The 57,671-nt window shown below is 61.1% G+C and carries 46 protein-coding genes, 1 other RNA gene and 2 riboswitches (1 of these 49 running past the window's edge); of the genes, 21 read left to right on the top strand and 26 right to left on the bottom strand.

The features are described from left to right. From JQM68_RS00235 to JQM68_RS00220, 4 genes are all read left to right on the top strand, one after another. A protein-coding gene (locus JQM68_RS00235; protein WP_235220903.1) for a heavy metal translocating P-type ATPase crosses the window boundary here: on the top strand, nucleotides 1–2,204 show its 3' portion. 49 nt of this gene lie to the left of the window's left edge; only the last 2,204 of its 2,253 coding nucleotides appear in the window; the start codon falls outside the window, past its left edge; its stop codon occupies nucleotides 2,202–2,204. A 13-nt stretch (nucleotides 2,205–2,217) separates the two neighbouring features. Next, nucleotides 2,218–2,553 carry a metal-sensing transcriptional repressor gene (locus tag JQM68_RS00230; RefSeq protein WP_235220902.1) on the top strand — a complete coding sequence of 112 codons (336 nt, stop codon included), beginning with the start codon at nucleotides 2,218–2,220 and terminating at the stop codon, nucleotides 2,551–2,553. Between the two features lie 16 nt (nucleotides 2,554–2,569). Continuing rightward, a complete protein-coding gene (locus tag JQM68_RS00225) occupies nucleotides 2,570–2,764 on the top strand; it encodes a heavy-metal-associated domain-containing protein (RefSeq protein WP_235220901.1) in 195 nt (64 codons plus the stop codon). Nucleotides 2,765–3,090: 326 nt separating this feature from the next. Then, nucleotides 3,091–4,134 carry a G5 and 3D domain-containing protein gene (locus JQM68_RS00220; RefSeq protein ID WP_235220900.1) on the top strand — a complete coding sequence of 348 codons (1,044 nt, stop codon included), beginning with the start codon at nucleotides 3,091–3,093 and terminating at the stop codon, nucleotides 4,132–4,134. Between the two features lie 40 nt (nucleotides 4,135–4,174). On the opposite strand, the gene JQM68_RS00215 is transcribed toward JQM68_RS00220, so the two are convergent. Further along, complete coding sequence (locus JQM68_RS00215) at nucleotides 4,175–4,861, bottom strand: YjjG family noncanonical pyrimidine nucleotidase (RefSeq protein ID WP_235220899.1); 687 nt, start codon at nucleotides 4,859–4,861, stop codon at nucleotides 4,175–4,177. Nucleotides 4,862–4,965: 104 nt separating this feature from the next. On the opposite strand from JQM68_RS00215, the gene rsmA reads away from it, so the two are divergent. The 3 genes from rsmA (at nucleotide 4,966) to pckA (ending at nucleotide 7,980) form a co-directional block, all read left to right on the top strand. After that, nucleotides 4,966–5,817 carry a 16S rRNA (adenine(1518)-N(6)/adenine(1519)-N(6))-dimethyltransferase RsmA gene (rsmA, locus tag JQM68_RS00210; protein ID WP_235220898.1) on the top strand — a complete coding sequence of 284 codons (852 nt, stop codon included), beginning with the start codon at nucleotides 4,966–4,968 and terminating at the stop codon, nucleotides 5,815–5,817. A 4-nt stretch (nucleotides 5,818–5,821) separates the two neighbouring features. Continuing rightward, the gene (locus tag JQM68_RS00205) at nucleotides 5,822–6,268 is read left to right on the top strand and encodes a GNAT family N-acetyltransferase (RefSeq protein WP_235220897.1); all 447 of its coding nucleotides are present in this window, start codon (nucleotides 5,822–5,824) and stop codon (nucleotides 6,266–6,268) included. Nucleotides 6,269–6,411: 143 nt separating this feature from the next. Beyond that, nucleotides 6,412–7,980 (top strand): phosphoenolpyruvate carboxykinase (ATP), encoded by a 1,569-nt coding sequence (gene pckA, locus JQM68_RS00200; RefSeq protein WP_235220896.1) that lies wholly within the window; start codon nucleotides 6,412–6,414, stop codon nucleotides 7,978–7,980. A 55-nt stretch (nucleotides 7,981–8,035) separates the two neighbouring features. Here the strand turns inward: pckA and JQM68_RS00195 are convergent, their stop codons facing one another. From JQM68_RS00195 to JQM68_RS00185, 3 genes are read right to left on the bottom strand one after another with little or no spacing between them, the layout of a single operon-like run. Next, nucleotides 8,036–8,407 (bottom strand): hypothetical protein, encoded by a 372-nt coding sequence (locus JQM68_RS00195; protein ID WP_235220895.1) that lies wholly within the window; start codon nucleotides 8,405–8,407, stop codon nucleotides 8,036–8,038. 10 nt (nucleotides 8,408–8,417) lie between these two features. After that, complete coding sequence (locus JQM68_RS00190; protein ID WP_235220894.1) at nucleotides 8,418–8,855, bottom strand: WapI family immunity protein; 438 nt, start codon at nucleotides 8,853–8,855, stop codon at nucleotides 8,418–8,420. A gap of 10 nt (nucleotides 8,856–8,865) precedes the next feature. Beyond that, nucleotides 8,866–9,894, bottom strand: a complete 1,029-nt coding sequence (locus JQM68_RS00185) for an aldo/keto reductase (protein WP_235220893.1) — start codon at nucleotides 9,892–9,894, stop codon at nucleotides 8,866–8,868. A gap of 102 nt (nucleotides 9,895–9,996) precedes the next feature. Here JQM68_RS00185 and JQM68_RS00180 point away from each other — a divergent pair, with 102 nt between their 5' ends. Continuing rightward, entirely contained in the window at nucleotides 9,997–10,368 is a 372-nt protein-coding gene (locus tag JQM68_RS00180; RefSeq protein WP_235220892.1) for a winged helix-turn-helix domain-containing protein, read from the top strand. A 30-nt stretch (nucleotides 10,369–10,398) separates the two neighbouring features. On the opposite strand, the gene JQM68_RS00175 is transcribed toward JQM68_RS00180, so the two are convergent. The 5 genes from JQM68_RS00175 to xdhA form a co-directional block, all read right to left on the bottom strand. Continuing rightward, nucleotides 10,399–11,529: a glycerate kinase family protein gene (locus JQM68_RS00175; protein WP_235220891.1), complete on the bottom strand. Its 1,131-nt coding sequence runs from the start codon at nucleotides 11,527–11,529 to the stop codon at nucleotides 10,399–10,401. Between the two features lie 89 nt (nucleotides 11,530–11,618). Further along, nucleotides 11,619–12,269 (bottom strand): cytidylate kinase-like family protein, encoded by a 651-nt coding sequence (locus JQM68_RS00170; RefSeq protein ID WP_235220890.1) that lies wholly within the window; start codon nucleotides 12,267–12,269, stop codon nucleotides 11,619–11,621. A gap of 148 nt (nucleotides 12,270–12,417) precedes the next feature. Further along, nucleotides 12,418–12,927 (bottom strand): xanthine dehydrogenase subunit XdhC, encoded by a 510-nt coding sequence (gene xdhC, locus JQM68_RS00165; protein ID WP_235220889.1) that lies wholly within the window; start codon nucleotides 12,925–12,927, stop codon nucleotides 12,418–12,420. Continuing rightward, complete coding sequence (gene xdhB, locus JQM68_RS00160) at nucleotides 12,927–13,808, bottom strand: xanthine dehydrogenase subunit XdhB (RefSeq protein WP_235220888.1); 882 nt, start codon at nucleotides 13,806–13,808, stop codon at nucleotides 12,927–12,929. The genes xdhC and xdhB overlap by 1 nt, the downstream gene beginning before the upstream one ends. 15 nt (nucleotides 13,809–13,823) lie before the next feature. After that, a complete protein-coding gene (gene xdhA, locus JQM68_RS00155) occupies nucleotides 13,824–16,118 on the bottom strand; it encodes a xanthine dehydrogenase subunit XdhA (protein WP_235220887.1) in 2,295 nt (764 codons plus the stop codon). Between the two features lie 94 nt (nucleotides 16,119–16,212). Here xdhA and JQM68_RS00150 point away from each other — a divergent pair, with 94 nt between their 5' ends. Further along, the gene (locus JQM68_RS00150) at nucleotides 16,213–16,785 is read left to right on the top strand and encodes a nucleotidyltransferase family protein (RefSeq protein WP_235220886.1); all 573 of its coding nucleotides are present in this window, start codon (nucleotides 16,213–16,215) and stop codon (nucleotides 16,783–16,785) included. Between the two features lie 31 nt (nucleotides 16,786–16,816). Here JQM68_RS00150 and xdh read toward each other — a convergent pair whose 3' ends face one another. The 4 genes from xdh to metK form a co-directional block, all read right to left on the bottom strand. Then, nucleotides 16,817–19,366: a selenium-dependent xanthine dehydrogenase gene (gene xdh, locus JQM68_RS00145; RefSeq protein WP_235220885.1), complete on the bottom strand. Its 2,550-nt coding sequence runs from the start codon at nucleotides 19,364–19,366 to the stop codon at nucleotides 16,817–16,819. Between the two features lie 143 nt (nucleotides 19,367–19,509). Beyond that, a complete protein-coding gene (locus tag JQM68_RS00140; protein WP_235220884.1) occupies nucleotides 19,510–20,142 on the bottom strand; it encodes a thiamine diphosphokinase in 633 nt (210 codons plus the stop codon). 95 nt (nucleotides 20,143–20,237) lie between these two features. Then, nucleotides 20,238–20,420 carry a hypothetical protein gene (locus JQM68_RS00135; protein ID WP_235220883.1) on the bottom strand — a complete coding sequence of 61 codons (183 nt, stop codon included), beginning with the start codon at nucleotides 20,418–20,420 and terminating at the stop codon, nucleotides 20,238–20,240. A 98-nt stretch (nucleotides 20,421–20,518) separates the two neighbouring features. After that, nucleotides 20,519–21,709, bottom strand: coding sequence for a methionine adenosyltransferase (metK, locus tag JQM68_RS00130; protein WP_235220882.1), 1,191 nt, complete (start codon nucleotides 21,707–21,709; stop codon nucleotides 20,519–20,521). An 88-nt stretch (nucleotides 21,710–21,797) separates the two neighbouring features. Continuing rightward, nucleotides 21,798–21,891: riboswitch (SAM riboswitch) on the bottom strand. Nucleotides 21,892–22,062: 171 nt separating this feature from the next. Between metK and JQM68_RS00125 the strand changes: the two genes are divergently transcribed. From JQM68_RS00125 to rbr, 6 genes are all read left to right on the top strand, one after another. After that, the gene (locus JQM68_RS00125; protein WP_235220881.1) at nucleotides 22,063–22,941 is read left to right on the top strand and encodes a rhomboid family intramembrane serine protease; all 879 of its coding nucleotides are present in this window, start codon (nucleotides 22,063–22,065) and stop codon (nucleotides 22,939–22,941) included. Between the two features lie 118 nt (nucleotides 22,942–23,059). Continuing rightward, entirely contained in the window at nucleotides 23,060–27,847 is a 4,788-nt protein-coding gene (locus tag JQM68_RS00120; RefSeq protein ID WP_235220880.1) for a cytidyltransferase-related domain protein, read from the top strand. 353 nt (nucleotides 27,848–28,200) lie between these two features. Next, a complete protein-coding gene (locus JQM68_RS00115) occupies nucleotides 28,201–29,697 on the top strand; it encodes an RRXRR domain-containing protein (RefSeq protein WP_235220879.1) in 1,497 nt (498 codons plus the stop codon). A 71-nt stretch (nucleotides 29,698–29,768) separates the two neighbouring features. Continuing rightward, nucleotides 29,769–31,676, top strand: coding sequence for an acyl-CoA dehydrogenase family protein (locus tag JQM68_RS00110; protein WP_235220878.1), 1,908 nt, complete (start codon nucleotides 29,769–29,771; stop codon nucleotides 31,674–31,676). Between the two features lie 36 nt (nucleotides 31,677–31,712). Then, nucleotides 31,713–32,930: an FprA family A-type flavoprotein gene (locus JQM68_RS00105; protein ID WP_235220877.1), complete on the top strand. Its 1,218-nt coding sequence runs from the start codon at nucleotides 31,713–31,715 to the stop codon at nucleotides 32,928–32,930. Nucleotides 32,931–33,082: 152 nt separating this feature from the next. Beyond that, the gene (rbr, locus tag JQM68_RS00100; RefSeq protein WP_235220876.1) at nucleotides 33,083–35,131 is read left to right on the top strand and encodes a rubrerythrin; all 2,049 of its coding nucleotides are present in this window, start codon (nucleotides 33,083–33,085) and stop codon (nucleotides 35,129–35,131) included. A gap of 84 nt (nucleotides 35,132–35,215) precedes the next feature. Here the strand turns inward: rbr and JQM68_RS00095 are convergent, their stop codons facing one another. The 9 genes from JQM68_RS00095 to JQM68_RS00055 all read right to left on the bottom strand — a co-directional run bounded on the left by JQM68_RS00095 (nucleotide 35,216) and on the right by JQM68_RS00055 (nucleotide 46,156). Further along, entirely contained in the window at nucleotides 35,216–35,902 is a 687-nt protein-coding gene (locus tag JQM68_RS00095) for a lysozyme (protein WP_235220875.1), read from the bottom strand. Continuing rightward, nucleotides 35,895–36,110, bottom strand: a complete 216-nt coding sequence (locus JQM68_RS00090; RefSeq protein WP_235220874.1) for a hypothetical protein — start codon at nucleotides 36,108–36,110, stop codon at nucleotides 35,895–35,897. Before JQM68_RS00090 ends, JQM68_RS00095 begins: the two co-directional genes overlap by 8 nt. Nucleotides 36,111–36,122: 12 nt before the next feature. Then, entirely contained in the window at nucleotides 36,123–36,416 is a 294-nt protein-coding gene (locus tag JQM68_RS00085) for a hypothetical protein (protein ID WP_235220873.1), read from the bottom strand. Beyond that, entirely contained in the window at nucleotides 36,413–36,718 is a 306-nt protein-coding gene (locus JQM68_RS00080) for a hypothetical protein (protein WP_235220872.1), read from the bottom strand. Before JQM68_RS00080 ends, JQM68_RS00085 begins: the two co-directional genes overlap by 4 nt. Before the next feature lie 243 nt (nucleotides 36,719–36,961). Continuing rightward, a complete protein-coding gene (locus JQM68_RS00075) occupies nucleotides 36,962–39,910 on the bottom strand; it encodes an HD domain-containing phosphohydrolase (RefSeq protein WP_235220871.1) in 2,949 nt (982 codons plus the stop codon). A 232-nt stretch (nucleotides 39,911–40,142) separates the two neighbouring features. Then, complete coding sequence (pepD, locus tag JQM68_RS00070) at nucleotides 40,143–41,600, bottom strand: beta-Ala-His dipeptidase (protein ID WP_235220870.1); 1,458 nt, start codon at nucleotides 41,598–41,600, stop codon at nucleotides 40,143–40,145. Nucleotides 41,601–41,707: 107 nt separating this feature from the next. After that, nucleotides 41,708–42,868 carry an S-methyl thiohydantoin desulfurase domain-containing protein gene (locus JQM68_RS00065; RefSeq protein WP_235220869.1) on the bottom strand — a complete coding sequence of 387 codons (1,161 nt, stop codon included), beginning with the start codon at nucleotides 42,866–42,868 and terminating at the stop codon, nucleotides 41,708–41,710. Between the two features lie 61 nt (nucleotides 42,869–42,929). Beyond that, nucleotides 42,930–44,249, bottom strand: coding sequence for a cytosine permease (locus JQM68_RS00060; RefSeq protein ID WP_235220868.1), 1,320 nt, complete (start codon nucleotides 44,247–44,249; stop codon nucleotides 42,930–42,932). A 293-nt stretch (nucleotides 44,250–44,542) separates the two neighbouring features. Next, nucleotides 44,543–46,156: a PucR family transcriptional regulator gene (locus JQM68_RS00055; protein WP_235220867.1), complete on the bottom strand. Its 1,614-nt coding sequence runs from the start codon at nucleotides 46,154–46,156 to the stop codon at nucleotides 44,543–44,545. 253 nt (nucleotides 46,157–46,409) lie between these two features. Next, nucleotides 46,410–46,494: riboswitch (glycine riboswitch) on the top strand. A 186-nt stretch (nucleotides 46,495–46,680) separates the two neighbouring features. Here JQM68_RS00055 and gcvT point away from each other — a divergent pair. From gcvT to lpdA, 5 genes are all read left to right on the top strand, one after another. Further along, nucleotides 46,681–49,329, top strand: coding sequence for a glycine cleavage system aminomethyltransferase GcvT (gene gcvT, locus JQM68_RS00050; protein ID WP_235220866.1), 2,649 nt, complete (start codon nucleotides 46,681–46,683; stop codon nucleotides 49,327–49,329). 82 nt (nucleotides 49,330–49,411) lie between these two features. Next, a complete protein-coding gene (gene gcvH, locus JQM68_RS00045; RefSeq protein ID WP_235220865.1) occupies nucleotides 49,412–49,789 on the top strand; it encodes a glycine cleavage system protein GcvH in 378 nt (125 codons plus the stop codon). 1 nt (nucleotide 49,790) lies between these two features. Further along, entirely contained in the window at nucleotides 49,791–51,107 is a 1,317-nt protein-coding gene (gene gcvPA / locus JQM68_RS00040; RefSeq protein ID WP_235220864.1) for an aminomethyl-transferring glycine dehydrogenase subunit GcvPA, read from the top strand. After that, nucleotides 51,104–52,507, top strand: coding sequence for an aminomethyl-transferring glycine dehydrogenase subunit GcvPB (gene gcvPB / locus JQM68_RS00035; RefSeq protein ID WP_235220863.1), 1,404 nt, complete (start codon nucleotides 51,104–51,106; stop codon nucleotides 52,505–52,507). Before gcvPA ends, gcvPB begins: the two co-directional genes overlap by 4 nt. A gap of 20 nt (nucleotides 52,508–52,527) precedes the next feature. Continuing rightward, nucleotides 52,528–53,913: a dihydrolipoyl dehydrogenase gene (gene lpdA / locus JQM68_RS00030; protein ID WP_235220862.1), complete on the top strand. Its 1,386-nt coding sequence runs from the start codon at nucleotides 52,528–52,530 to the stop codon at nucleotides 53,911–53,913. Nucleotides 53,914–54,366: 453 nt separating this feature from the next. On the opposite strand, the gene JQM68_RS00025 is transcribed toward lpdA, so the two are convergent. Next, on the bottom strand, nucleotides 54,367–55,095 hold the full coding sequence (locus tag JQM68_RS00025; protein WP_235220861.1) for a MerR family transcriptional regulator: 729 nt from the start codon (nucleotides 55,093–55,095) through the stop codon (nucleotides 54,367–54,369). Next, entirely contained in the window at nucleotides 55,092–55,523 is a 432-nt protein-coding gene (locus JQM68_RS00020; protein WP_235220860.1) for a DUF2268 domain-containing putative Zn-dependent protease, read from the bottom strand. The genes JQM68_RS00025 and JQM68_RS00020 overlap by 4 nt, the downstream gene beginning before the upstream one ends. On the opposite strand from JQM68_RS00020, the gene JQM68_RS00015 reads away from it, so the two are divergent. Continuing rightward, complete coding sequence (locus tag JQM68_RS00015) at nucleotides 55,497–56,144, top strand: IS3 family transposase (protein WP_235220859.1); 648 nt, start codon at nucleotides 55,497–55,499, stop codon at nucleotides 56,142–56,144. The genes JQM68_RS00020 and JQM68_RS00015 overlap by 27 nt on opposite strands. Before the next feature lie 65 nt (nucleotides 56,145–56,209). On the opposite strand, the gene ssrA is transcribed toward JQM68_RS00015, so the two are convergent. After that, nucleotides 56,210–56,557, bottom strand: a transfer-messenger RNA (tmRNA) gene (gene ssrA / locus JQM68_RS00010). A gap of 269 nt (nucleotides 56,558–56,826) precedes the next feature. Beyond that, nucleotides 56,827–57,585 (bottom strand): SDR family NAD(P)-dependent oxidoreductase, encoded by a 759-nt coding sequence (locus tag JQM68_RS00005; protein ID WP_235220858.1) that lies wholly within the window; start codon nucleotides 57,583–57,585, stop codon nucleotides 56,827–56,829. Between the last annotated feature and the right edge of the window lie 86 nt (nucleotides 57,586–57,671).

Below are 57,671 nucleotides of genomic sequence, written 5' to 3'. Positions count from 1 at the left end.
GCGCATCCGTGGAAAAAGTGACCCGGCGGCTCCCCGGCGTGGAGCGCAGCGACGTGAACCTGACCACCGGCATTATGACCATCTGCTACGACGAAAGTCAGGTGGGCCAAGAGCAGATCACGGCAAAGGTGGAGAAAGCAGGCTTCGGCTGTACCCTCCACGCGGAGAAAAAGGAAAAAACGGCGGAGGCCGTGCAGAACGAGGAAGAAGCCGCCCTGAAACGGAAAAAGGCGGAACTGATCGCGGCGGCGGTTTTTTCCGTGGTGCTGCTGTATGTATCCATGGGGCAGATGCTGCCCTTCGGCCTGCCCGCCCTGCCCCTGCCGGACATCTTCTCCATGCACACCCATCCGGTAAATTACGCCGTCTTGCAGCTGCTCTTGACCATCCCCGTGCTGTACTGCGGCAGGAACTTTTTCACCAGCGGCTTCAAAGCCCTGGCCCACGGGAATCCCAACATGGATTCCCTGGTGGCCATCGGCTCCGCCTGCTCCTTCGCATACAGCGTGGTGATGACGTTCCTCATCTCCGACGATCCCCACGCCTATGTCCACAACCTTTATTATGAATCCGCCGCCGTGGTACTGACCCTGGTGTCCCTGGGCAAGTTCCTGGAGAGCCGGAACATGCAGAAGACGAAGGGCGCTATCACCGCCCTGATGCGTCTGGCACCGGACACCGCCATTCTGTCGGACTCCGGCCGGGAGGTGCCCACGGAGAGCCTGAAAACCGGGGACATGGTGCTGGTGAAGCCCGGCCAGCGGGTGCCGGTGGACGGCGTGGTGACGGAGGGTGAGAGCAGCGTCAACGAGGCCATGCTCACTGGAGAGAGCCTGCCGGTGGAAAAATGCGTGGGCAGCGAGGTCATCGGCGGCAGTGTCAACCAGAACGGCGTGCTGTACGTCCGGGTGACCCGCACCGGGGAGGACACCACCCTGGCACGCATCATTCGATTCGTAGAGGACGCCCAAGGGAAAAAAGCCCCCATCTCCAAGACCGCCGACAAGGTGGCGGGGGTGTTCGTGCCCACCGTCATCGGTATCGCGGTGGCGGCGGCCGTCGCCTGGGCCATTGCGGGACAGCCCTTTGCCTTTGTGCTGCGGGTGTTCACCTCCGTGTTAGTGATCGCCTGCCCCTGCGCATTGGGACTGGCGACGCCCACCGCTATCATGGTAGGCACCGGGCTGGGCGCCAGGCACGGTATTCTCATCCGCTCCGGCGAGATTTTGGAAATTACCCACAGCGTGGACACCGTGGTGCTGGACAAGACCGGCACCGTCACCGAGGGCTCTCCCGCCGTAACGGAGGTCATTCCGTACAACTGCGAGGAAGCGGCCCTGCTGAAAACGGCGGCGGCCATTGAAGGGGCCTCCGCCCACCCCCTGGCTGCGGCCATCACCGCCTATGCCGCCGAAAAGGGGCTGGCGGAGCCGGAAAAGCCGGAAGCGTTTGAAAACCTGTCCGGCCGGGGCCTGACGGCCCGGCTTGGCGGCAAGACCGTGCTGGCTGGGAACCGCCGCCTGCTGGAGGAACGGGGCGTGGATGCCTCTCCCCTGCTGGCGGAGGCGGCGCGGCTGTCCGCCCAGGGCCAGACGCCCATGTTCTTTGCGGCGGACGGCAGGCTGCTGGGCCTCATCTCCGTGGCGGACCCGGTGAAGGAGACCAGCGCCGCCGCCATTTCGGAAATGAAACAGCAGGGCATCCGGGTGGTGCTGCTGACTGGCGACAACCGGGCGGCGGCGGAGCACATCGGCGCTCTGGTGGGCGCGGACGAGGTCATCGCCGAGGTGCTGCCGGAGGAAAAGGCCGGAGTTATCCAAAACTTGCAGAACCAGGGCCGGAATGTGATGATGGTTGGCGACGGCATCAACGACGCCCCCGCCCTCACCGCCGCCACCGTGGGCTGCGCCATCGGCAGCGGCAGCGACATCGCCATCGAGTCCGCCGACATCGTGCTGATGCGCTCCGACCTCCGGGATGTGCCCCGGGCTCTGCGGCTGTCCGCCCTGACCCTGCGGGACATCAAGCAGAACCTGTTCTGGGCCTTCTGTTACAACACTGTCGGCATCCCTATCGCCGCTGGAGCCCTGTATCTGTTCGGCGGGCCGCTGCTCTCCCCTATGTTCGCGGGGGCGGCCATGTCCCTCAGCTCCGTGTGCGTGGTGAGCAACGCCCTGCGGCTGGGCCGGGCGAAATTACAATAAGGAGGGTTTCCCCGTGACCGATGAAAGCAAGGAATTGAAGAAAGAATGCTGCGTGGAGGCAGAGGACTGCTGCCGCCACAAGCACCGGGAGGCCAGCGAGGTCGAGGCCCTGACCAAGCGGCTCAACCGCATTGAAGGCCAAGTCCGGGGCATCCGGGGCATGGTGGAAAACGAGGCCTACTGCACTGACATCCTCACCCAGGTCTCCGCCGTCCAGTCGGCGCTGAACGCCTTTTCCCGGGAACTGCTGGCGAGCCACATCCGCACCTGCGTGGTGACGGACATCCAAAACGGGCAGTTGGAGGTCGTGGACGACCTCCTGGCTACGATACAAAAACTGATGAAATGAAAAGGAGAATACCGCTATGACCACCATTTCCGTACCTGATATGATGTGCGAAAACTGCGTAAAACGCATCACCAACGCCCTCACAGGGGCTGATCTGAAGTTCACCGTCAGCCTGGCGGACAAGACCGTCACCATCGACGGCTGCCAGAACTGCGTCAAGACCGCCGTGGGTGAGCTGGAGGATCTGGGCTTTACCCCGGAAGTTCGCTGATCCGTTCATAATTTTTCGGTTTTTTGCAAAAAATGTCCCTGTATCCAGTCTTTGGGTGCAGGGACTTTTTTCCGTCCGTTTTCGTAACCATTTTGTTACCGTTCGATTTTTTCTGTTATTTATTTCCAGTGTTTTTTGCCGTTTTTCACCTAAAGTGGGAGACATAACACCGCTTTGGCCCCAAAAACTTGACAAAAGTGGGAGCAGGGTGTATACTGAGTCCAGTTTTTCAGCCGGTAACAAAAGTTACAAGTTGTTTCCATCCAGGAGACAGCCGCCCAACGCTCCATTCGGGAGCCTGAAAAACCAATTCAGGAGGTACTATTTTGAAACGTCATAACCTGCAAGAAAAACTGCATGGGATATGGAACCGCAGACACCTGGCGCTGCTGACGCTGACGGCCGTCTTCCTGACCGCCGCCGTTACCACCAGCCACGCCAGCGCCCTGTATATCCTCACCGACGCCGATGACACCGCCATCGTGCTGGACAGCGCCGCCAAGCTGCCGGATCTCTCCAGCCAGATCGTCAATGTCACCACCGGCGGCAAGGGCTACGACGTGACGCTGGCCGCCAAGCAGACGGTCACCGTCCACCGGAACGGTGAAACGCAGACCGTCCAGTCCAGAAATGAAAGCGTCTCCAGGCTGCTCGAACGCATCGGCATCGTCCCAAGTCCGCTGGAGACTGTCGCCGTGGACCTGTCCGGCTCCGGGGTGGAGATCACCGTGGAGGAGGAGATCATCTACTACGACCGGGTGGTGGAGGAGGTCACCTTCGACACCGTGCGCATCGCCAACCCCGAGATGAAGAAGGGCACGGAAAAAGTGGTGCAGGAGGGCGCTGACGGCGTCCGCACCTCCATCTATGAAGTGGTGTTTTCCAACGGCAGGGAGCTGAGCCGCCAGTTCGTGGAGGAGCTGGACAGCACCGCCGTGGACCAGATCGTGGAATACGGCACCGCCGAGGAGCAGACCGCTTCCTCCGTCATGTCCAATAACAAGTCCGCCATTTCCAACGTCTCCAAAAACGGCGACGGTAGCGGCACCCTGACTCTGGCCGACGGCACCACGCTGAACTTCTCCGCCGCCAAGTCCATGACCGCCACCGCCTACACCGCCGGGCACGGCGGAGTGGACTACTGCACCGCCACCGGCACCACCGTCCGGGTGGGCACCGTGGCTGTGGATAAGAGCGTCATCCCCCTGGGCACGAAACTGTTCATCGTGACCACTGACGGGCTGGTCTACGGCACCGCCGTGGCCGAGGACACCGGAGTCCGGGGCAACAAGGTGGACCTGTATTTCGACACCTACCAGCAGTGCATCAGCTTCGGCAGGCGGAGCTGTACGGTTTATATCCTGGAATAACGCAGTTCTCCCCCGGCACGTTTGTGCCGGGGGAGTTTTTTCAGAGCGTTTCCAGCAGGACCGAAAGCTGGTCCAGAGCGGTGACGATGTAGTCCGGCACAATATCCGGGCGGCGGGGGCGGCCCATACGGTTCAGCCAGCAGGTGCGCAGGCCCGCGTCCCGGCCGCCCCGGATGTCGGCGGTCAGGCTGTCCCCCACCATCAGGGCCGAAGCCGGGTCAAACCCGGGAATGGCGGCGAAGCAGGCGCGGAAAAAGGCGGGGCTGGGCTTGTGGAAGCCCACTTCCTCGGAGATGAAAATGTTCCGGAAATACGGGAGGATACCCGCGTCCGCCAGACGGCGGCGCTGGACCGCCGCCGCGCCGTTGGTGGCCAAGTACAGGCTGTACCGGGGTGCCAAAGCCTCCAGCAGCCCCCGGGCGCCGGGGACGAAGCCGTGCTCCTCCGCCAGAAAGCCCTCGTACCGATCGCAAACCGCCCGGCTGTCGCAGGCGGCGCCCAGCTCCGCGAACAGGAGGTCGAAGCGGCGGGTCAGGACCTGGTCTTTCGTGAGCTTTCCCTCCTCCAGCAGTTCCCACTGGCTGAGGTTGATGGCATGGTAGCGGTCCAGAACGGCTGGCGTGGGGTCTACCCCAAATTGCCGGAGGGCGCGGGACAGGGCGTGGGCCTCTCCCCCGTCGAAATCCAGCAGGGTGTTGTCCAGGTCGAAGAAGATGTTGGTCAGCATGGCGGGCTCCTTTACAGGTGATGCATCCATTCTACATCACCGGGGTTTTCAAATCCATGTTTTTTTGATATACTGTCTTCACTTTACGAAAAGGCGGGGTTGCCATGAATCTCTGCGATTACGATACCATCCGGGAGCTGCTGGGGCGGCACGGATTCCATTTTTCTAAATCCATGGGGCAGAATTTCCTCATCGACCCCCAGGTGCCCTACGACATCGCGGCATCGTCCCAGGCGGACGAGGGCTGCGGCGTGCTGGAGATCGGCCCGGGCATCGGCCCCCTGACGGCGGAGCTGGCCCAGCGGGCGGGCAAAGTCGTGTCCGTGGAGCTGGACAAGTCCCTGCTGCCTGTGCTGGCGGAGACCATGGCCCCCTACCCCAACGTGGAGATCGTGCCGGGGGACGTGATGAAACTGGACCTGGAGGCGCTGGCGGCGGAAAAATTTCAGGGGCTGCGGCCCATCGTGTGCGCCAACCTCCCCTACAACATCACCACGCCGGTGCTGACAAAGCTCGTCGAGACGCCCTGCTTTGAGGCCATTACCGTGCTCATCCAGAAAGAGGTCGCCCAGCGGCTGGCGGCCCCCCAGGGGTCTTCCGACGGCGGGTCCTTCTCCATGTTCCTGCAATACTACATGGAGACGGAGTACCTCTTCGACGTGCCCCGGGAGAAGTTCCTGCCCGCCCCCAAGGTGACCTCCGCCGTGCTGCGGTGCGTCCGGCGGGAGAAGCCGCCGGTCTCCGTGCGGGACGAGGACTTTTTCTTCCGGTGCCTGCGGGGAGCCTTCCTGCTGCGGCGGAAAACCCTGGCCAACAGCCTGGCCGCCGCCCTCAGGCGGGACAAGGCGGCCATTCAGGAGGCCATCGAAGCCTGCGGCCTTCCTGCCACCATCCGGGGCGAGGCACTGACGCTGGAGGACCTGGCGCGGCTGTCCGACGAGCTGGGAAATGCGTAATCGTATGAAAATCGAACTTGGCAGGGCCCGCGACATAGACGGTTGGATGGAGCTGGTGGAGCAGGTCAAAGACGACTTCCCCGGACTTGAAACTGTGGAAGGGATGGCGGAGCACAGGGATACCGTCCTGGCGTTTATGGCCAGGGATTCCGCCGTCTGCGCGAAAGACGGCGGCCGTGTCGTTGGGGCGCTCCTCTTTTCCAAGGAAAACAGTATGCTTTGCTTTCTGGCCGTCGATCCCGTATACCGCAGGCAGCACATCGCGGAAAACATGGTCAACCTCATGCTGACCTTCATGGAGCCGGGAAGAGACATCGTGGTCACCACATACCGGGAGGGCGTCCCGGCGGGGATCGCGGCAAGAGCCTTTTATAAACGGCTGGGATTCTCCGAGGGAAAGCTGACCGAGGAGTTCGGAAGTCCGGTGCAGGAATTGATCCTGAAACGGTAAATCATTCCTTGAAAAGGTCCACTTGCCTTTCCCGGGAAAATCATGTAGAATATGCTTAATATCGTTTTAATCGGCTGTGGGGCTTTCCCCCGGTATCTGCCATGCTCCGCCGCCACTCATCATTTCTAAGGAGGAACAATATCATGAAAACTTATGGTCTGGAAGCTCTGGGCATCATCAATGCCTCCGCTGTCTACCGCAACCTGACCCCCGCCGAGCTGACGGAGCACGCCCTGCGCCGCGGCGAGGGCAAACTCAGCAACACCGGCGCGCTGGTGGTCAAGACCGGCAAGTACACCGGCCGCAGCGCCAACGACAAGTTCATCGTGGACACTCCCGCCGTCCATGACGAGATCGCCTGGGGCAAGGTGAACCGTCCCATCGAGAAGGCTAAGTTCGACGCCATCAAGAGCAAGGTCATCGCCTACCTCCAGGGCAAGGAGATCTTCATTTTCGACGGCTTTGCCGGCGCAGACCCCAAGTACACCCAGTCCTTCCGCATCGTTAACGAGCTGGCCTCTCAGAACCTGTTCATCCACCAGCTGCTGCGTCGTCCCACCGCCGAGCAGCTGGAGAACTTCAAGATCGACTACACCATCATCGCCGCCCCCGGCTTCAAGTGCATTCCTGAGATCGACGGCACCCGCTCCGAGGCTGCTATCCTGGTGGACTATGAGGAGAAGCTGGTGGTCATCTGCGGCACCCAGTACGCCGGTGAGATCAAGAAGTCCGTCTTCTCCGTCATGAACTACGTCCTGCCCAAGATGGGCGTGTTCCCCATGCACTGCTCCGCCAACATCGGCAAGGACGGTGACTCCGCCGTGTTCTTCGGCCTGTCCGGTACCGGCAAAACCACCCTGTCCGCCGACCCCAACCGGATGCTCATCGGCGACGACGAGCACGGCTGGGCCGACGATTCCGTGTTCAACTTCGAGGGCGGCTGCTATGCAAAGTGCATCAACCTCAGTCCCGAGGGCGAGCCCGAGATCTACAACGCCATCAAGTTCGGCGCTCTGGTGGAAAATGTTGTCATGGACGATGAGACCCGGGAGTTCGACTTCGACGACGACTCCCTGGCCGTCAACTCCCGCGTGGGCTATCCCGTGGAGTACATCCCCAATGCGGAGCTGTCCGGCATGAGCCCCAGCGTGCCCAAGACCGTCATCTTCCTGACTGCCGACGCCTACGGCGTGCTGCCTCCCATCTCCAAGCTGGACAAGAACCAGGCCATGTACTACTTCGTCTCCGGCTTCACCAGCAAGGTAGCCGGCACCGAGATCGGCATCACCGAACCCGTGCCCACCTTCTCCACCTGCTTCGGCGAGCCCTTCCTGCCTCTGGACCCCTCTGTCTACGCCGCTATGCTGGCGGAGAAGGTGGAGAAGTCCGGCGCCCACGTCTATCTGGTCAACACCGGCTGGAACGGCACCGGCAAGCGGATGAAGCTGAGCTACACCCGCGCCATGGTCACCGCCGCCCTCACCGGCGCTATCGAGCAGGGCGAGTTCGTCACCGACCCCACCTTCGGCGTCCAGGTGCCCACCGCCATCGAGGGCGTGCCCTCTGAGCTGCTGATCCCCGAGAACACCTGGGAGGACAAGGCCGCTTATCAGGCAAGCTGCCAGAAGCTGGCCAAGAGCTTTGTGGAGAACTTCAAGAAGTACACCCACATGAGCGCAGAAGTGGTCGCCGCCGGTCCCAAGGCGGAGTAAGGTTTCTCCGTACTGTAAATCAGGAGGCCGTCCCTTTCGGGACGGCCTCCTTCGTTTATTCATTCAAATTGCGGTCGATCTCCTGGATGAGCCGGGCGTGGAACCAGCAGGCCCGGTAGCAGACATGGAGAACCAAATCCTCACGGAACCAGGCCACGGCACAGTCCTCCCCCGCCGTCAGGACGCCGGGAAGCGGATTTCTGTCCCGGTCCAGGGCGAACACATCCCCCGGTGCCAAGGTGCGGGAGCCATCGTCTCTCCGGAAGTCAGCTTTTCCCCGGAGCAGGCAGCCGATGCGCTCCTCCGTTGACCGGGTCTCCCCTGCCTTCAATTCCTCTACGCAAAGGTCAAAGCAGTTGGAGAGGGTCTCCTGCCCCTCCTCCGGCATCCAGACGAACAGGGGCACCTGATGCAGCAATTCCAGCATGGCGCGCTCCTCAGGCCCGGTCGGGGAATTTGGCGCAGAGCTTGTCCAGCTCATCGATGAGGGCGGTCATGTCCGCCTTGGTCATGGCGCAGGTCACCTCGGCGGTGTCGTCGCCGTCCATGGTGTTTGGCAGGAAGAAGGACACATCCACCTGGAAGTCGTCGCCGTCGGCCTGGGCCGCCAGCTCGAAATAGGGCTCCACAAAGGCGCTGGCGTACTCGCTCTTGATGCCCGCGTTCAGCACTTTCAGCCCGGCGGTCATCTCCCGCAGCTCGTAGGTCAAAAGGCAGCTGTTGGAGTCCTTTACCACATGGCCGTCCTCCTGGGTCCAGGTGGCCCGGAGGACCAGCCAGTTGCGGTCGTCGCTGGTGGGGTCGCCGCCGTCGGGGGGAAATTCGTAGTTCACAATGTCCAGCTTCAAACTGGCTTCTTCATTCTTGAAAAGCATGGTACTCTCCTTATTTGTCGTTATGGTGTTCGGCGTAGAACGCGTCGTAATCCAGAAGCTGCTGCTGGAGCAGAGCCGGGGTGTCCAGACCGTAGGGGCAGCGGCTCTTGCAGGCGTCACAGTGGAGGCAGTTCTCGATGCGGTGCATTTTCTCGTACCATTCCTCCGTCATATATTTCTGGTAGGGCGACCGGCGGAGCAGGGCGCTCATCCGGGCGGACTGGGGAATGTCGATATTCGCGGCGCAGGGCAGGCAGTAGCCGCAGCTGCGGCAGAAGCTGCCCGCCAGCTCCTTGCGGTCGTGCTCAATGACGGCTTTCAGTTCGTCGGTCAGGGCGGGCGGGTTCTTCGTCAGCTCGATCCACTGGTCCAGCTCCCACTCATGCTGGATGCCCCAGATGGGCACCACGTTGTCATACTGGGCCATGAAAGCGTAGCAGGCGGCGGCGTTGTTCAGCAGGCCGCCGGAGAGTCCCTTCATGGCGATGTAGCCCATGTCGGCCTGTCGGCAGCCCTCCACCAGGGCGAAATCCGTGTCCGTGGCAAGGTAACAGAAGGGGAACTGCAGCGTCTCGAAATTCCCGGATTCGATGGCCGCCTGAGCCACCTTGGGCCGGTGGTTCGTGATGCCGATGTGCCGGATATAGCCCTTCTCCTTCATCTCCAGAGCGGCGGCAAAGGCGCCGTTGGGGTCGTTGGGGTCCGGCAGGACGGCAGGGTTGTGGAACTGGAACAGGTCTATATAATCCGTCCGCAGGCGGCGCAGGCTCTCCTCAATATGGCGGAGGGCCGTGGCCTTGTCCGCGGCAGCGCTCTTGGTGGAGATCACCACGTTCTGGCGGATGCCCTCCAGGGCCTCGCCCAGCTTTTCCTCGCTGTCGGTATAGGCGTTGGCGGTGTCAAAATAGTTGATGCCCGCGTCCACGGCACGGCGGACCAGGTGCACCGCGTCGGCCTTGGAAATCCGCTGGATAGGCAGGGCGCCGAAAGCGGTCTTGGTGACCCACAGCTCCGTGCGGCCCAGTCTGATTTTCTCCATATTCTTTCCTCCCGATACATTTTTTTCATTGTAGCACATTTTCCACCGTTTGCAAATCAGAACGGATGTGGTAAAATGAGAAAAAAGCACGGGAGGCGCGGCATGAAAAAAGAACTGCATCTGAAATTGACTATCCGCCTGTTCACCGACGACAACCAGCGGTGCTTCGGGCCAGGCATCGCTACGCTGCTGGAGCGGGTGCGGGAGCACCGTTCCCTCCGGGCCGCCGCCGTGTCTATGGAAATGGCCTATTCCAAGGCCTGGCGCATCATCCGCACGGCGGAGGATGTGTTCGGCTGCAAGCTGCTGGAGTCCACCGTCGGCGGTCAGCACGGCGGCGGAGCGGTGCTGACCCCCGAGGCCGAGCGGATACTGGCGGCCTACCGGGATTATCAGGCGGATGTGGACCAATACGCACGGGGAAAATTCGACGAGGCGTTCGGATTCTTCCCGGAGCTGGAGAAATCGGAATAAAGAACGGGACTGCATCCGCAGTCCCGTTTTTCACGTTTCCATGGCTTTGATCAGGCGCAGCAGGTCAGCCAGGGTGCGGCGGTAATTCTCCGCGCTCCTGGGCGCGCTCTCCGCAAAGGACTCCGCCGCCCGGTTGATGGAAAACATAGCCGTCAGTCCCAAACGGTAAGCCGCCTCCGCGCCGGGGCCGATGCCGCCCACAATGGCCACCAGCGGAATGTTCCGGGGTGCGGTTCGCCTGGCGATGCCGGAGATGACCTTGCCCTGGACGCTCTGGGCGTCGATGCGGCCCTCGCCGGTGATGACCAGGTCGGCGCCGTCCAGCCGGCGGTCAAAATCCACGGCGTCCAGCACTGCTTCGATGCCGGAGCGCAGGGTGCCGCCCAGAAACGCGATGCTGCCCGCGCCCATGCCGCCCGCCGCCCCCGCGCCGGGGAGGTCCGCCAGGTGCAGCCCCAGGTCCTGCTGAAAGGCCGCATCCAAATGACGGAGCCCGTCATCTAACCGGGCGGCCATGGCGTCATCGGCGCCCTTCTGGGGGCCGAACACCCAAGCAGCTCCGTTGGGGCCAAACAGCGGATTTTCCACGTCGCACATAACGGTGACACGGACGTTTTCCAGCAGACGGCATCTTTCCCTGACGTCGATATGGGCAATGTCCGCCAGAGTGCCGCCCACAGGAACAAAGGAATTGCCCGCCGCGTCGAAAAAACAGGTGCCCAGGGCCGCGGCGCAGCCGCAGCCGCCGTCGTTGGTGGCGCTGCCGCCCAGACCCAACAGGATGTCCGTGCAGCCCTGCTCCACCGCGTGGCGGATGAGCTGGCCCACGCCGTAGGTGGTGGCGGTCTCCGGGTCCCGCCGCTCCCCCGCCAGAGGCAGTCCGGCGGCGGAAGCCATTTCGATGACGGCCAGTGAATTTTTACGGGCGTAAACCGCTTGGATCGGCTCCCCAAAGGGCCCGGAGATGGAGACCGTTACCGGCTGGGCCTGGAGAGCCTCCAGAAAACAGGCCACAGTGCCCTCTCCCCCATCGGCCACCGGGAGGGTCACCAGCTCACAGTCCGGGAAATGGGCCGGAAACACCTCCCGGGCGATGGCGCAGATGTCCAGCGTAGACAACGTTCCTTTAAAAGAATCCGAGATGACGATGCATTTTTTCATGGCGGCCCCTCCTTGGCTGATGGGAACAGTATACCATGTGCGAAGTCTCAGCGCAAAAAAATCGGACCTGTCCGGCCCGATTTTTGCATTTATTTCTGGGTGGGGTCTTCCTCGGTGGGGCTGGGGATGGGATGCTCCTTGTGGGCCACCATAGCCTGAATCAGCTCCACGGTACCGCCCAGTCCTAAGTAGCTGGAGTCCAGGCAGAAGTCGTAGCTCTCCACCGCGCCCCACTTCTGGGAGGAGTAATACTCGTAATAGGAAGCGCGGCGCTTATCAGTCTTGATGATGAGCTTGCGGGCCTCCTCCGGGGAGATATTCTGCCGCTTGGCAACACGCTGGATACGCACGTCCATGGGGGCGTGGATAAACAGGCTCAGGTGATTGGGGTCGTCCGCCAGAGCGTAGTCCGCGCAGCGGCCGATCATCACGCAGGGGCCCTGGGCCGCGATGTGGCGAATGGTATCAAAGGTGGCCAGGTACACCTGCTGCTCCAGAGAATCCCCCGCGCCGGTGCCGGGCAGGGCGAACATGTAGGAGTCCATGGCGATAGAATACAGCAGGCTCTTGGGACGCTCGTCAAAGTTTTCAAAAATCTTCTCGCACAGACCGCTCTTCTTGGCGGCCTCCTGGAGAAGCTCCTTATCGTAAAACGGAATCCCCAATTCCTTAGCAACGCGGATGCCGATTTCCTTACCGCCGCTGCCGAACTGACGGCCAATCGTAATAATGGTTTTCATAATAAAACCCTCCTTCTGTGATATGCCTACAACCGCGCTGTCCCCTAAACGGAGGGACGGACAGGGCGGTCTTTGTTGAGATAATTATAGCACCTCCGGGCAAAACCGTCAAATAAAAACCGGGACGCAGCCGCGTCCCGGTCATGTTTTACGCTTCCGGCATGGGCTTACCCAGCCGCTTATACATGGTCTTTTTCACCGCCCGGAGGATGTTCTCATACCCGGTGCAGCGGCACAGGTGGCCGGACAGGAGCTTCCGCAGTTCGGCGTCGGTGTACTCCTTGCCGCTCTCCAAAATCTCCACCGCCGTCAGGATGAAGCCCGGCGTGCAGAAGCCGCACTGGATGGCGGCCTCGTCCACGAAGGCCTGCTGGATGTCGCTCAGCTCACCGTTGGGGCCCAGCAGTCCCTCCAGGGTGCGGATGTACTTGCCCTCGGCCCAGACAGCCAGGTAAATGCAGGAGTTGAAGGCCTCGCCGTCGATGAGGACGTTGCAGGCGCCGCACTCCCCTACCTCGCAACCCTTCTTCACGGAGGTCATCCGAAAGTCATTGCGAAGCATGTCGGTCAGGCTGGCCCGGACATCCACCGTCCGCTCCACGTCCTTGCCGTTGAGGTTAAAATGGACGGTCTGATACTGCATGACGTGCTTTTCCATTACAGCGCACCTCCCGCCAGTTTCACGGATTCAATGAAGGCGCGCTTCGCGCTCTCCACCGCGATGTGCATTCGGAAGTCCTTGGCGGCACGCCAGGAGTCCCGGGGATTGATGTCCTCCTTCACCGCCTGGGAGAAAGCCTCCGCCAGCTCCAGGCTGACAGGCTTCCCTGCCGCTGCAGCCTCAGCGGTTTTTGCCCGCAGAGGCACGGGGCCCGCCACGCCGAAGGCTACCCGGGCCCGCTCCACCGTCTTCTTGTCGGCGGAGAGCCGGACGTTGACAGAGGTGCCCAGTGTGGCGATGTCCATGGCGTTGCGCATCGCATACTTAATATAGTGGCCAAAAGTGTTACTATAACTATCTTTTGGGATCAGGATGGCGGTTTGAATTTCCCCCTCCCGGATGTCCACCTTGCCCGCCCGGATATAGAAATCGTGGATGGGCAGCCGGCGGACACCGTCCGGGCCGGTCAGCTCCACGATGGCGTCATAGGCATGGAGGGTAGAGGCGGAGTCGGCGGAGGTGACGCCGTTGCAGGTGTTGCCGCCGATGGTGCCGATGTTCCGGATCTGGGGGCCGCCCACCTGGTCCACGGCCTCGCCCAGAACGTTGATGTATTTCTGGATGAGGGGGTCCCGGGTGATGTGGGAGAAGCTGGTGAGGGAGCCGATGCGCAGGGTGCCGTCAGCCTCCAGGGACACGCCCCGGAGCTCGTTCAGGCCCTGAATGGAAATCAGCTCCACGCCAGCCCGCTTCCCTTCCCGCATCTGCACCAGCACGTCGGAGCCACCGGCGATGATCTGGGCCTCGGGGTGGGCCACACGGAGGGCAACGGCGTCGGCAACGTTTTTTGCCTGGTAGAGCGCTTTCATATCATACATAACCTGTTCCCTCCTTTAGTCGGTAATGAGCCCGGCCTCTTTGAACTTCCGGTAGAGGACGTGGGGCGTGATGGGGCACTGGTCGATGGCGACCCCGGTAGCATTCAAAATGGCGTTGCGGATGGCCGGAGCGGGAGAGCAGGCCGGGGGCTCGCCCAGGGCCTTAGTGCCGTAGGGCGCCGTGGGCTCCACATTCTCCACGAACTCCGCCTGGAGCGTGGGATGGTCCATGAATGTAGACAGCTTGTAGTCCAGTAGGTTGTTGTTCAGAGGCTTGCCGGTCTTTTCGTCAAATTTCAGTTCCTCGCTGAGGCCGTAGCCGATGGCCATGGACATGCCGCCGTGGACCTGGGCCTCCGCCAGAGCGGGATTGATGAGGCGGCCGCAGTCGTGGACGTTGATGATGTTCAGGAGTTTTACTTTACACATTGGAATGTCCACTTCCACCTCGGCAAAGGAGCAGCCGAAGGAGTAGGCGTTGGACTTGATCTGGGCCGTGGTCTCGGCGGTGATGTGCTGGCTGTGCTCCAGAGAGTACAGGCTCTCCGTCGCCAGGTCGCCCAGGGATTTCAGGACGCGGCCGTCGGACTTGCGGACGATCTGGCCGTCCACCAAGTCCAGGTTGGAAACGGGCATACGGGTCTGCTGATGGGCGATGTCCAGGATGCGCTCCCGGAGGGCCTGAGCGGTCTGCATGATGCTGAAGCTGCCGATGTAGGTCTGTCGGGAGGCGTAAGCGCCGGTGCCGAAGGGGGTCACGTCGGTGTCCTGGGTGGAGACCACGTGGACGTCCTCCAGGGGGATGCCCACCGCGTCCGCCACCATCTGGGAATAGGCGGTGTCGCAGCCCTGGCCGATCTCCGTCTCGCCGGTCTGGAACTGGAGGGAGCCGTCCTGGTTCAGCACCATGCGGCAGGAGGAGGACTCCAGGGAGATAGGCCATACAGCCGTGTTGTACCAGAACATGGCAAGGCCAATTCCTTTACGGATAGGACCGGTCTGATTCTGGTATTCGGCGACTTTACGCTCATAGTCAATGGCCGCCATGCCCTTTTCCAGACACTGGTTGAAGGTGTCTGTGTACAGCTCATTCTTGGAGAAGCCGTCCACGTAGCCCACGGGCATCAGGTTCTTCCGCCGGAATTCCAGCGGAGCCATGCCAATGGCCTTGCAGATATCGTCGATATGGCTTTCCCCGGCGAACATGGCCTGGGGGATGCCGTAGCCCCGCATGGCGCCGGCGGCGGGGCGGTTGGTAAACACCGTCCAGCAGTCGCACTCCAGGTTGTCGCAGGGATAGAGCTGGGGGAACGCGCCCATGCCCTTGGCCACCACGCCGTGGCCGTGGGAGGCGTAGGCGCCCTGGTTGCTGAAGGCCTCGAACTTCCGGGCCACCAGGGTACCGTCGGGCCGGACGTAGGAAATGATATGGGTGCGGATGGCGTGGCGGACACGGTTGGAAACAAAAGTCTCCTCTCTCGCGCACTCCAGCTTCACCAAGCGGCCGCCCACCTGGGTGCTGCACCAAGCGCACAGAGGCTCATACAGGGCGTCCTGCTTGTTGCCGAAGCCTCCGCCGATGTAGGGCTTGATGAGACGGACCTTGCCCCAGGGGATCCCCAGGGCCTGCCCCACTACCCGGCGGACGATGTGGGGAATCTGGGTGGAGCTGACCACCACCACCCGGCCCGCTTCCATGTAGGCAAAGCAGCCGTGGTTTTCGATGTGGCAGTGCTGGACCGTGGGGGTATCGTACCAGCCCTCGACCTTGATGAGGCCCGGCTCCTTCCGGGCTTCTTCGTAATTGCCCTTGCGGATGTCGGTGTGCTTTAGCACATTGCCGGGAAACTCCTCGTGGATCTGGGAGGCGTCCGGCTCCATGGCCTTCTGCACATCCAGCACGAAAGGCAGCTCCTCGTACTCCACTTTCAGCGCCCGGACAGCCTGGGCCGCCGCCACCTCGTTCTCCGCGATGACCACGGCCACATCGTCGCCGTAGTACCGCACATGGCGGTTCAGCAGCAGGCGGTCCGCCACATCCTGGTGGGCGGGGTCCGTGGACCAGGGATGGCCCGCCGTGGGGAACGGGAGATCAGGGACATCAAAGCAGGTCAGGACCCGGACCACGCCGGGAACGGCCTCCGCCTCGGCGGTGTCGATGGATTTCACAAAGCCGTGGGCGATGGTGGAATGGCAGACTTTCGCGATCAATGCCTCCCGGCCGCACAGGTCATCCATGTACTTCGCGCGGCCGGTTGCCTTTTCGTAGGCGTCTACCCGGGTCACGCTTTTGCCGACGCATTTGCTCATATGGCAGCCCTCCTTATTGAAATCTCGCCCCGGATTGACTTATGGGGGCGAAAGCGGATATACTGAAGTCAAAGAAAAAAACAGGGGTGTTCTGATGAAACTTGGTTGTGTGGTGATGGCCGCGGGCAATGCCCGGCGGTTTGGAGAAAACAAGCTGGCGGCCCGGTTCCGGGGAAAGAGCCTCATCCAGCGAACATTGGAAGCGGTGCCGGACGAGGTGTTCGACACGGTGGCGGTCGTGACGCAATATCCGGAGATCGCAGCGCTTGCACAGGAATTTCACTTTACAGCTATCCGCAATGAACATCCCGACTTCGGCATCAGCCACACCATCCAGCTGGGGCTGACGGAGCTGCGGGACTGCGATGGGGTGCTGTTCCTGGTGTCCGACCAGCCGCTGCTGCGGCGGGAATCCGTCAAAGAGCTGGCGGAGCTGTGGGCACGGCATCCGGACAAGATCGCGGCCCTGGGCCACGGCGGTGTCCGGGGCAATCCCTGCCTCTTCCCCGCCCGGTTTTTCCCGGAGCTGCTGGAGCTGCGGGAGGACCGCGGCGGGAACGCCGTCATCCGGCATCACGAAGAGGATTTGATCCTGCTGGAAGTGGACGACGCCGAGCTGTACGATGTGGACACAGTTCGGGCGCTGGAAGAATTGGAACAGGAATAAGCGGCGGGGCGGTGCCCCGCCGGTTTTTTGCTTATTTACGGGTGTACGGGGTGTTCTCCAGCGGCAGACTGGTGCGGAGCTTGCCGTCATAGCGGTAATAGGCGTCCGCGATGGCGGGGGCCGTGGGGATGGAGGTGATCTCGCCGATGCCGATGGCGCCGCAGGCCACGTTCAGGCCCTGCTTCTCGATGATGATAGGCGTGATCTCCGGAATTTGATTGGCCCGGAACAGGCCCAGGGTGCCGTATTTGGCGGTGGGCTTGCAGTCCGTCAGGGGATAGCGCTCCGTCAGGGCAAAGCCCATGGACATGACCACGCCGCCTTCGATCTGGCCCTCCACGGACAGGGGGTTCACCGCCTTGCCCACGTCGTGGGCGGCGATGATCTGCTCAATTTTGCCCTCCTCGTCCAGGATGCAGACCTGGGTGGCATAGCCGTAGGCGATGTGACTGACGGGGTTGGGCACGTCGGCGCCCAGAGGGTCCGTTTTGCCCAGATACTCGCCGTAAAACTCCTGTCCGTCAAGTTCTGTCAAGGATTTTTCCTTTAGTGCTTCCTTCAGGTTCTGGCAGGCGCGGCGGCAGGCTTCGCCGGTGAACAGCGTCTGGCGGGAACCGGAGGTAGTGCCGGAATCGGGGGAATTGTAGGTATTGGAACGCTCGTAGACCACATCTTCCCGGTTCAGGCCCGTCTGGTCGCAGACCATCTGGGTCAGGACGGTGCCGAGGCCCTGGCCGATGCAGGAGGCACCCGCCAGGATGTGGAGCTTACCGTCCCGGACCACCAGCCGGACACGGCCGGTATCCGGGATGCCCACGCCCACGCCCGCGTTCTTCATGGCGCAGGCCAGGCCCACATACTTATGGGCGTCCACATAGGGCTTCACCGCCTCCAGGGTCTCCACCAGGCCGGTAGAATCGTCCACGATCTGGCCGTTGGGCAGCTCCTGGCCGGGGCGGATGGCGTTGCGGTAGCGGATCTCCCAGGGGGAAATGCCCACGATGTCCGCCATCTGGTTTAAGAGCGTCTCAATGCAGAAGCAGGTCTGGGTCACGCCGAAGCCCCGGAAGGCGCCGGCGGGGGGATTGTTGGTGTAGTAGGCCCAGCCGTCGATCTCGAAGTTCTGATAGTTATAGGGGCCGGCGGCGTGGGTGCAGGCGCGCTCCAGCACCGGGCCGCCCAGAGATGCGTAGGCGCCGGTGTCGGCGATGACCTCCGCCACCACGCCCTGGATAATGCCGTTCTCATCGCAGCCCAGGGCAAACTCCATCTCCATAGGGTGGCGCTTTGGGTGGATGAGAATGCTCTCGGCACGGGTCAGCTTGACCTTCACGGGCCGCTTGGTGAGGTACGCGATCAGGGCGGCGTGGTGCTGGACGGTCACATCCTCCTTGCCGCCGAAGCCGCCGCCCACCAGACAGTTGCGGACCTTCACCTTTTCGGCGCTCAGGCCCAGCATGCCCATGATCTCATGCTGGGTGTCATAGGCGCCCTGGTCCGTGGAGAGGACCATCACGCCGTCTTCATCGGGATAGGCCACAGCGCACTCCGGCTCCAGGAAGGCGTGCTCCGTCCAGGGGGTGGAGAACCGCTGGGTCAGGATATGCTTGCTCTTGGCGATGGCCATGGCGGGATTGCCCCGCTGGATGTGCTTATGGGCCAGCAAGTTGCCCTCCTTATGGACCAGGGGCGCGTCGGGAAGCATGGCCTCCCGGGGGCTGCGGACCATGGGGAGCTCCTCGTAATCGACCTTGACCAGGGCTTTCGCCTGTGCCAGAATTTCGGGGGTCTCGGCGGCCACCAGGCAGACGGCGTCGCCTAAATAGTGGGTAATGTCGCCCACGGCGATCATGGTGTCCCAGTCCTTTTTCAGGTGGCCTACCTTGTTGCTTCCGGGAACGTCGGCGGCGGTGAACACACCCACCACGCCGGGCAGAGCTTTCGCCTCCTCGGTGTGGATGGCAAGGACCCGGGCCCGGGGATACTGGGAGCGGACGGCGCTGCCGTAGATCATGCCGTCCAGGTAAATATCGTCGGGGTATTGGCCGGTGCCGGTGACCTTCTCCGCCACATCCACCCGGGGGACGCGCTGGCCCAGGGACCAGTCGGCGGGCTCTTCTGGAATTTTACCGTCCCGGAACAGCTCCGCCGCCATCAGAATGGCGTCGATGATCTTCACATAGCCGGTGCAGCGGCAGATATTGTTGCGGATGGCGAAAGCGGCATCCTCCCGGGTGGGCACCGGGTTCACGTCCAGCAAACCCTTGGCGCACATCACCATGCCGGGAATGCAGAAGCCGCACTGGACGGCGCCGGCGTGACCGAACGCGTATGTATAGACCTCTTTTTCAAAGTCCGACAGGCCCTCCACCGTGACGATGGACTTTCCCTCCAGCTTGTCGGTCTGGGGGATGCAGGCCCGGGTGGCCTTGCCGTCGATGAGAACGGTGCAGGTGCCGCAGGCGCCCTCGCTGCAGCCGTCCTTCACACTGGTGAGACGCAGTTCATCCCGCAGAAAGCGGATCAGCTTTTGATTCTTTTCGACAGTCACGGTCTTGCCGTTTACGGTAAATACCGCCATGAATCATTACCTCCTTGGCTGCCGTGCCCAACGCTGGTCCCACGGTCTGTTGGAATTTTTTAGGAAAGGTCAACCTTTCCCGTTTTGCTCATTATACAATAAATTTCAGGTCCATGCAATCATTGTTTGTGCGAAGCGTTATGCTATATAGAGGATAACGTCGGAAGCTGCCAGCCTACGGCAAGAACGCCCTTTCGGACGCGGACGGTGGCCGTGGGCTCCATGATGTGGTTGCTGACGCCCAGGGGAAATTCCGGGGTCAGAACGGCATCGGACAGGGGATACTGGAAGCCCGTCTCGTCGATGCCCTCCGCCCTGTCGCCCAGGCAAAAGGCGGAAAGCAGGCCCCACTCCACCGTCTTTTCCACGGTGAGGGATTCGTTCTCAATGACCGTCCAGACAAAATCGTCGTCATAGAGGTAGCCCCGGGCGCCCCGGCGGCGGAGAAACAGCAGGGTCTGGAGGTTCGCCAGAGTGTGGTCCAGCCGCTTGCCGCCGGTGCCGCCGTAGATGTACACGGTATCGCAGCCCTGCTCCAGAGCGGTCTTGACGGCCAGCATGGTGTCCGTGTCGTCCTTCTCCACCGGGGAACGGTGGATGTTGGGGAAATCCGGCTGCTCCATGGAGTCGAAGTCTCCCAGCAGCAGGTCCGGGACGATGCCGGCCTTTTGGCAGGTCCGGTAACCCGCGTCGGCGGCGATAACGAAGTCGCCGGGGGCGGGGCGCTCCCGCAGGCCGTAAAAGGTGCCGGCGGCGAAAATGAAGCAGCGTTTCATAGGAAAGTCTCCTTCGCAGAATCTTTTTGGATAGTGTACCACGTTTGGCGTTTCAGGGCAAGAAGATCGGCCCGCCTTTTCAGGCGGGCCGCGGGTCATTCGATATGCTCCTCGCGGAAGTTGTCCAGTACCCGGTAGCCCATCTCCCCCGGCTCCGCCACGGGAAACTCCGCGATGGTCACCGGGTCAAACAGCGGGCACAGCCGCTTTTCCGGCTCCAGACGCAGAACTGGCGTTTTGTCCTTTCGGCGGCTTCTGACATACCGCACATGCCGCATACGCATCACCCCGGTGTCAGTTTGGGCGAAACAGGGCGGTTTTATGCGGATCTTGATAAAAAATGGCCGCCCGAACGGGCGGCCACTCAAAAGTTTGTTTACAGCGCGGCGACGGCGGCCTTCAGAGCCTCCACCCGGTCGGTCTTTTCCCAGGCCACGCCCAGGTCCTCCCGGCCCATGTGTCCGTAAGCGGCCAGCTGGCGGTAAATGGGCTTGCGCAGGTCCAGGTCCCGGATAATGGCGGCGGGACGCAGGTCGAACACCTTGCGGACGGCGGCTTCCAGCTTGTCGTCGCTGACGGTGCCGGTGCCGAAGGTATCCACCAGGATGCTGACGGGCTGGGCCACGCCGATGGCGTAAGCCAGCTCGATCTGGCAGCGGCGGGCAAGGCCGGCAGCCACGATGTTCTTGGCCACCCAGCGGGCAGCGTAGGCCGCGCTGCGGTCCACCTTGGTCGGGTCCTTGCCGGAGAAGCAGCCGCCGCCGTGAGGGGCGCTGCCGCCGTAAGTATCCACGATGATCTTCCGGCCGGTCAGTCCCGCGTCCGCCGCGGGGCCGCCCTTGACGAAGCGGCCGGTGGGGTTGACATAATATTTGGTATTCTCGTCCAGCATGTCGGCGGGGATGACCACCTTGGCCACCTGATCGATCATGTCCTGACGGATCTGATCCAGGGTGACGTCGGGGTTGTGCTGGGTGGAGATGACCACGGTATCCACCCGGACGGGGCGGTTATTCTCGTCATACTCCACGGTGACCTGGCTCTTGCCGTCGGGCCGCATGTAGGGCAGCAGGCCGGTCTTGCGGACCAGGGTCATCTGCTTGCACAGCTTCTGGGCCAGGGACAGGGGCAGGGGCATCAGTTCCGGCGTCTCGTCGCAGGCGTAGCCGAACATCATGCCCTGGTCGCCGGCGCCCTCGCCCAGCTGGGCCTCGGAACCGGACTTATCCTCCAGGGACTTGTTCACGCCCATGGCAATATCCGGGGACTGCTCGTCGATGGAGGTGATGACAGCGCAGGTGTCGCAGTCGAAGCCGTACTTGCCCCGGTCATAGCCGATTTCCCGGACGACCTCCCGGGCAATATGGGCAATATCCACGTAGCAGGTGGTGGTGATCTCACCCATGACGTGGATGAGACCGGTGCAGGCCGTGGTCTCGCAGGCCACGCGGCCCTGGGGGTCCTGCTCCAGGATGGCATCCAGCACGGCGTCGGAGATCTGGTCGCAGATCTTGTCGGGATGGCCTTCGGTCACGGATTCGGAAGTAAACAAATAGTGTCTTGCCATAATAGTCTCCTTATCTCCCCTCCAAGAGCGCAGACGAAAAAACCGCGCGTTTCGACAGCGAAACGCGCGGAAAATCAGCTTTCCTTGCTCCTCATCTGTCGCTTTCCGCCGGAATTGGCACCTTGTCACAACAGGTTGCCGTGGGTTCATCGGGCCGGTCCCTCCGCCACTCTTGATAAGGGGGTATTGAATTAACTGTTTCATCATACCAGATTTTCAGGGATTGTCAATATGCATTTCCCGCTTTTTGCTGGAAAACTGCCGGATTCTGCCAACGTTCAAAAATTATACATGACTTTTTGGGAAAGTACGGGTATAATGCAACTGTTATCATGCTTTTGGAGGGATCACCTTTGAAAAAACTGAACGCCGCGGTGGACCGCTTCGCTAGACAGCATCCCCGGTTCGGCATCCCCAACCTCATGCTGTGGATCGTGGGCTGCAACGCCCTGGTGTACCTGCTGACCGTGTTCGCCGGGTACGGCGCCGTCAGCTTCCTGGCCTTCGACTGGGCCGCCATCAAAAGCGGCGAGCTGTGGCGGCTGGTGACCTTCATCTTCATGCCGGGCTACGTCACCAAGGACAGCATCCTCTGGCTGGTGCTGTTCCTGTATTTCTACTACATGATCGGCAGTGCCCTGGAACGGGAGTGGGGCACGGCGAAGTTCAACCTCTATTACCTCTCCGGCGTGGTGCTGACCATCCTCACCGGCGTCATTTTCGGCCTGGTCAACGGGAACGCCTACATGACCGGCGCGGACTACGTCAACCTGTCCCTGTTCTTCGCCTTTGCCGTGCTGTACCCGGAGACCCGGTTCCTCATCATGTTCATCATCCCGGTCAAGGTGAAATGGCTGGCCATCGCCGACGGCGTGTTCTTCGCCTTGGGCGTGCTGGGGAGCCTGCTGCGGCTGGACATCCTGGGCGCCCTGACCCCCGTGGTGGCCCTGCTGAACTTCTTCGTGTTCTTCTGGACCGCCATCACCGACGAGATCAGCTACCGCCGGGGCCGGGCCAGGCACCAGACCAGCCACCAGACCATCCAGTTCAAGTCCGCCGTCCGCCAGCAGAAGAAAAAGGAGGCGGAGCGGGGCTACCGCCACAAGTGCGAGGTGTGCGGCCGGACCGACACGGACTACCCCGACCTGGAGTTCCGGTACTGCTCCCGCTGCGCCGGATACCATTGCTTCTGCCAGGACCACATCTTCAACCACGAGCATTTCACACAGTAAACCGCCTTGTTTCACGGCCGTCTCACGACGGCCGTGTTTTTTGTGCAAATCGCTTCCATATTTTCATCATACGCTGTATAATATCGGATAGAACACACAAAGAACGGAGGAGCGCTTCATGGAAAATATGCTGTATCCCCGCATGAATCGCGCTTTTGAGGAGGACGCTTTCCTGCGCAAGCTGCGGATGACCCGGAGCGACGCGGCCCGTTTGTTCGGGACGGCGGATTGGAACCGATTGCTCGCTCCCCTGCTGCCGGCGGAGGAACGCCTCTCCTGCGCCCAGGCGCTGGAGGCCTTCCGGCCGCTGCTGGACGCCTTGGCGCCGGAGCCGGACGAAGGCTGGCTGACCTACACTTACCAGGCGGCCTCCTCCCTGCTGTATCCCCAGGAGGACCGGACCCACACCGCCCCCCAGCAGGACGGCGCGCTGTGCTTCCTGCAGTTCCTCCGGGAGCTGTTTGACATAGAGCGGGAAACGCTGCCCTTTGACCCGTGGCTGGACTTTGCCTTCTGCACGGAGGAGGAGCTGGCAGACAGCGGCGTGGCGGAGGAGTACCGCCAGTTCCTGCACCGCTGGCGGGAGGAATACGTCTACGAGCTGCTGCGGCTGGGCCGGGAAGTGACGCCTTTCCGCACCCTGGAGCACATCGCCGGCGTCCACCATGTCTCCATGACCGTAGCCCGTGCCTTCAAGTCCGGCGGCGGGCTCATCGACCTGGGGCTGATGTCCGGCGCCGCCGCGGGCCACGACATCGGCAAGTTCGGCTGCAAGCCGGGAGAGCGGGTCCCCTACCTCCACTATTTCTACACGGACCAGTGGTTCTCCTGGCGGGGCCTGACAGCCATCGGCCGCATTGCCGCCAACCACTCCGTCTGGGACCTGGAAATCGAAAACCTGTCCTCGGAGTCCCTGGTGCTGGTATACGCCGACTTCCGGGTGAAGCAGTCCCGGGGGGAGGACGGGCGGGAGATCGCCCGCATCTACTCCCTGGCAGAGGCCTTCGACGTGATTCTGAACAAGCTGGACAACGTGGACGCGGCCAAGCGTCTGCGGTATCAGTATGTCTATTCCAAGCTGCGGGACTTTGAGGAATACCTGACCTATTTTGGGGTGGACACCACCCTGAAAGAGCCCCGGAAAGCACCGGTCCAGCGGCCCTCCCCGGCTCTGGCGGGGCCGGACGAGGTGGTATACGGCCTGCGGTACACCGCCGTGGACCACAACATCCGCCTGATGCATCGTCTGGGCCATGAGCGGCTGTTCGTGGGCATCCTGGAGGCCGCCCGGGGTGAGAAAGAGCCTGCCCGCATCCGGGCCTATGTGTCCATTTTTGAGGAGTATTTCACCTACTGGAGCGCCGGACAGAAGGAGCAGGCCCTGGAATTTTTGTACGAGCTATTGCTCCTGCCCGACGGCGACATCCGCCGCCAGGCGGCGGCCCTCATTGGGCGCATTCTGGCAGGCTTTACCTCCGGCTACAAGAAGGAGCTGCCCGCCGGGACCGCCCCCAGCCCCCAGGAGGAGCGGCCCTTCGAGCTGTGGGCGGAGTACCTGGAACGGCTCATCCACCCGGACCACCGGCTCACCGCCCGGCAGACCAGCATGATCCGCTACCAGGCCAAGACCGTGGCGGACGCTCTGCTGGAAAACTGCTCCGACCACGACGCGGCCCGGTTCGCGGAGCTGCTGTTCCGCCACTACCAGGAGCCGGGAGACGTGGACGACGACGCGGCCTTCGCATTGCTGGATACCGTGCTGAACATCTCCACCGCCCGGATGACGGACCAGGACCGGCATGTGCTGGTGAGGTTCGCCGTCTGGTGGCTGTGCCGGGGCGGAGAGCCCCAAAAGGCCGCCGCCCTGCGGCTGCTGCGCCACCTGCTGCCCGCTTTGGGCAATGAGGAGGCGGCGGCAGTCCGGGAGGCCGTGGACACCGCCGATTGCGGAAACTCCACACCGCTGCTGTTCCTCCGAGCACAGCTGGGGCAGAAGCTGGGGCTGGATGTATCCGGCCTCTGGGCCCGGCTGGACCGGGAGGAGGCCGTCAGCGGCGTGTTCCTGGACAATCTGAAGACCGCCACCCCCTGGGTGCTGAAGGCCGTGGGCGTAGAATACCTGCTGAACCAGGCAAAGGAGGTGGGCAGCCTCCTCCACATCGCCACCCACTTCTCCAACCTCATCAAGGTCAGCGAAAACGTGGTGGTGCGGCGGATGGCGGGCGCGGCCCTGCTGTCCATCGCCCCCCAGCTGACCCCGGACCGTCGGAATGAGATCGCCGTGGAGCTGTCCAAGGCCCTAGAGACGGGGCAGGCGGAAATTTCCCAGTACATACCGGAATACCTGGGCCGGTTCTCCCTGTGGTTGTCCCCCCGTGAGCTGGACGAGGTGCTGGACCAGATGATGACGCTGCTGTCCTCCGCCAACACCGGCGTGGTGGCGGCGGCCCTGTCCACCGTGGGGGCCATGCTGGAGCACTACGGCGAGTACGGCGGGCGGTTCCCGGAGTCCCCGGAATCCCTGACGGCCCGGCGGGACCGGATGGCGGGCCTGCTGCTGAAAGGACTGGCGTCCTGCCACGAAAGCGTGCGCCAGGAGGCGCTCCACGTCCTTGGCGAGCGGCTGTTCGGCTCCCAAATTTTGAGCTACGAAGAAAAAACCGACCTGTTCACCCTGATCGCCAAGAAGCTCCTGTTCCTCATCGGCGAACAGCCCGAGGAGGAGCTGACCTTCTTCTACACCGCCGCCGCCCTCTCCCACATCTACCGATTCATCGTCAAGCACCGCATCGAGAGCGGCCCCTTCCGGTTCCGGGTGCCCCAGAAGGCGGCATTTTTCCCCGGCACCTTTGACCCCTTCTCCCTCTCCCACAAAGGCATCGTGCTGGCCATCCGGGACCTGGGCTTCGAGGTGTATCTGGCCATTGACGAGTTCTCCTGGTCCAAGAAGGCCCAGCCCTCCCTGATCCGGCGGCAGATCGTCAGCATGTCCGTGGCCGACGAGTTCGACGTCTACCTCTTCCCCCACGACATTCCCGTAAATCTGGCGACCCCCGCCGACCTGGACCGGCTGCGGGAGGTATTCAAGGGGCGGGAGCTGTACCTGGCGGTTGGCTCCGACGTGGTGGCAAACGCCTCGTCCTACAAGGCGCCGCCCTCCCCCGGCTCCGTCCACAGCCTGAACCACATCGTCTTCCGCCGCTCCAGCGACGCCGAGGGCCGGGAGATCGACGCGGACCTGGGCGCCATCCAGGGAAAAGTCATCGAATTGCAGCTCCCTACCCATCTGGAGGACATCAGTTCCACCCGCATCCGGGAAAACATCGACCTGGGGCGGGACATCTCCAACCTCATCGACCCCACGGTGCAGGATTTCATCTTCCGCAACAGCCTGTACCTGCGGGAGCCGCAATACAAGCATTTGATCCGGGCCAGCCAGCTGGACTTTGAAACCGTGGCGCATCCGGACCGGGCGCTGTGGGAAACGCTGCGGGAGGCCGTGGGGGACAGCTGTCCGCCGAAGCCGGACCCTAGGGATGAGGTCTGTATCCTGCGGCACGTAGGCACCTCCTCCCGGGTGCTGGGCTTTCTGACCCTGCGGACCATCAACTCCGGCGGGCTGTACGAGGCCTTCGGCAGTGAGGAACCGGCAAACGCCATCCGGGAGCGGACGGCGGGCCGCATCCGGCTGCTGACGGGGCTGTATACCGTCCGGTCACCCGGCGGCAACTACGACGTGGGCCAGCTTCTGCTGACGGAAGCGTTGTCCCGGGCCATGGCGGAGGACTGCGGCTACGCCGTCTGGTGGGGCGGCGACACGCCGTCTGAGACCCTGGACCTGCTGGCGCGGCAGGGCTTTGTATCCGTGGACGGCAGCGCGCCCCACCCCCTGCTGCTGGTGGATATGCGCTCCCCCGCCGTGCTGCTGCAGAACATCACCACCACGCTGAAAGAGCCCTTCTCCTCCGACCGGCAGGTGCTCGCCGCCGTCCGGGAGGCCCACTTCCGGCTCCAGCAGGCCATCTGCGGACTGTATCCGGGCACGCTGGTGCTCTCCCTCAACGCGGAGGTCATCTACCACCGGCTGGTGCGGAAGCTGACGGCCCTCAACGGCGTCCCCGCCGAGCCCACCAGCCCCCGGGTGCTGGGGCCCAAGATGTGCGTGCCCTTTGGCAAGATTTTGCGGGGCAACGCCGTGCCCAACACCGTGACCAAGACCATCCACACCGACAAGGTGTTCGCCCCGGACCTGCGGTCCTTCACCATCGCCGCCTATCCCGGCTACGCGCCGCTGGAGAGCCAGATCCGCACCATCCGCTCCTTCCGGCGGCCGGTGGTGCTGGTGGACGACCTGCTCCACTCCGGCAACCGCCTGAACGTGCTGGACCCCCTGTTCCGGCAGGAGGGGCTGGACATCGACCGGGTGCTGGTGGGCCTGCTGTCCGGCCGGGGCCGGGACCTGATGGCCGCCAAGGACCGGGAGGTGGACAGCGTGTACTTCGTTCCCAACCTGCGCGCCTGGTACGTGGAGTCCACCATGTATCCCTTCATCGGCGGCGACACGGTGGGCGGGGCGGTGTCCTCCGTCCCCGGTCTGGCTCCCGCGGTGAACCTCATCCTGCCCTACGCCTTCCCCCGGTTCTACAAGGAGTGCGGCCGGGAGGCGGTGTTCCAATTCTCCCGCACCTGCATTGAGAATAGCCGGGACATCCTGCTGGCCCTGGAAAACGCCTACCGGGAGCGGTACGCCCGGAACCTGACCCTCTCCCGGCTCAGCGAGGCCGTCATCCTGCCTCTGGCGCCGGACAAGGGCGCGGCTCTGCGCTACGACGCCAGCATGTCGGCGTCGGCGTGCCTGGAGGACGACCTGAAGATGCTCCTGCGGATGCGGGATCTGCTGGAATAATCGTGGAGAAATACAGTAAATGTTGCATATACTACTTTTTTTGTCTCCGCTTTTTTGTATAATATGAACAGAAACCAACTGTATCCCTATGCTGATAGGGTTACTGATGATGGATGATATTGAGGGTATTTGCGAAAATAGATGGTCGCCCACTTAGCGTTGCAAATATCACAGGCCGAGACATTTGTAAATTTATTCTGTCTGCATGAATAAATGGATGTACCATGGGATTTTCCCAGTTCCATGTTATGCAAAGCAAATGCCAGTTGGTAGAAGAATATCTGCCAGAAAAGCCAAGGGAAACAATTACCCCTCTGGAGACGGAGGGAGTCTTACAAAAGGAGGAACGCACATTGGCCACAGTATATGTGTTATCAAGGAGTGGTAAACCCCTGATGCCTACGACCCGCTGTGGCCATGTGCGCATTCTCCTAAAGGAGAAGAAGGCACGGGTCGTAGAGCGTTGTCCGTTTACCATCCAACTGACCTACGAAACAGAGGAGCAAACACAACCTCTGATTCTGGGTATCGACCCCGGCAGAACGAACATCGGAGCGTCCACCGTTACCGAGGAGGGCGAGATCGTGTTCATCGCACAACTTGTCACCCGGAATAAGGATGTCCCGAAGCTTATGAAGGAGCGTAAGCAATTCAGGATGACGCATCGCCGCCTGAAGCGCCGGAACAAGCGCCAGCGTCGGGCAAAGGCCGCAGGGACTACGTCACCCAAGGAGGCCATTGAAAGAGTCCTCCCGGGGTGCGAGGAACCTATTCACTGTAAGGGCATCCGCAACAAGGAAGCCCGGTTCAATAACCGGGTGCGCCCAGCAGGATGGCTCACACCCACGGCGAACCACCTGCTGCTGACGCACATCAATATGGTGAAGAAGATGCAGAAGGTCCTTCCCATCACGGACGTCGTGTTGGAGGTCAACCGCTTTGCGTTCATGCAGTTAGACAATCCGCATATTCAAAGATGGCAGTATCAGCGTGGTCCTCTCTATGGAAAGGGAAACGTTGAAGAAGCTGTCTTCGATATGCAGGACGGTCACTGCATCTTCTGCGAGAAAGCAATCGACCACTACCACCACGTAAATCCGAGGCACAGGAACGGCAGTGAGACCCTTGAAAACCGAGCTGGTCTCTGCAAAGAACATCATTTCCTCGTTCATACAGAGGAAGCGTGGGGGAAAAAGCTCGCCGCAAAGAAAGCTGGTATGAATAAAAAGTACCATGCTCTCAGCGTACTGAACCAGATTATCCCGCAGCTTACCGATGAACTTGCGAAGCTGTTCCCCGGGCACTTCTTCGTGACTACGGGGAAGGATACCGCAGGCTTCCGGGAGGACCATGGCATTGCCAAGAACCACCATCTGGACGCATACTGTATTGCCTGTTCCGTGTTGAAGGATACATCCAAAGTGGAACAACCTATGGGGGCACCGCATCTGATGATGCAGTTCCGGCGGCATGACCGTCAGGCGTGTCATAAGTCCAACATCGCCCGGAAGTATTACGATACCGACGGCAAGATGGTTGCAACCAACCGCCATAAGGCGATGGAGCAAAAATCAGACAGCTTGGAGGAGTACAGGAACACCCACTCTGAAGCCGATGTATCCATACTGACGGTAAAAAGCCAACTTCCTCAGTACAAAGACCTCGCCAGAGTTATGCCAGGAAGTCTGCTTACAGACAACAGCAGGCATACCTTCACGCTGCTGCGTTCTGACGGGAAGCACAACGGCCGTGTTGACTACTTTGTCAGCACGCAAGGAGAAAAACATCTTGCAAAAAAATGTATATTATTACAAAAAAATCAGGGGCTGATATTTGCGAAAATAGGATAGGCCACCTATCTTCGAATAGATTACCACCTATTTTCGCAAATAACCGATATTAAAAAGGAGGAAGGTATTTTATGTTCTATCAGACCACGGAAGCACATGAAGCCCTGCGGCAAAAGGTCCGCGCCTTCGCGGAGGCGGAAGTCAAGCCCATCGCGTTCATGCTGGACCAGGAAAACCGTTTCCCCAGAGAGGCCGTCACGAAAATGGGCGAGCTGGGCCTTATGGGCATCCCCTATGAGACCAAGTACGGCGGCGCCGGACTGGACGCTCTCAGCTACGCCATTGCCGTGGAGGAGCTGAGCCGGGTGGACGGCGGCACCGGCGTCATCCTCTCCGCTCACACGTCTCTGGGTACTTATCCCATCTACGCCTTCGGCACCGAGGAGCAGAAGATGAAATACCTGCCCGACCTGTGCTCCGGCAAAAAGGTGGGCGCCTTCGGCCTGACAGAGCCCAACGCCGGCTCCGACGCCGGCGGCACCGAGACCACCGCCGAGGACAAGGGCGACCACTGGCTGCTCAACGGCGAGAAAATTTTCATCACCAACGGCGGCGAGGCGGACACCTATGTGGTCTTTGCCGTCACCACGCCGGACATCGGCACCCGTGGCATCTCCGCCTTCATCGTGGAAAAGGGCTGGGAGGGCTTCACCTTTGAGCCCCACTACGACAAAATGGGCATCCGCTCCTCCGCCACCTGCCAGCTGAACTTCAACAACGTCAAAATTCCCAAGGAGAACCTGCTGGGCAAGGAGGGCCAGGGCTTCAAGATCGCCATGAGCACCCTGGACGGCGGCCGTATCGGCATCGCGGCCCAGGCGCTGGGCATCGCCCAGGGCGCCTTTGAGGCGGCTGTGGAATACTCCAAGGAGCGCGTCCAGTTCGGACGGCCCATCTGCCAGCAGCAGTCCATCGCGTTCAAAATTGCCGACATGGCCACCAAGCTCCGCTGCGCCCGTATGCTGGTGTACTCCGCCGCCGAGCTGAAGCAGGCCCATGTCCCCTACGGCATGGAGTCCGCCATGGCGAAGATGTACGCCTCCGACATCGCCCTGGAGGTCACCAACGACGCCCTCCAGATCTTCGGCGGCAGCGGCTACCTGAAGGGCATGGAGGTGGAGCGGTTCTACCGCGACGCCAAGATCACCACCATCTACGAGGGCACCAACGAAATTCAGCGGGTCGTCATCGCCTCCCACATCCTGGGCAAGGCGGGCAAGGCCGAATCCGCGCCCGCCCAGAAGCGGGGCGCTGAGACCGGCGAGCGCAAGAAGATGATCCTGAAGGACGGCACCGCCCAGGAGAAGGTGGACACCCTGGTGGCGGCCCTGAAGAAGGACGGCTACGACTTCACCGTGGGCATCCCCATGGACACCCCCATCGCCCAGGCGGAGCGGGTGGTCAGCGCCGGCAAGGGCATCGGCGAAAAGAAGAACATGAAGCTCATCGAGGACCTGGCCAAGGCCGCCGGCGCCGCCATCGGCTCCAGCCGCCCCGTGGCCGAGACGCTGCAGTATGTGCCGCTGAATCGCTACGTCGGCATGTCCGGCCAGAAGTTCAAGGGCAACCTGTACATCGCCTGCGGCATCTCCGGTGCCGGACAGCACCTCAAGGGCATCAAGGACGCCTCCACCATCGTCGCCATCAACATTGATCCCGGCGCCCGCATCTTCAAGAACTGCGACTACGGCATCGTGGGCGACGTCATGGAAATTCTGCCCCTGCTGGCAAAGGCCCTGGACACCGGCGAAAAGCTGCCCGCGCCTCCCATGAAGAAGATGAAGCGGGCCGTGCCCAAGAAGACCACGCCGCCCCGGAAAATTTACATCTGCAACGGCTGCGGCCATGAGTACGACGTGCTGGTGGGCGACCCCGAGAACGACGTCAAGCCCGGCACTGCCTTCAAGGACCTGCCGGAAGGCTGGGTCTGCCCCCACTGCGGCGAGCCCGTGGATCAGTTCATCGAAATCGAAGTTTAATGCGCTGCCTGGATACATAAAGGAGGTATTTGTTGTATGTATAATTTCCGTAAAGTCACCGACGACCTGTTCTGGGTAGGCGCCAACGACCACCGCCTGGCCCTGTTTGAGAATATCCATCCCCTGTACCACGGCGTCAGCTACAACGCCTACGTGCTGCTGGACGAGAAGACCGTCCTGTTTGACACGGCGGACTGGGCCGTGGGCCGGCAGTTCATCGAGAACATCCAGGCAGTACTGGCTGGCCGTCCTCTGGACTATCTGGTCATCAACCATGTGGAGCCGGACCACGCTGCCTCCATCGAGGAAATTTTGCTCCGCTGGCCCAAGGTGAAGATCGTCACCTCCCCCAAGGCCGTCATCCTGCTGCACCAGTTCGGCTTCCCCATCAGTGCCGACCAGGTGGAGGAGGTCCGGGAGGGCGACACCAAGTGCTTCGGCAAGCACACCATCGCCTTCGTCGCCGCGCCCATGGTCCACTGGCCTGAGGCCATGGTGTCCTTCGACACCACCAACGGCGTTCTCTTCTCCGCCGACGCCTTCGGCTCCTTCCGGGCCCTGGACGGCAAGCTGTTCGCCGATGAGTTCGACTTCGACGGCGAGTGGCTGGACGACGCCCGCCGCTACTACACCAACATCGTTGGCAAGTACGGTCCCCAGGTGCAGGCCCTGCTGAACAAAGCCGCGGGTATTGTCGGCCTGGACAACATCAAGTACATCTGCCCCCTCCACGGTCCCGTGTGGCGGAAGGACCTGAGCTACATCATCGACAAGTACGTCCACTGGGCCACCTACGAGCCGGAGGAAAAGGGCGTTATGATCGTCTACGCCTCCATGTACGGCAACACGGAGACCGCCGCCGAGGTGCTGGCCTCCAAGCTGGCGGACCGGGGCGTCACTAACACCCGGCTGTACGACGTATCCAGCACTCACGTCAGCTACCTGATCTCCGACCTGTTCAAGTACAGCCACCTGGTGCTGGCCTCCGTCACCTACAACCTGGGCATCTTCCCGCCCATGCACAATTTCCTGGCGGACATGAAGGCCCTGAACCTCCAGAACCGCACCGTGGCCCTGGTGGAGAATGGCTCCTGGGCCCCCCGCTCCGGAGCCCTCATGCGGGCGGAGCTGGAGAAGCTGAAGCACATGGACATCCTGGACGACGGCGTGACCATGGCCTCTTCTCTCCAGGAGCAGAATCTGTCCGATATGGACGCTCTGGCCGACGCTATCGCCGCTTCCGTACTGAAATAAATTACATTTTTCTCCGGGAGGATGGAATGTTTCGTTCCATCCTCCTTTTTTTGATGCAGGGATTTTTGTTGACTTATCCCGAAAAAGTTGTATGATATATACAGAAGCATAACATATTGTTGTGATATTGCATAAAACAGGAGGATGTATTTATGGGGCAGCATTTACCGTTATCTGTCCGTGTTCCCATCGAGGAGGACAACCCCAGCATTTGCCGGAACGAAGCTCTGTGCATCAAGTGCGGCATGTGCAAAGAGGTCTGCACGCAGCAGATCGGTGTGCACGGTACCTATACCCTGGAGGAGACCGGCGGAAAGGCCATCTGTATCCACTGCGGCCAGTGTGCCAACGTCTGCCCACCCGCCAGCATCACGGAGGTATACGAATACCCGGCAGTCCGGGCTGCCGTAAAGGACCCGGACAAGGTAGTCATCGTCAGCACCTCTCCCTCCGTCCGCGCGGCGCTGGGCGAGGAGTTCGGCATGCCCAAGGGCGCATTTGTCCAGGGGAAAATGGTGGCCCTGCTGCGGGCGCTGGGCGCCGACTATGTGCTGGACACCAGCTTCTCCGCCGACCTGACCATCGTGGAGGAGGCCAGCGAGCTGATCCGGCGCATCACCACCGGGGACAAGCCCCTGCCCCAGTTTACCAGCTGCTGCCCCGCCTGGGTCAAGTTCGCGGAGACCTATTACCCGGAGCTGCTGCCCAACATCTCCACCGCCAAGAGCCCCATCGGGATGCAGGGCCCCACCATCAAGACCTACTTCGCCCGGAAGATGGGCATCGACCCGGAGAAGATCGTCAACGTGGCCCTGACCCCCTGCACAGCCAAGAAGTTCGAGATCCGCCGCTCCGAGATGAACGCGGCGGGCAAGGAGCTGGGCATCCCCACCATGCGGGATATGGACCAGGTCATCACCACCCGGGAGCTGGCCCTGTGGGCCAGGGAGGAGGGCGTGGACTTCGCCTCCCTGCCCGACAGCGACTATGACCGGCTCATGGGCGAGGCCTCAGGCGCGGGCGTCATCTTCGGCAACACCGGCGGCGTCATGGAGGCCGCCCTGCGGACGGCTTACGCCTTCATCACCGGCCAGCAGCCTCCCGAGGCCCTGCTGGACCTGCAGCCCGTCCGGGGCTACGACGGCATCCGGGAGGCCAGCCTGGACGTGGGCGGCATCACAGTGAACGTGGCCGTGGTCTACGGCACGGCCAACGCCCGGAAGATGATCGAGCGGGTAAAGTCCGGCGAGAAGCAGTACCACTTTATTGAGGTCATGACCTGCCCCGGCGGCTGCATCGGCGGCGGCGGTCAGCCCAGGGACATCCTGGCGGACGGCGACGAGACCCGCAAGGCCCGGATCGACAGCCTGTACCGGCGGGACGCCGCTATGCAGCAGCGCCTGAGCCATGAAAATCAGGAGATCAAGCAAATTTATGAGGAATTCTACGGCCAGCCTTTGAGCGAGCTTGCGGAAAAAATGCTGCACACGGCCTATCTGGACCGGAGCGGCGACTTAAAACAAGGAGGAACAAAGAACATGGCAAAGTGGAAGTGCAAGATCTGCGGTTACATCTATGAGGGTGAGGAGCTGCCCGCCGACTTCAAGTGCCCCATCTGCAAGCAGCCCGCGTCTGCTTTCGAGAAGGTGGAGGAAACTCCCGCCGCCGGGGCCTCTCCCTACGCCGGCACCAAGACGGAGAAGAACCTGGAGGAAGCCTTCGCCGGTGAGAGCCAGGCCCGGAACAAGTACACCTTCTTCGCGCTGGTGGCCCAGCGGGAGGGCTATGAGGAGCTGGCGGAGCTGTTTTTGAAGACCGCCCGCAACGAGCAGGAGCACGCCCGCGTCTGGTATCAGGAGTTGGGTCACATCGGCACCTCCGCCGAGAATCTGCTTGCCGCCGCCGAGGGCGAGAACTACGAGTGGACCGACATGTATGACCGGATGGCCCGGGAAGCCGACGAGGAGGGCTTCCACGATCTGGCGGACCGGTTCCGCATGGTGGGCGCCATCGAAAAGCGCCATGAGGAGCGCTACCGCAAGCTGCTGGATGATGTGAAGATGAAGCAGGTCTTTGAGAAGAGCGGCCAGACCATGTGGGAGTGCCGTGTCTGCGGCCACATCGTGGTGGGCACCAAGGCCCCCGAGGTGTGCCCCGTGTGCAAGTACAGCCAGGCGTACTTTGAGGTACATAAGATCTGATATTGTCGCAGCATATGAAAAAGGCCCCGGAACCGCGGTTCCGGGGCCTTTTTTGATGTGTTTTCAGAGAGAAATCATCCTAAATCACAGAGAAACAGCCGGGGTCAGTCCTTTTGCCGTCAACTGACGGTCGAACCCGCCGCCCCGGTACACAAACACCAGCGTCCGCACCTGCTCATGGGTCAGGTCGATGACGTCGCCGTTCCCACCGGGGTCGCTGCCGTCGCCCTGGATGATCCCGGCGGTCATCAGCTGGTCGATGATGGGCCGGAACTTCTCCGGGATGTCTTTCAAATATCGGTAGGTCACTTTCTTCTCCTCCTTTTCAGCCACCGGCGTATTGAACAGTTCCTGTTCGGCCCTGCGGCGGCGTGTCAGGCCCGCCAGGGGCTTGCCGTTCGATTTGTCATACAGGGCCATGGCCCCGCAAATTTGGGCCAGGGTGCGGCCCCTGCAGAGGGTTTTCAGGCATCCCGTCCCGCAGTTATAAGTAAACGAGATCAGGGCGTCCCGCTGGTTGGCGTTGAGCCGGGCCGTCAGCGGGCAGCAGGCCGGGTCATCCACGGCGTCGGCGAACCGCTGGCAGTCGGACAGCAGCATGGCGTCCGCCTCCATCTGGGTGATGGTCTGCCCCTCCCTCACATCCGGTCCGTAGTGACCCCAGCCGATGGTCCAGTACTTCTCCGTGGGCACGGGCTTGTACGCCTTCAGACGGCAGCCCTCGAACCTCTTGATGAGCGCCAGGCCGGCGTCGCCGACGGGCTTACCCATTGGCGCCGTCCTTCCCCGCGTCCACCGCGTCCTGGACCTTCTGGCTCTGGGTGCCGAAATAGAACGCGATCACAACGGCATACACCGTCATAAAGTCCTGGGAGATGGTCCCCCGCAGGGCCATCACCGCAAATACCGCCGTCAGGGTCAGCGTGGTCAGGGATTTTACGGACAGCAGGTTTGCCCCGCGTTTTTTTATCAGTTCCATATGCTTCTCCTTTCACAAGTCCCCGTCATCCGGGGCTTTCATGGCGGCGTCATAGGTGATGCCGCCCGCAGTGTTTTCCGCTTTTGCCTTCGCAAAATAGCCGCTCAAAACGATGGCCGTGGCCGCCTGCAAAGCTCCGATGAGCGTCGTCAGGTACGGAAGGCTCCCGGAAAATTGCAGCCGGATGGACAACCAGCACAGGTACAGCACGATGTAGGTGGCGCTGCCGTCCACCAGCAGCACCAGCAGCGCAATGAGCTTCGAGGCGGATAACCGCCTGTGCTCCTCCACCCGCTTACCCCTCATGCGCCCACCCCCGGCATTCCGGACAGCACCCAGGCTAAAAACGCCCCGGCCGCCAGCCACAGAGCCTTGTCCAGCAAACTCTCCCAGCGTCTGGCGGGCTTGTCCAGCATGGCTTTTACGTCGGATTTGATCTCGCCCACGTCGCTTTTCAGGTGCCCCTGCTCAATGGTCAGCTCCCGGACAGAGGCCGTCAGCGCCGTCAGCGCTTTCTGGTTCTCCTCCACGGCATACATGCGGTGCTTCAGGCTGTCGATCTCGTTTTCGTGGTCCGTCAGCCTGACGGCGACATCTTCATCAGTCATTGGTATCCCCTCCTATCATCTGATGTGATTGCGGACCGCTCCGGCTTTGAGGCATCTTTCGGTACACCCTTTCATACAAAATATGGCCGAATTTTTTCTAAATTCCAAAGCGCCGTATGCGGCACGGCAAAACGCACGGTGGAAACACCGGGATAACCGGGTTTCCGCCGTGCGTGATTTGTTCGCTGTCACATTTTTCGGTGCGGGCGGTTCGGATCGTTCGGCGGGCTGCTGCCCGGCCGGTCAGGACGGATCGTCCGGCGGGGCGGCAACGGGAGCGGTACCGTCCTCCATCATTTCCAGCATGACAAGAACCACCTCCGGATCAAACTGGGTGCCGCTGCCCTTGCGCAGTTCCCGGGCGATGACCTCCTGAGACATGGCCTTGCGGTAGCAGCGGTCGCTGGCCATGGCGTCGTAGCTGTCCGCCACGCCGATAATGCGGGCCACCTGTGGAATGTCCTTCCCCGCCTTGCCGGTGCAGTACCCCTTGCCGTCATACCGCTCATGGTGGTAGCGGGCGCCCTCGGAGATGCCCTCCAGGGCCGTAAAATTCTTGAGGATGTCGCCGCCCAGCGCCGGATGGGTCCGGACGATCTTGCTCTCCTCCTCGGTCAACCGCCCCTCCTTGTTCAGTATCTGGTCAGGAATGCCGATCTTTCCAATATCGTGAAGCAGGGCCACATAGTAGATGCGCTCCTGCTCCTCAGGGGAAAAGCCCATGCGCCGGGCGATCTCCCGGGAATACCAGGCCACGCGGATAGAATGACCGTTGGTGTAGCGGTCCTTGGCGTCGATGGTCTTGGCAAAGGTCTGCAGGGACTGGTCCACGATCTGCTGGTACTCCTGTTGGCGCTGGCGCAGGCGGTTCATCTTGGCCCTGGAGTACAGGTGGGCTGTTCCGGCCGCCAACGCCAAAAGCACAGCGACCACCGCCAGCCAGAAGGCTGTATATTCCGAGAGCTGCTTGTCCTTGTGGATCGCCGTCCCGCAGGACGACTCCACCCCGGGAGACAGCGGATCAAACACCCGCAGGTGGAACACATAGTCCCCGCCGGGCAGGTTCGTGTAGCTGATAGTGCCGCTGAAGCGGTCATCCAGGATGGTCTCCTTCTGGTCAAACCCCTCCAGGTAGTAGGCAAGGCGCAGGTTGCCGGTGCCGGCATAGGAAAGCGCGGCAAAATCCACAGTGATACGCTGAACGCCGCTGGAGACCGACAGCGTTTGGGGGTGCTCATAGACCGTGTCGTCGATGCGGATGCTGTTGACGATGGTCTTGGGCAGGGGAATGTCCACCCCATGGAAGGCAAACACGCTGACGCCGCTGCGGGTCGCCATATAGAGCTGTCCGTCAGGCGCCAGATAGTTCCAGGTGTTAGCGTTGAGAGAGCCGGTGAGTCCATGATTGACCCCGTAGGAGATGGTCAGGGCCTCCTCCCCCGCCAGAAGCTGGGCCTTGTCCACAGCCAGCACGCCGTTGTTCTGCAGCAGCCACAGCTTGCCGTCCCGGTCATAGAAGTCAAAGATGCTGCCTGCGTCCTTCTGGAAATTCTCCAGCTTGACGAAGGCATCGTCCTTCCAGTAATACAGGCTGCTGCCCGCGCTGACGAAGTATCCGCCGCCGTCGGCATCTTCCAGGATGCGCAGCACCACGCCCTCGTTCAGTCCCTTGCTGAAGCTGTGGTTTGTGACGCGGCCGTCCCGGATGGCATAGATGCCGTCGCCGTCGCTGCCCGCCAGCAATGTCCCGTCGGCCGCCTGGGTCAGGCAGAGGATGGCCAGGTTCTCCAGGCCGTCCTCCTTGCCGTAGGTGCGCACCACGGCGCCGTCCTTGATGATGCCCAGGCCGTCCTGGGTCCCGGCGGCGATGGAGCCGTCGGACAGCTCCAGCAGGACCCGCGCCCGGCTGCTGCCCAGGCCGCTGTCCTGGTTGAAGCACTGGATCTCCCCGGTCCGCGGATCATAGCACACCACGCCGTAGGCGGAGTAGGTCGCGCACCACAGCCGCCCCCGGCTGTCCCCCAGCACATGCCGGACCCGCAGGCCGGACAAGAGAGCCGTCAGGTCGTTTTCCACCGGGTTCCACGCCCGGTCAAAAGCCAGCACGCCCTGGTCCCGGGCGATGTAATAGGTATCCCCCGCCGCGGCCACCGCATTGACGGCAAGGCCGTCCAGCCCCGCCGTGCCGTTGGGCGTGGTGAAGCAGCCCCGGTTGTACTTGATCAGGCCGTTGCTGGAGGACGCCAGCCAGAAGTTGCCCTCGTAGTCCATGGCGGCGCTGTTCAAAGACGCCGCGTACTCAGCTTCCCCGAATTCCCGCACAGCACCGTCCGGGGCGATCCAGGCAAACCCCTGCTGCCCGGCCACCAGAATATCCCCGGCGTCAGTGACCCGAATTTGATTGTGCGTGGCTGTGGAGTCCAGGCGGCGGTATTCCACGGTCAGGTCCGTGGGGTCCAGCCGAGGACCGTCACAGGTGACCTTTGCCAGCACCGTACCGGCGGTGCCGAAATAGAGGTTCCCCTGCCGGTCTCCGGTCAGGCAGTAGACCTCTTCGTCTCCCTCGAAAATCAGGCTGGAGGGGACCGTGTCCTTTACTCCGCCGTTTTCCAGCACGGCGCAGACGCCGTAGTTCATGGCAGCCCACAGCCGGCCATAGCGGTCCACGCCCAGGGAGTACACCGTCTGCCCGTCCACCGCCTCATCCTCATAGGGGACGAGCCGGCCGTCCCGGATGCTTCCCACGCCGGAATTGGAGGCGGCGTACACCGTACCGTCCGGCCCCTCCGCGAAATCCCGGATACACAGGAAGCTATGGGCCCGGGTGCAGGGCACTTCACAAAACTGCCCGTTTTCGTATAAAAACACGCCCGCGTCATTGCTGCCGATCCACAGCCGTCCGGCGGAATCCTCATACAGGGAGCGGATGGAGGAGGACTTCAGCGCCCCTTCCTTGCTGAAATTGCGGAAGGTGCTGCCGTCGTAGCGGATCAGTCCGCCGTAGCTGCCGATCCAGATATAGCCGTCCGAGGTCTGCAGCACCACATTGGCCTCACCGGTGGGCAGGCCGCTGCGTTCGTTATATACCGTGGCGACATAGGGCGTTTCCTGCTCCGCCGCCAGCGCGGCGGGGGCGCAAATTGACATCAAAAGAAGCGCGCAGATGCCCATGAGCAGACGCTGTATCCTCATTGCTCATATTCCGTCCTTTTTCCAGTTTTATCGAGGATATTATACGATAAGATACGGGCGGTGCGCAATGTTTTTCTGATTGGACCGTTCGGACTTTGCAAAAGGAGGCCGGACACCGATTTCGGTGTCCGGCCTCCATGGACAGGCGTTTTAGAGATGTGTCTCCCGATGGTCGGGGAACCGCTGAACATCAGCGCAGCATTTTGGGAGGCGGCAGGTCAGAAAGCGGGGCTCATTCCTGCCCGCCGATCCGTTCGAGAATACCGGCGATCAGTTCCGCCGTTACCCGGACACTGTGCAGATCGCAGGTTTCTTTCGGAGTATGGACATGCAGCAGGGACGGCCCAATGGCGATCATGTCCATGTTGGGATTCTTTTCGAAAAAGGCACCGCACTCCAGGCCTCCATGCACCGGCTCCACGACCATGCGGTCTCCGGTCAGCTCCTGATATACCTCGCAGGCCAGCGGTGTTAATCTGCTCTTCGGGTTGACCTCCCAGGCAGGAGAATGTTCGCCCGCCTCATAGACGAACCCGTATGTTTCCGCAAGCAGCCTGCTGATGGACAGCAGCTCCTCCGCCCGGTACGCGGAGCAGCTCCGCTCCATGGCGGACAGCCGGAAATACCCGGGCCCGGTCTCCAGCAGGCCGAGATTCTGGGAGCTCTCCACCAGCCCTGCCACATAAGGGCTCATCGTGTGCACGCCGTTGGGAAGCACAAGGAGCAGGCGCAGCAGCGCGGCGGCGGCTTCGTCCGGGACCGCGTCTTCCGCGCATGTTTCCGCCGTTTCCCAGCGGAACTTCAGGCCGGTTTCGATCTCTCCAAAGTAAGCTTGAAGCGCGTCTCCATAGTCCCCCATCAGCTTCCGCGCTTCCGGCAGTTGTTCTCTTTTGATCAAAACGGACGCCCCGGCGGACGCGGGGATCGCGTTGCGCGCCTGCCCGCCGCGGAAGTCCAGCAATTGGTAAGCGATATGGTTTTCAGACAGCCCGAGCAGCAGCCGGGCCATGCAGGTCAGGGCGTTCGCGCGGCCTCTGTGGATGTCCACGCCGGAGTGCCCACCCAGCAGGCCGCCCAGCTCGATGCGGAGCACGGCACCGTCCTCCATTGCCGGGCATCTCTCAAACTTCCGGCTGAAGGCCATAAAATCGCAGCCCGCGCTGGAGTTGCACAGGGAGCCCAGCCACTCCCAGTCGAGATTGATGAGATACGCCGCGTCCAGATACTTCGGGTCAATGGCCCCGGAGGTCATCCCGTCCTCTTCATTGACGGTGAAAATGGCCCGCAGAGGGCCGTGGGATACCCCGCAGTCCGACAACAGGTACAGGATCAGCGCGATCCCGATCCCATCGTCAGCGCCCAGGCTGGTGCCCTCGGCGGTGAGCGTTGTCCCGTCGTTTATTACCTTGATCGGGTCTTTCAGCGGGTCGTAGGAGACGCCCGCGGCCGCGACGCAAACCATGTCCATATGCGCCTGCAGGATCACTTTCGGCGCCCTTTCGCACCCGGGAGAGGCCGGTTTGTCCATGATGACATTCCCCAGTTCGTCCTGTACGCAGGGCAGGCCATGGCGTTCGGCCCAGCCGCAGAGGTACGCGGCGATCTTCTCCTCATGGTGCGACGGCCGGGGGATCATCGCAATTTCGGTGAACTCATCCAGTATGTTTTGCAGAGCGATGTCAGAACTCATCGTTTACCTCCTGTTCTTATGATGCGCGTCGGCACGATGCCGGCTTCCGGCAGATACAGTTGCAAAAAGGAAGGCACCGGCCGGTGCCTTCCCTTTTGCGCTGGAGATCACATAGCGTCCCCGTACTTCACGATGGCCTGGTCAGGCTTACCCAAGATCTTAAAGTAACGCGTCCAGATTTTCTGGAGATAGGAGATGTCGTTTCTCCACCACTTTTCATCGACCTTGACGGCGCCCACGGCGACATTTCTGACGAGGATCTCGCCGTTCTTGCCCACGATGTCGGCATTGGACAGCGGGGCGCAGGTATCCGTATTGATGTAGCAGGTGATGTCAGGCGCGGTCATCAGCGTCCGCACGCTGCCGTCAGTGCCGGTCTCCTCCAGGATCAGGTTCTCATTGAGGAAGTGTGTCGTCCACTTGGTCCCGTCGGCTCCGGTGATCTCCACAAAGCCCTTGTCGAAGCCGGAGGCCTGCTCGTTGGAGACAGCGGTGACGGTCCCGCGGCCGATCTCTCTGCACTCCAAGCCTTGGACAGCCCCGGCCAGGGTCTCGAAAATGCCAGCGGAGGAAGTGGCGCTGCGCAGGACGCGGCCCACATCGCAGCACTTTTTGACGCTGCCCACAGGCAGGTTGCCGATGATCTCGTTTTTCCGGACCATCCAGCCGGACAGCCCGCCCATCTGGTTGAAGGCCACGCACAGGTTGCGGCCCACCGTCTCGCCCATGACGGCGTCTCTGGCGTTTTCAAGCTCGATGGAAATGCGGTTGCCCTGGTTGTCGGACATGGCCAGCGGCGAGGTCTGCAGGCCGTTGATGTGCAGCAGCAGCGTATCCAGAGCGGGGACGGCGCGGCCCGTGCCGTCGGCGTCAATGAAGGGAATGCCCTTCTCCATGGCCACCAGCAGGGGGACCAGGGTGTTGAAGCCGCCGATCTCTACCGCGATGGAATAGTCGATGGATTTCCGCTTGGCGTCCGCCATTTTGCACAGGTGCTCAAAGGAGCCGTTGATGTAAGGAGCAATGCGGACTTCCTTGAACTTCGTGGGCGCGCCCATGGCGGCGGTGCAGGCCGCGTAGCCGGCGTCGTCCATCTCCTCCGGCTCCATCACCTGGACCATGACGTCGGCGTCATCGACAATGCCGTGGTCTTCCTTGAACTGGTCCAGCGCCATTTCGCCGCTTTCACAGGCGCCGCCGCCACCGCCTCCGAAAATGGTCGCACCGTAGATCATATTCCGGATGCCGTTACCGTCGAGACTAAACATATCCGTACCTCCTGTTTTTTGATAGATTCATTGTAAATACAATGTACGAGTTTAAGAGGGCTTACCGCAGGTTTGCTTCGATCTCGTCCAGTGTGATCTCGCCCTGGCCGCCCATGGTGGTCTTTCCGCACAGCGGATAGAGAATGATATACACGACTCCGGACACAACGACCGCGTCCAGGGCCGGGCTGAAGAAGCTGAAGAACAATGCCACGATGCAGCCGCAGGCCCATGCGATGATGCCGCACCAGTTGAAGCCGCGGACTGGGTGCCAGTTTTCGGGCCTGCCCTTTCCGAGGATCCAATAGTCGGCGATCACCACGCCCATAATGGGAGGCACCATGGCGGAGATGATGTTGATAAAGCCCTGCATCGCATTGGCCATGCCCGCCATGGCCATCAGCGTGCCGGCCGCGCCGCACAGCATGGTGACCAGAGGCCGGCGGTCGTCTTTCAGGCTGAATACCTTCATTGCCGCCATGCCGGACGTATAGGCGTTGCCCGTATTGGTCGTCCAGGTGGCCAGGATCAGCACCAGCATGCTCAGCACAGGCAGCCCCATGCTTGCAAAGACGGATGTAATATCGTATGTACCGGCAGACAGGCTCATCACCGCGCCGACCATGAACATCAGCACCGCCGCCGGGATCACGCCAAGCACGGTGGCCATCACGGTAGCGCCCCGGTTTTTCGCGTAACGGGTATAGTCGGGATTGGTGGTGGCGCCCACGGCGAACAGGCCGATGACCAGGGAGACCGCCGGCGCCATTCCCATCGTGTTGGCAGGGTCGGGGGTGACCGCGACGATGTTGCTCCAGCCGGTGACGGAGATGGCGTGGTACATGCCGTACAAACACATCAGGATCAGCGCGGGCACCGCGATGTAGTTGAGCCACTTCATGAGCTTAAAGCCGTATACGGCGGTGATCAGCATCACACCGCCCCAAATGAGGCAGGACAGCCAGAACGGGAAGCGAATGCTCCAATAGTCCATCAGTGTGACGAAGGCCGTGGCGCAGGTCGCGGTCTGGATGCCGAACCAGCCCATCTGTCCAATGAAAATTGAGACGCTCAGCAGATACGAGGACCCCCGGTCGCCGAATGCCTTTGTGCCGCACATACTGGACGGCAGGCCCAGATCCGTTCCCTGCATACCGACCATGATCATCAGCAGGCTGCAGATGGCAAAGCCGAGGAAACAGGCCAGAAGTACATTGCCGAAAGTCATGGATGCGGAAAGCATACCACCGACCATCAGCATGGGGATGCAGATCATGGTCCCGATCCAGATGAACGCAATACTGTACCAGGACTGCCTTTGATCCTCAGGAACGCGGCTCAGGGCTTTTTTCTCCATTGCGCTGTTCGTTGAATTCTCCATTACATCCACTCCTTTTTGCAATTTTACGCCGTTGCGTACCAGTCAAAACATGCCTCAAAATCCAGGGAACCCCGGTTTTCATTTCGCTTGGCGCCGCCCGGCTTCGCCATCCGCGCCCGGCGGGTGTCCGGTCTTCGCCGAGAGGTTTCCCAGTGCTTTTATTTTAGCAAACCGCCCTATTTTTGTATTTGTTCCCCAAAGCCAAAAAATGGTACTCGTTTTTGTTTTCCGCCGCGCGAAAAAAGCGGGACGGCCGCATGCTCTCCCATGCAGCCGTCCCGCTCTCCTCCGGGTCAATTACTATTATGCAGTAGCCGCTGAAGCGCGACCTCCTCGTACAGCTCAGATGCCAGCGGCATCTGCGTAATATCACAGGTATAGCTGTCCCGTATCTGCTTGATCCGATACCGGACGGTATTTTTGTGCACATTCAAAATTTCCGACGCACGCTGCAAATTTTTGTCGGCGTCCAGCAAGTAGACGGCCAGCGTCTCCAGCAGCGTACTGTGGTTCCCGCACTGACGAATGGGCTGCAGCGCAAACATTTTCTGGGACAGGGCTGGCCCCTCCTGATCGGTCATGCCCTTGAGACGCTCTGCAAAATGCAGATCATACAAGTCAAACACGCTTCTCTCGGGATAGATCAGCTGGGCCGCGTCAAAATACGATTCAATGAGCTGGTAGTCATCCCGGAGGCTTTGCGCGGACGCGATATTGGAGCACTTGATCAGATTCAGGCGGTATCCCCCAGCCGCCAGGCCGTCCATCAGTTCCGTTTCCAGTTCAACGTCAAGTTCGGCAAACGCGGCGGCATTGAACAGGATGATGATGGAATTGTGGTAAAGGTCGGCGAGGGCCCATTTCCCTTTTCTGCGGAAAAAATGGCGCACTTCCGACACCGCCTGCCGCAGGGCCCGCTTCTGCTCATAGTCGCTGGAGCTCCGGTTGCCGCAGATCACCCACATGTTCTGGATCTTCCCCAGGTCGATGCCATGCTTTGCCGCAATTTCCCGCATGCGCAGCGGCTCATTGGAAATGATGCTGCGGATGATCATTTCCGGGGTCGTTTCTTCAAGGGTATAATTCGAAATGTTCATGAACAGGGCCACCAGCTCCGCCGCCCGGCAGATCTGATCGTATGTGACACTTTTCTGCTCATCAACGGCAAAGAGATGCAGCTGCGGATTGTGGTCCGGGACCACGATCGAATATGTAACATACACCTCTTTTTGATCCAGTTCCATCGGCTCCTGCCGCATGGAGACCGCGGTATCCTGTTCCCGCAGGAACAGTTCCGCGATTTTCTGGTAGTCCCAGTCCGCGGACTGGGGCCATTGCCCCTCAGACACCAGGTCTCCTTTCTGGCTGAGCAGAAAGAACGAGCAGTGAAAGCGGTCGCTGATGATCTGCAGCACGCTGCGGATGGTTCGCATCCTTTCCGGGAGCTCGGAAACGCTCTCCAGGATCTCAGGAATAAAGTTCAGGTCCTCTTCCTTGCTGCGCAGAAGCGCGTACATCACATCGTTGATCGCCTCTCCATAGCGGAAGTCAAAGCGGTTAAACGGCATACAGATCAGCGGCAGGTTGACCTCGTCAGCCGTTTTGATCAGCCGCTCATCCAGATACGGCACGAAGATCCCCACATAGTACAGGACGACGGCGCAGATCCCGATCTCCTTCATGCGGCGGATGACGGAGCATTGGGCGGCCACATCGTTCTTGATGGAGGCAAAGGCTGTGATGCACATTTCATGGTTCAGGAACAGGTCTGACGATATGACGGAAACATCCGCGTATTCCAAAACCGTGATCGAGTTCACAGACTGCCCGATCCCACCGCGTCCGGCCACGATTTTCGCGCAGCGGAAGGCCGGGAGGTTCATGCAGCTTTCAACCGTCAAACTCAAGGCGATCCCTCCTATCGTATCCGAATAAAATCCCGTTATTTTCAGTATATCACGATTTTTTGTCTGATTCTGTCATATCACACATATGATATATCAAAATAGCAAATTTTTCAGCAGGGACCGTGAAAAACAAGGACAACGGCTGGAAAAAAATTCTTGACATCGGCGGGCCGATATGTTATTCAGTAAGTAGTAATCACCGTGGCCCGGAATTTTCGGCGGCCGCGGCGGTCAAAAACTCAATCAGGGTCGGATGAGTAGTCCGGGAGAGACCGTGGTCTTCACGGCGCCGAAGGGGTATGCGAGAACTCTCAGGTAAAAAGGATCGGACTATGACGAAACTTCGGAGAGTGCGGCGACAGCCGCACGCCAAAGGGGCAACCTGCCGGCGTCCAGCCGGAGGGAATCTCTCAGGTATATGACGGAGGCGCAAAACACCGAAAGGGGTTTTGCGCCTCTTTTTGCGTATAAAACGGCAAAAATTCCAATAGGCTGATGCTGAAAGAAAGTTAGGAGAGTGACTTATGAGCGATCTGAAACGTACCCAACTCTACGATGTCCATGTGGCCGCCGGCGCCGAGATGGTGGACTTCGGCGGATGGGAAATGCCCATCCAGTACCCCACCGGCATCATTGCCGAGCACCTGTACACCCGCCACGCCTGCAGCCTGTTCGACGTGTCCCACATGGGCCGCCTGCTGGTGGATGGCCCGGAGCGTGTGGCCTTCCTGCAGCACGTTCTGACCAGCAACGTCATGGCGCTGGAGGTCAACCAGGCCCAGTACAGCATCATCCCCAATGAGAACGGCGGCGCCATCGACGACGCCTACCTGTACAGATTCGAGGAGGACCGGTTCCTGCTGGTGGTGAACGCCGCCAATACAGAGAAGGACCTGGCCCATCTGATGACCGAAGTCAAAAACTACGACTGCACCATCACGGACATCACTGCCGACTGGGCCGCCATCGCCGTCCAGGGCCCCAAGAGCAAGGAGATCCTGACCATCCTCTCCGGCGGCGAACAGATCACCGAGCCCGTGAAGAACGCCCTGAACACCCTGCAGCTGGAGGGCCGGACCGTCCGGGCGGCCAAGACCGGCTACACCGGCGAGCCCCTGGGCTATGAAGTCTATATCAAGAGCGAGGACGCCGCCTGGCTGTGGAACCGCCTTATCGAGTTGGGCGCCAAGCCCGCCGGTCTGGGCGCCCGCGACACCCTCCGCCTGGAGGCCGGGATGCCCCTGTACGGCCATGAGATGGGCGTTGACCCCGACGGCAAGGAGATGCCCATCTTCGCCGTCTCCCTGGCAAGATTTGCCGTCAGCTTCTCCGAGCAGAAGGGCGATTACATCGGCCGCCAGGCCCTGGAGCGCCAGTCCGCCGCCTTCAAGCGCATCATGAACCGGGACTTCAGCGACCTGGACGTGCTGCCCAAGCGCATCATGCCCATCACCCTTCTGGACCGCGGCGTCATGCGGGCCGGAATGCCCGTTTACCGCAACGGCGAGCAGATCGGCTGGGTGACCAGCGGCACCATGGTGCCCTACTACCGCAGCGAGGGCGAGGGCCTGGCCACAAAGATTTTGGACGACACCGCCAAGCGCGCCATCGGCACAGCCTACATCGCCAGCGACGTACTGACGGATGACATCGTGGAGGTGGACATCCGGGGCAAGCGGCTGAAGGCCGTCATCCCGCCCTACCACATGCGCGTGGACGCGCCGCCCTTCGCCCGTCCCATCCTCTACAAGCCCGACGAGGAGGCTGCCGCCGCCGACACCGGCAACCGCGCTGCCAAGGCTGTCGAGCTGCTCCGCAAGGCCACCGAAAACCACGAGTGGCGCCAGAAGCAGTGCATCAACCTGATCCCCTCGGAGAACAGCGCCAGCCGGGCCGTCCAGCTCCTGTGCGCCTCCGACCCCGCCTTCCGTTACGCCGAGCACCGGAAGATCAAGTCCTTCTATGACCAGGACGTGTTCTACTACCAGGGCACCAAGTTCATCGACGAGGTGGAGCAGCTGCTGGTGGAGCAGATGAAGGAGTACCTGGGCTGCAGCGAGGTGGAGACCCGCGTCATCAGCGGCCAGATGTCCAACATGGCGGTGTTCTCCGCCCTGATGGACTGGAAAAACCGCCTGGACCGCAAGCACACCCCCCAGCGCCTGGGCTACGTCATGAACAACCACATCATCAAGGGCGGCCACCTGTCTGCACAGCCTATGGGCGCCCTGCATGACTACATCGCCATCGACCCCGTCACCGAGCGCTCCGCCGTGGTGAACTTCCCCGTCTGCAAGGACAATATCTACAAGATCGACGTGGAGGAGACCAAGAAGCTCATCGACCGCTACCGTCCTGAGCTCATCATCTTCGGCAAGAGCATGGTGCTCCACAAGGAGCCCGTGGCCGCCATCCGCCGGTTCGTGGATGAGCAGAACATCCCCACCACCATCATGTACGACATGGCCCACGTCCTGGGTCTGGTGGGCGACCACTTCCAGAAGCCCTTCGAGGAGGGCGCGGAGATCGTCACCGGCTCCACCCACAAGACCTTCTTCGGCCCCCAGCGGGGTATCGTCGGCGTCAACTACAAAAAGGAGGACCTGAAGTACGGCCTGTGGGAGACCATCGAGTCCCGTGCCTTCCCCGGCAGCGTGTCCAACCACCACCTGGGCACCCAGCTGGGTCTGCTGATGGCTGCCTATGAGATGAACACCTTCAAGGATGAATATCAGCGCAACATCATTGAAAACGCCAAGCACTTCGCCAAGTGCCTGAAGGCCCAGGGCCTGGACGTGGCCGGCGATCCCTCCATTGATTACACGGAGACCCACCAGGTCATCGTGTCCGTGGGCTACGGCTGCGGCCCCGAGGTGGCCGAACGGCTGGAGGAGAACAACGTCATCGTCAACTACCAAGCCACCCCCGAGGAGGAGGGCTTCACCGCCTCCGGTGCTCTGCGGATGGGCGTCAGTGAGATGACCCGTTTCGGTTTTGAAAAAGAGGACTTCGCCAAGCTGGCGGAGCTGATGGCCGACTGCGTCCTGCGGAACAAGGACATCTCCGGAGATGTGGAAAAGCTCCGCGCCGAACACACCGAGATGCGCTACTGCTTCAACGACGAGGAGATGCGGGATGCCATGGGCGGCCTGCTGGGCCAGATCGGCCTGTAACAGTCATCCATGACCGGGGTGGCGGTCTCCGCCGCTCCGGGGAACATAACACACAGAATCTGAATTTTTTGGAGGTATCATTATGAACTTTCCCGCTGAACTGAAGTATTCCAAGTCCCACGAGTGGGTCAAGATGGATGGCGATGTGGCAGTCATCGGCATTTCTGATTTCGCGCAGGACGCCCTGGGCGATGTGGTGTTCATCAACCTGCCCGGCGAGGGCGACAGCGTCACCGCCGGCGAGGCCTTCGGCGATGTAGAGTCCGTCAAGGCGGTCTCCGACATCATCAGCCCCGTCACCGGCGTGATCTGCGCGGTCAACGAGGACCTGGCCGACGCCCCCGAGAACCTGAACAGCGACCCCTACGGCGCCTGGATCATCAAGGTGGAGAACATTACCGGACAGGAGGACCTGCTGGACGCCGCCGCTTACGAGGCGCTCTGCGCTGAGGAGGGCTGATATGGGAAGCTATGTGCCCTCCACTCCGGCGGAGCGGCAGGAAATGCTGAAAGCCATCGGGCTCAGCGACTACCGGGAGCTGTACCGCGATGTGCCCGAGAGCATGTACCTGGACCATCCGCTGGATGTGCCCGCCGGAATGAGCGAGCTGGAGGTCAGCCGCGCCGTGTCCGCCATGGCCGCGAAGAACAAGGTGTTCTCCACCATCCTGCGGGGCGCCGGGGCCTACGACCACTATATCCCCAGCATCGTCAAGTACATCCCCGCGAAGGAGGAGTTCCTGACGGCCTATACCCCTTACCAGGCGGAAATGAGCCAGGGCATCCTCCAGTCCATCTTTGAATACCAGACCATGATCTGCGAGCTGACCGGCATGGACGTGTCCAACGCCTCCGTCTACGACGGCGCCACCGCCGCCGCCGAGGCTGCCGCCATGTGCCGGGACCGGAAGCGGAAGGTGACGCTGGTCTCCGCCGCCGCCCATCCCGACGTCATCAACACCATCCGCACCTACTGCTACGGTGCCGGAGAGGAACTGCGCATCGTTCCTGCAAAGGACGGCAAAACGGACCTGGACGCCCTGAAGGAGATGCTGACCCCTGATGTGGCCTCCTTCTACGTCCAGCAGCCCAACTTCAACGGTCTCTTTGAGGACGCGGAGGCTCTGGGCGAAGCGGTCCACGCTGCCGGTGCCATGTACGTCATGGGCTGCAACCCCATCGCCCTTGCCATTATGAAGACGCCCCGGGACTGCGGCGCCGATGTGGCGGTGGGCGAGGGTCAGCCTCTCGGTATGCCCATCGGCTACGGCGGCCCTTACCTGGGCTTCATGGTCACTACCACCAAGCACATGCGCAAGCTGCCCGGCCGTATCGTGGGCGAGACGGTGGACAGCAAGGGCGAGCGCGCCTACGTCCTGTCCCTCCAGGCCCGGGAACAGCATATCCGCCGGGAGAAGGCCAGCAGCAACATCTGCTCCAACGAGGCCCTCTGCGCCCTGACCGCAGGCCTGTACATGGCCACCATGGGTCCCCAGGGCATGGCCGACGCCGCCCGCCAGTCCATGGCAAAGGCCCACTATCTGGCCGACGCGCTGTGCGCCATCCCCGGGATAGCCCTGAAATATCCGGGCGAATATTTTGACGAGTTCGTGGTGGAGATGCCCAAGGCTGACGAAGCGCTAAAGGCGCTGGAGGAGGCCGGTATCCTGGGCGGTCTGCCTGTGGAGGGCGGCGTGCTGTGGTGCGCCACGGAGAAGGCCTCCAGGGAGGCCCTGGACCGGGCCGCCGCCATCGTGAAGGAGGTGTGCGCGGGATGAAATTGATTTTTGAGAAAAGCGTACCGGGCCGCGGCATGAGCCTGCTGCCGCCCTGCGACGTGGACCTGGTCGCCATGCCCGCCGGGCTGGAGCGCGAGACGATGCCCCAGCTGCCGGAGATGAGCGAGACCGACATCTCCCGCCACTACACCGAACTGAACCAGCATGTCCACGGCGTCAACTGCGGTTTCTATCCCCTGGGCTCCTGCACCATGAAGTACAACCCCCGCATCGACGAGGAGATGGCGGCGCTGCCCGGCTTCACCCAGATCCATCCCCTGGCCCCCGCCGACGCCACTGAGGGCTGCCGGGAGGTGCTGGACACCGCCAAGCGCTATTTGTGCGAAGTCAGCGGCATGGACGACATGACCTTCCAGCCCGCCGCCGGCGCCCACGGCGAATTCACCGGTGTGCTGCTCATCAAGCAGTACCATGACGCCCGGGGCGACAAGAAGCGCACCAAGATCATCGTCCCCGACTCCGCCCACGGCACCAACCCCGCCACCGCCGCCATGTGCGGCTTCGAGGTGGTGAACATCGCCTCCGCCCCCAACGGCTGCGTGGACCTGGAGGCTTTGAAGGCCGCTCTGGGCGATGATACCGCGGGCCTGATGCTGACCAACCCCAATACCGTCGGTATCTTTGATGAAAACATCCTGGAGATCACCCGCCTGGTGCACGAGGCCGGCGGCCTGTGCTACTACGACGGTGCCAACCTGAACGCCGTCATGGGCGTGGTCCGCCCCGGCGACATGGGCTTCGACTGCATCCACATGAACCTGCACAAGACCTTCGCCACGCCTCACGGCGGCGGCGGTCCCGGCGCGGGCGCCGTGGGCTGCAAGGCGTTCCTCGCCGAGTATCTGCCGAAATCCGCCCTGATGGACGGCCCCGGCCGCCTGCAGGTCCGCGGCTTTGCCGGCAACTTCCTGGTGGTGGTGAAGGCCCTGACTTACATCATGACCCTGGGCCGGGAGGGCATCCCCGAGGCCGCCCGGAACGCGGTGCTGAACGCCAACTATCTGATGCGAAAGATCCAGGGCACCTTCGAGCCCGCTTTCGACCGCATCTGCATGCACGAGTTCGTGCTGGACCTCAGCGGGTTCAAGAAGGAGACCGGGGTATCCGCCCTGGATGTGGCCAAGTCCCTCATTGACTACGGCATGCATCCGCCTACGATGTACTTCCCGCTGATCGTCCATGAGGCGCTGATGCTGGAGCCCACGGAGACCGAGAGCCGGGAAACGCTGGACTGGGCGGCGGAGGTGTTCCGTCAGCTCTATGAGCTGGCCCACAAGGACCCGGAGTTCATGCACAACGCCCCCCACAACGCCCAGATCGGCCGTCCCGACGAGGTCCGGGCCGCCCGGAATCCGGTACTGCGGTGGCAGAAGAGCTGACCCGGCCCACGGAGGTAGTTATGCGTGATTATCAGCTGATCGTCATCGGCGCCGGTCCCGGCGGATACATGGCGGCCCTCCGGGCCGCCAAGCTAGGGCTGCGCACCGCTGTCGTGGAAAGCCGCGAAGCAGGCGGAACCTGCCTCAACCGGGGCTGCGTTCCCACGAAGACCCTTCTCCACGCATCGCAGCTCTACCGGGACGCCTGCTCCGGGGCCCACGCCGGCATCCATATCGACGGCGCCAGGGCGGACCTTGCCGAAATTTTCAATTATAAGCGGCAGATCTCCCAAAAGCTCAGCAGCGGCATTGAGAGCCTGTTCAAGGGCGCCAAGGTGGAGTTGCTCCGGGGCAGGGCCTCTATCACCGAGCCAGGCACCGTCCATGTGACCGCCGACGGCGGAGAGACCGTTTACACCGCCGACAACATTCTGGTGGCCACCGGCTCCGCCCCCGCCCGTCCTCCCATTCCCGGCCTGGACCTGCCCGGTGTCATGACCTCCGATGAGCTTCTGGAGGGCACAGATACCCTGTACCGCTCCATTGTTATCATCGGCGGCGGTGTCATCGGCGTGGAGTTTGCCACTTTCTACGCCGACCTGGGCTGCGAGGTCACCATTGTGGAGGGCATGGACCGCCTGCTGCCCACCATGGACCGGGAGCTGGGTCAGAACCTGGCCCAGACGCTGAAAAAGCAGGGCGTGAAGATCATCACCGGCGCTATGGTGCAGAACGTGGAGCAGGGAGGCGACGGCCTGACGGTCTATTTCCTGGCCAAGGATACCCCCGGCGCCGCGTCCGGCGAGGCTGTGCTGTGCGCCATCGGCCGCCGTCCTTATCTGGATGGTCTGTTCCCCGGCGACCTTCAGCCGGAGATGAACGGCCGGGCTATCCGGGTGGACGACGCTTACCAGACCAGCATTCCCGGTATCTATGCCATCGGAGATGTATCCTCCCGTATTCAGCTGGCCCACGTCGCCTCCGCTCAGGGCGTAGCCTGTGTAGAGATGCTGTGCGGGGAGACGAATTCCGTGAATATGGACATCGTGCCCAGCTGCATCTACTGCCGCCCCGAGATCGCCGTGGTAGGCATGACGGAGGCCGAGGCCAAGGAAGCCGGAGTCCCCGCGAAAGTCGGTAAATGCGTCATGTTCGGCAATGCCAGGACGCTGATCGCCGATACCGGGCGCAGCTTTATGAAGGTGGTCGCCAACGCCGACACCCATGAGATCATCGGCGCACAGCTCATGTGCGAACACAGCACCGACATGATCAGTCAAATCAGCCAAGCCATGGCAAACCACCTGACAGCCGAACAGCTCCTGCTGGCCATGCGTCCCCACCCCACCTTTGAGGAGGCCATGACGGAGGCGCTGGAAGATCTGGTAAAGAAGCTGGGAAATTAAGCCTCTTTCCCTGCCCGCGTACCTTTTATTGCACGTTACCGCGTCAAAAAGCTGCATTTCAGCTGACAGCTGAAATGCAGCTTTTATCTTGCAAGAGCGCACAGACAGGAAGGAGCCCAAGGTCTCATCCTGCATGACGGCGTCCTCTCAGGTAACGTTGTCCATCACGGCAGGGATGATCTGCGGCGTGCTTTTTCTCGCCGTGCCGCCCAACACGGTATTGCACAGTCGTTTTCCGCACCAGATTCGCTTTATGACAATGCCGTCGCCGCGTCATTCTCCGCAACCATCAAAAAGAAGATCCTTCATGATACATACCTGAAACTGTTGCATCCGATCTTCTGTGCACCGTTCTGTCACAGAATGGATCGGCTGCGCTGCCAAGCGTCCATATTGTTGTTTTACGGTCATGCTTGTTGCCATCATCTTGAGGGGGAATGCATTCAGATCGATTCAGCGCGTATAGATCTCGATCGCCGCCGCCATGAATGCTGCCGTGCCTGCGCCGTATTGGTCAATGTGCTGCGTGAAGCGCTCATCGCCCACATACATTTGGCCGAGGCAGGAGAGGATCTCTTTCGTGCAGGTGTAGTAATGGGACGTGATATATGCCTGCCACTTTTTCACAAGCGCCTGTGTCTCTGCACTGTCCGGGGCAAGGAAACGATCCCTGCCAAACTCACTCAGGATCATGGCGCCCTCACCGTCCAGCATGTTTTGCTGTGCGTCGCTGTAACCGGCTGACTTTTTTTCATACTCAGCGTAGGCAGCCGTATCGCCCCAGCGCTGCTTCGCTTCTTCGGCGTATTGCTTTTTCATTTCTTCTATCTTTGTGGTATCAAATTGCCGGAAACTCATGTCCTGTTCTCCTTTCAAGGTCTTGTCCACAAGAGAAATCAAGCTGTCGAGCCTGCTGCGCTTTTGCAGGAGGAGTTCTTTCTGCTTTCGCAAAGCCCTTTCTTTCTCATAGGCGGGATTCTGCATGATGTTTCTGATATCTTCCAATGGGAAGTCAAGCTCCCGGAAAAATAAAATCTGCTGCAGAACCTCCAGATCCGTGTCGTTATAGACCCGGTAGCCCGCCTCTGTGACTTCGCTCGGCTTCAGCAGACCGATCTCGTCATAGTAATGCAGCGTGCGGACGGTCACGCCGGTCAGCTTTGCCACGTCGCTGATCTTCATTGCCAGAAGTCCTCCGTCTGTTTCAAAATTTCGACCGTTGGCGTGATGGTCGCCTCATAGATCGATGCACCCGTTTTCTTCAGGTAATGTCCGATCAGCGCATATCCGCAGGCGTAGCCGCCGCAATAGGGCATCCCAATGGGCTGACCTCCCCGCAGAGCCATGATCTCGTCGCCATAAAGATAGGAAGAAAGTTCCTGAAAATCGCTTGTCATCAAATTTGCCCGGATGAGGGGTTTGACGGTTTCCCGCAGCGTCTCCGGTGTCGTCTCTCTGACCCACTTGCCCACCTTGTCTTCACCGAACATGGTTGCGGCAAAGGTTTCCGCCAGACCTTCCGACACGATCATATCCGCCAGTGTGATCTGGTTGCTCCACTGCATGAACTGCCAGCGGACATTGTGATTGGTTTCGTGGGCCAGTGCCACCGGCAGCAGGGAAAGCGACCGCTCATTGGGTACAATGGAACCGATGATAACAAGCTAAAAAGAAAGTTCCTATCCGCTGCTCCTAATTTAACTTGGGTGAGCGATATTACATATGCCCGCGTAGGTCATGATTTCTTATATCTCTGTGTCGTCATAGATCTCTATTCCAGAAAGGTCGTATCATATCGCATTTCAGAACATATTGATACTGCTCTTGTTAAACAAGCTTTTCTGGATGCCTTTCACACTAGAGGTGCCCCGGAAAACCTTACTTTTCACAGCGACCAAGGAACACAATATACCTCTTTTGAATTCCGGCAGCTTCTCAAAAAGCTCGGTGTGATTCAGTCATTTTCGGCTCCTGGTTCCCCTCATGACAATGCTGTTGCCGAATCTTTTTTCGCTTCAATCAAAAAAGAAGATTTCCGTCGCAACTTTTATAAAACAGAAGACGAGTTCCAAGACGCTGTGGCCAAGTACATTGAGTTTTATAACGATTATCGTCCCCATCAAAGGCTTGGATCTCTGACCCCCAACCAGGCCGAGGCTGAATACTATGAGGCGCTTTTCGAAGCCGAAAGCACAGTTCAAGTAAAATCCGAAAATAATTCCGAAGAATAAACAAAATGCCTACAGTTTTTATACAGTCCAAAAAAGATTGTATAAAATACTGTAGGCATTCCAAATGGTGGAGGTGGGGGGAATTGAACCCCCGTCCGAAAGCACTTTAACGGGACTTTCTCCGGGCGCAGTCAGGTTTCAAAATTCCCGCCCCGCAAAGACACCTGACAGACTTTGCGGTTTGGTAGAGTCATGATGCGTGGGCGGGTCAACTCTTTCCCGCCTCACGGACGCCACATCAACGACGCCTTCCCCGGCCTGTGGCCTCTCCGGTTCAGACGGCCGCCTTTAATTAGGCAGCAATAGCAACAGTGTTGTTGTTATTTAATTTATAAATTGCCCGTTTTATGGCGGTCAGGCGCCGCCGCCCGCTTGTCCCGCCTCCATACCCCCGTCGAAACCGGTACACCCCCTCGTCGTCGGGGCAAACTTCACTACACTCACTCCCGCCTTGCGGCGAGAGTTCGCACCGTTCCGTTGCCCCTCCTCTCCAAATCAGAAACGCTGCGTAGCCGTTGGCGGCTTTGCCGCTTTACGGATGCGGCGTACCCCTTGCGGGTGCTACGCTGGTTTCTGATTTGGTTTAGGGATACGTTTTGGGTTTTGGAATTGGGATCGCTGTCACGTATCGTAACACATTTCTATGGCGAAATGTGTTACGATTTCGTGACATTTTTCATTTTCAGGTTTTTGCCAGTTTGACCATCAGCTTCACCGGCGTCACCTTGGCGAGGACGCGGTAGAACTTATAGAACAGCCGGGGCGTGTAGATGGTCCGGCCCGCCCGGGCCGCCCGGAGGGCGCCGCCCGCCACCCGCACCTGGTCGCAATAGGGCAGCGTGGAGAAGGTCTTGGAATTGCCGGTGATGCCGCCGATGTCCAAAAACTCCGTCTGCATGGGGCCGGGGCACACCGCCGTAGCGGTGAGGCCCTTGGGCCGCAGTTCCTCCGCCAACCCCACGGTGAAAGAGGACACATACGCCTTGGATGCGGAGTACACCGTCATCCGTGGATTGGGGCAGAAGGAGGCGATGGAGGACACGTTCAGCACGCAGCCGCCGGGGGCCATGAAGGGCACCGTCATATTCGTGATGGCGGTCAGGGCCCGCAGGTTCAGGTCGATCATCCGGGTCTGGGTGGAGGTCTCCATCTCCCCGATGTTGCCCAAATAGCCGCAGCCGGCGTTGTTCACCAGCAGGATGACCTCCGGCTCCTCCTGCCGCAGCTTTTCCTGATACGCCATGAAGCTCATGGGATCGCACAGGTCCAGGGCCAGGCACTCCACGGCCTTATCCGGCAGGGTAGCCGCCAGCTCCTCCAGCCGGTCCGTCCGGCGGGCAATGAGCCAATAGCACTCCACCTCGGGGAACACGTCCGAGATCTGACGGACAAATTCCCGGCCCAGGCCGGAGGACGCGCCGGTGACGATTGCGGTTTTCATGGGACCGCCTCCTCGTATAATAAGTTTTAAAGTTAATAATTCAGATATCAGCAGGCTTTGAGATGCCCGTGATACAATGCTGTCAG

The sequence above is a fragment of the Oscillibacter valericigenes genome (assembly GCF_021531435.1).
Classification (GTDB): domain Bacteria; phylum Bacillota; class Clostridia; order Oscillospirales; family Oscillospiraceae; genus Oscillibacter; species Oscillibacter valericigenes_B.
Note: the sequence above shows the minus strand (reverse complement) of the source record. Positions and strands in the feature narration are given on the sequence as shown.

What these genes read in the sequence shown, in the direction of transcription:
- JQM68_RS00085 (WP_235220873.1), bottom strand. Translation starts at nt 36,416, where the DNA reads ATGAGGGGTAAGCGGGTGGAGGAGCACAGGCGGTTATCCGCCTCGAAG.
- JQM68_RS00215 (WP_235220899.1), bottom strand. Translation starts at nt 4,861, where the DNA reads ATGCTGACCAACATCTTCTTCGACCTGGACAACACCCTGCTGGATTTC.
- JQM68_RS00225 (WP_235220901.1), top strand. Translation starts at nt 2,570, where the DNA reads ATGACCACCATTTCCGTACCTGATATGATGTGCGAAAACTGCGTAAAA.
- JQM68_RS00060 (WP_235220868.1), bottom strand. Translation starts at nt 44,249, where the DNA reads ATGGAGAATTCAACGAACAGCGCAATGGAGAAAAAAGCCCTGAGCCGC.
- xdh (WP_235220885.1), bottom strand. Translation starts at nt 19,366, where the DNA reads ATGGCGGTATTTACCGTAAACGGCAAGACCGTGACTGTCGAAAAGAAT.
- JQM68_RS00190 (WP_235220894.1), bottom strand. Translation starts at nt 8,855, where the DNA reads ATGCTTTTCAAGAATGAAGAAGCCAGTTTGAAGCTGGACATTGTGAAC.
- JQM68_RS00195 (WP_235220895.1), bottom strand. Translation starts at nt 8,407, where the DNA reads ATGCTGGAATTGCTGCATCAGGTGCCCCTGTTCGTCTGGATGCCGGAG.
- JQM68_RS00110 (WP_235220878.1), top strand. Translation starts at nt 29,769, where the DNA reads ATGTTCTATCAGACCACGGAAGCACATGAAGCCCTGCGGCAAAAGGTC.
- xdhA (WP_235220887.1), bottom strand. Translation starts at nt 16,118, where the DNA reads ATGAGCAAATGCGTCGGCAAAAGCGTGACCCGGGTAGACGCCTACGAA.
- xdhC (WP_235220889.1), bottom strand. Translation starts at nt 12,927, where the DNA reads ATGGAAAAGCACGTCATGCAGTATCAGACCGTCCATTTTAACCTCAAC.
- gcvH (WP_235220865.1), top strand. Translation starts at nt 49,412, where the DNA reads ATGAACTTTCCCGCTGAACTGAAGTATTCCAAGTCCCACGAGTGGGTC.
- gcvPB (WP_235220863.1), top strand. Translation starts at nt 51,104, where the DNA reads ATGAAATTGATTTTTGAGAAAAGCGTACCGGGCCGCGGCATGAGCCTG.
- metK (WP_235220882.1), bottom strand. Translation starts at nt 21,709, where the DNA reads ATGGCAAGACACTATTTGTTTACTTCCGAATCCGTGACCGAAGGCCAT.
- gcvT (WP_235220866.1), top strand. Translation starts at nt 46,681, where the DNA reads ATGAGCGATCTGAAACGTACCCAACTCTACGATGTCCATGTGGCCGCC.
- JQM68_RS00105 (WP_235220877.1), top strand. Translation starts at nt 31,713, where the DNA reads ATGTATAATTTCCGTAAAGTCACCGACGACCTGTTCTGGGTAGGCGCC.
- JQM68_RS00065 (WP_235220869.1), bottom strand. Translation starts at nt 42,868, where the DNA reads ATGTTTAGTCTCGACGGTAACGGCATCCGGAATATGATCTACGGTGCG.
- JQM68_RS00025 (WP_235220861.1), bottom strand. Translation starts at nt 55,095, where the DNA reads ATGAAGATCAGCGACGTGGCAAAGCTGACCGGCGTGACCGTCCGCACG.
- JQM68_RS00170 (WP_235220890.1), bottom strand. Translation starts at nt 12,269, where the DNA reads ATGAAAACCATTATTACGATTGGCCGTCAGTTCGGCAGCGGCGGTAAG.
- lpdA (WP_235220862.1), top strand. Translation starts at nt 52,528, where the DNA reads ATGCGTGATTATCAGCTGATCGTCATCGGCGCCGGTCCCGGCGGATAC.
- pepD (WP_235220870.1), bottom strand. Translation starts at nt 41,600, where the DNA reads ATGAGTTCTGACATCGCTCTGCAAAACATACTGGATGAGTTCACCGAA.
- JQM68_RS00180 (WP_235220892.1), top strand. Translation starts at nt 9,997, where the DNA reads ATGAAAAAAGAACTGCATCTGAAATTGACTATCCGCCTGTTCACCGAC.
- pckA (WP_235220896.1), top strand. Translation starts at nt 6,412, where the DNA reads ATGAAAACTTATGGTCTGGAAGCTCTGGGCATCATCAATGCCTCCGCT.
- JQM68_RS00095 (WP_235220875.1), bottom strand. Translation starts at nt 35,902, where the DNA reads ATGGGTAAGCCCGTCGGCGACGCCGGCCTGGCGCTCATCAAGAGGTTC.
- JQM68_RS00005 (WP_235220858.1), bottom strand. Translation starts at nt 57,585, where the DNA reads ATGAAAACCGCAATCGTCACCGGCGCGTCCTCCGGCCTGGGCCGGGAA.
- JQM68_RS00080 (WP_235220872.1), bottom strand. Translation starts at nt 36,718, where the DNA reads ATGACTGATGAAGATGTCGCCGTCAGGCTGACGGACCACGAAAACGAG.
- JQM68_RS00135 (WP_235220883.1), bottom strand. Translation starts at nt 20,420, where the DNA reads ATGCGGCATGTGCGGTATGTCAGAAGCCGCCGAAAGGACAAAACGCCA.
- JQM68_RS00205 (WP_235220897.1), top strand. Translation starts at nt 5,822, where the DNA reads ATGAAAATCGAACTTGGCAGGGCCCGCGACATAGACGGTTGGATGGAG.
- JQM68_RS00120 (WP_235220880.1), top strand. Translation starts at nt 23,060, where the DNA reads ATGGAAAATATGCTGTATCCCCGCATGAATCGCGCTTTTGAGGAGGAC.
- JQM68_RS00090 (WP_235220874.1), bottom strand. Translation starts at nt 36,110, where the DNA reads ATGGAACTGATAAAAAAACGCGGGGCAAACCTGCTGTCCGTAAAATCC.
- JQM68_RS00175 (WP_235220891.1), bottom strand. Translation starts at nt 11,529, where the DNA reads ATGAAAAAATGCATCGTCATCTCGGATTCTTTTAAAGGAACGTTGTCT.
- rbr (WP_235220876.1), top strand. Translation starts at nt 33,083, where the DNA reads ATGGGGCAGCATTTACCGTTATCTGTCCGTGTTCCCATCGAGGAGGAC.
- JQM68_RS00140 (WP_235220884.1), bottom strand. Translation starts at nt 20,142, where the DNA reads ATGAAACGCTGCTTCATTTTCGCCGCCGGCACCTTTTACGGCCTGCGG.
- gcvPA (WP_235220864.1), top strand. Translation starts at nt 49,791, where the DNA reads ATGGGAAGCTATGTGCCCTCCACTCCGGCGGAGCGGCAGGAAATGCTG.
- rsmA (WP_235220898.1), top strand. Translation starts at nt 4,966, where the DNA reads ATGAATCTCTGCGATTACGATACCATCCGGGAGCTGCTGGGGCGGCAC.
- xdhB (WP_235220888.1), bottom strand. Translation starts at nt 13,808, where the DNA reads ATGTATGATATGAAAGCGCTCTACCAGGCAAAAAACGTTGCCGACGCC.
- JQM68_RS00185 (WP_235220893.1), bottom strand. Translation starts at nt 9,894, where the DNA reads ATGGAGAAAATCAGACTGGGCCGCACGGAGCTGTGGGTCACCAAGACC.
- JQM68_RS00150 (WP_235220886.1), top strand. Translation starts at nt 16,213, where the DNA reads ATGAAACTTGGTTGTGTGGTGATGGCCGCGGGCAATGCCCGGCGGTTT.
- JQM68_RS00075 (WP_235220871.1), bottom strand. Translation starts at nt 39,910, where the DNA reads ATGAGGATACAGCGTCTGCTCATGGGCATCTGCGCGCTTCTTTTGATG.